Origin of the sequence: Streptomyces sp. NRRL WC-3742 (genome assembly GCF_000720635.1) — a bacterium.
GTDB lineage: Bacteria > Actinomycetota > Actinomycetes > Streptomycetales > Streptomycetaceae > Kitasatospora.
In genome coordinates this window covers 1-43752 of the sequence record NZ_JOCF01000064.1, presented here as the reverse complement: position 1 = coordinate 43752, position 43752 = coordinate 1, and the positions used below count along the sequence as shown (strand labels likewise).

Below are 43752 nucleotides of genomic sequence, written 5' to 3'. Positions count from 1 at the left end.
GGCGGTGGAGGTGCGGAGGGTGTCGGGGTCGAGGGTGCGCGGGGGCGGGGCGTCGGGGGCGAGGGCGAGCGGGGGCCGGTCGGCGGCGGCGAGGAGGAAGTCCTGCGTCGCGGCCGCGTCGCCCGGCCCGGGCCGGCAGGCGGCGGTGGCGCTGCCGGGGACGGCGTACGGGGTGGTGCGCAGGCCCGCGGCCCGCAGGCCGGACTCGATCGGCCAGAGCCCGTCCTCCTTCCCGCCGCCGCGGACGGCCAGGCGCCCGCCGGGGGCGAGGAGCCGGGCGGCGAGGCCGTAGAACTCCTGGGAGTGGAACTTGACCGGCCCGCCGTCCGCGGGGGCCGGCAGGTCGGCGAGCACCACGTCGTACGGGCCGTCGGCGGCGCCGCGCAGCCAGGCCATCGGGTCGGCGGCGGTGGCCCGCACCCGGGGGTCGTCCATGGAGTGCCCGCCCAGGGCGGCGAGGCCCGGGTCGGTGCGGGCGAGTCGGGGCAGGGCCGGGTCGGCGTCCACGAGCTCGACGGAGCGGACGCCCCGGTGCCGCAGCACCTCCCGCAGGGCGAGGCCGTCGCCGCCGCCGAGGAGCAGGACCCGGGCGTCCGGCCCGGCGGCCATCGCGGGGTGGACCAGGGCTTCGCTGCCCCGGTACTCGTCGGGCCCGCAGACCGCGAGCCGCCCGTCCAGGTAGAGCCTCAGGGGGCCTTCGGCCGGGCCGGTGAGCACGATCTCCTGGAGGCGGCTGCGGGTGGCGTAGCGCACCTGGTCGCCGTAGAGCGCGTGCCGGGCGGCGCGTTCGATGCCGTCGGAGCCCGCGGCGGCGGCCGCGAGCAGCGCGAGGACGAGGGCGCAGCCGGCCCAGAGCAGCCGTCGTATCCGGGGGGCGGGTTCCTCGCGGAACAGCCAGAGCACCACGGCGGCCCCGGCGACGGCGTTGACGGCGCCGGTCAGGAGCGCGCCGTCGCCCGGCCCGAGGGTGGGCAGGATCAGGAAGGGGAAGGCGAGGCCCCCGATGAGCGCGCCCACGTAGTCGGCGGCGAAGAGGTCGGCGACGGCACGGCCGGCGTCCTCGCGCCGGATGCGCTGTATGAGGGTCATCAGCAGGGGGATCTCGGCGCCGATGAGGATGCCGATGAGGCAGGTCAGGCCGACCATCGCGGCCTGGTAGCGGCCGATCCAGGCCCAGCAGGAGTAGAGGGCGAGGACGGAGAGGCCGCCGGTGAGGGCCAGCGCGCACTCGACGAGGGCGAAGGCGGTGGCGGGCCGCCGGGTGAAGCGCTTGGCGAGCAGCGAGCCGAGGCCCATCGCGAACACCATGACGGAGAGCACCACCGAGGTCTGGGTGACGGTGTCCCCGAGCAGGTAGTCGCCGAGCGCGACGAGTTCGAGCTCGTACACCAGCCCGCAGGCCGCGCAGACGAACGCGGCCAGCAGGACGGTCAGCCGGGCGAGCCGGGGGTGTGAGCGCAGCCGGGACCGACGGCGGGCGGGCAGGGGGACGAGCCCGCGCCCGGGCCGGGGAGGGGTGCCGTCGTCGAGGTCCACTCCCGCGTGGGCGGGGGGACCGGCCGGATGGTTGATCACGAACAAACGCTAGGGGACGTGCGGGACGGATAGCTGCGCCCATTCGACGGACAGTGCGGGCCGCTCGGTTGACGAACCGTTCCTGCGTGCGAACCGGGGGCGGTCGATGCGTGGGCTATGACCGGATCGGGGGTGCCGTCCCGGCTCTCGCGGATCATGCCCCCGACACCACGAGCGAGGAGCGGGTGCAGACCAGCTGCCCCTCCTGCGGGTAGGCGTGCCAGGTGCGCCAGAGGAGCCGGTCGGTGCCGCCCTGGGTGACCAGCGCGGTGAAGGCGCTCGGGTCCCCCGGGAAGACCCCGGCGAGGCCCCGCGGATGGCCCTCGACCAGGGCCAGGATCTCCTGGGCGCGGGCCGCGAAGTCGTGCGGCGGCATCACCTCGATCCTGGCCGCGAACTCGTACTCCCAGCCGCCGATCTGCTTGGCGACCCGGGCGGGCAGCGGGGTGCGGCGGCCGGGCAGGCAGGCGACGGTCTCCAGGCAGTTGCCGGGGCCGGCCTCGATGACCACCTGGTGCGAGGCGCCGAGCAGCCGCAGCTGCAGGGTGCCGGAGGCGCCGGGGTTCCCTCGGCCGTCGAGTCTCAGGTCGCGGACGGCGAGCGCGGGCAGCGGGTCGCCGCCGAGGCACCAGGCCAGGTCACCGGCCCGGGTGTCCGTATAGGAGGTCTGCAGTGTGGTGAGCATGCTCGGCTCCGCGTTTCAGCTCCGTGCGCGCCCGCCGAGCAGCAGCGACTTGGCCTAGGCGATGGCGAGGCTGTTCGTGGCTGTGCGGCCCTGGGCGCGGCCGACCGTGGAAGGAAGGATTCCGGCTGGAGAGTCAGCAGCAGGGAAGCACGAATACACCGGGCCCGTCGGCGATTTACCCATCTTTGTCAAGCATTCACCGTTTCGAGCACATCCGGTTCCCCGCTCTGATCGACCCGGTGTGCGACTCTGCACCGCGCGCGCTCCTGCGACCGGTTCACGCGCCGTGCGCTCGGGGTGCGCGCCTCCCTCGCACTCCACGCGCCACCCTCCCCCGCCGGCCGGGCGCGGGCCCCGGACGGCCCTGCCGGAGAGATCGCCAGATATGCCTCCGGGGCATCGAACCCGCAGGTCCCTCACGGCAGTTGAGCCATGATCAGAACGGACGTCGGGCCAGAATTGCTCCCCTTCAAGGGGGCGCGCAGACACCAGCGCGCGCCGGTCGCGCGCAACGCGCTACCGGACCAGCCGTCCGGTTTGCAGCGAACCGGGGCCGGGCTCCTGAAGTCGCGGCTCGGGCGCGGCTCGGGCGCGGCACGTCCGGGAGTTCGGTCACAGGGCGTCGAACCGCCGATCACTCCCGAATTCCGGTTCGCTCGATGCGTAAGGGCCGCCTTTCCGGAATTCCTTCCGGAAAGGCGGCCCGCCGCAGGCCCCCAACCAGCCGTCGCCTCAGAGCCGCTGGAGGCGGGTCACCGCCTCGGCCAGGACCTCGTCCTTCTTGCAGAAGGTGAAGCGGACGAGGCTGCGGCCGGCGTCGGCGTCGTCGTAGAAGACGGCGTTGGGGATGGCGACGACGCCGCAGCGCTCGGGGAGGGAGCGGCAGAACTCGATGCCGTCCTTCTCGCCGAGCGGGGTGATGTCGGTGGTGATGAAGTAGGTGCCCTCGGGGGTGAAGGCGCGGAAACCGGCGGCGGTGAGGCCGTCGAGCAGCAGGTCGCGCTTGCGCAGCAGGTCGGCGCGGAACTGTTCGAAGTAGGTGTCGGGCAGCCGCAGGGCTTCGGCGACGGCGTACTGGAAGGGGCCGGCGCTGACGTACGTGAGGTACTGCTTGGCGGTGCGGACGGCGCTGACCAGGGCGGGGGCCGCCGTCACCCAGCCGACCTTCCAGCCGGTGAAGGAGAAGGTCTTGCCGGCGGAGGAGATGGAGACGGTGCGTTCGCGCATGCCGGGCAGGGCGGCGATGGGGTGGTGGACGGCGGTGCCGAAGACGAGGTGCTCGTAGACCTCGTCGGTGACCACCAGGAGGTCGTGCTCGACGGCGAGTTCGGCGATGGTGCGCAGTTCCTCGGCGGTGAGGACGGTGCCGGTGGGGTTGTGCGGGGTGTTGATCAGCAGCAGGCGGGTGCGCGGGGTGATCAGGGCGCGCAGCTCATCCAGGTCGGGCCGGAAGGTTGGGGCCCGGAGAGTGAGCGGGACGCGGACGGCGCCGGCCATGGCGATGCAGGCGGCGTAGGAGTCGTAGAAGGGCTCGAAGGCGATCACCTCGTCGCCCGGCTCCAGCAGGGCGAGCAGGGCGGCGGCGATGGCCTCGGTGGCGCCGGCGGTGACCAGCACCTCGGTGTCGGGGTCGTAGGTGAGGCCGTGGAAGCGCTGCTGGTGCTCGGCGACGGCGGTACGCAGCTCGGGGATGCCGGGGCCGGGCGGGTACTGGTTGCCGCGGCCGTCGAGGACGGCGTCGGCGGCGGCCTCGGCGATCTCGCGAGGCCCGTCGGTGTCCGGGAAGCCCTGGCCGAGGTTGATCGAGCCGGTCCTCACCGCCAGGGCGGACATCTCGGCGAAGATCGTCGTGCCCATCCCGGCCAGTCGGCGGTTCAGCAGCGGCCTCGTACCCATGCGAAAGGCTCCTCACGGCTCGTCGTCGAGGTCATCATCGGGCCGCGGGGAAGCCGGGGACAAGCAAGCCGGGGGACAAGCAGGCCGGAGACAGGCAGCGCGGACGGGAACGGCCCGCCGCCGCGTCGATCGCGGTGGCGGGCCGTTCCGCGCGAGTGCGGAGAGGAGGGGGAGGCTCAGGACTCCTCGGTGCCCTCGGGGGAGCCGTCCTCGCCGTTCTCACCCTCGATGTCCTTCTGCAGGCCGAGGCGCTCCACGATCCACTGCTCGAAGCCGACCGCGGCCTGGGTCCAGTTGGCGGTGGTGGTGACGAAGTAGTCCAGGTTGACGCCGGTGCCGACGATCATCTGGGCCTCACCGATCAGACGGACGACGCCGTCCTCGTGGGTGTGGGTGTAGATCTTCGGCCAGAGGGTCTCGCGGTTCCACTCGTCGATCAGGTCGAGGATCTCGCCCTTCTGCTCCAGCGGGTACGAGCGGTCGTAGAAGGAGCGGACCGCGAAGAGCTCCTTCTGGTCGCCGCGGAACATGTAGTAGACCCGGAAGCCGTCCCAGGGGGCGGTGAGGTCGCCCTCCTCGTCCACGACGTGCTTGAGCTGCATCTGGTCGAGGAGCTGGGTCACCAGGTTCTGGTCCGGGACGATGATCGGCGGCGGGCCGGCCGGCCGCTCGCCCTGGCCGCCGGGCTGGCCGCCGCCCTGGGGCAGGCCGAAGGACGGGATGGACGACGGGTCGATGCTCATTGGGGGTCCTCATTCCTCAGTGCACGTGGTGGCCGGCAATGAGAGGCCGCCCTTTCCACCTCCCATCCTGCCTCATTCGGGGCCTGCCTCACAGGGGCCGCCGGGCTCGCGTCGATCTTCGCGCGCGGGCCGGCGCGGGGGTTTTCCGGGCGCGATCGGGGGCCCGTGGGCGGGGGCGTTCCGGGTGTTCGGGGCGGAATCGGTCACGCTGGGTGCCCAGCCGGGCGCGGGCCGGGCCGGGAGTGAGCCACGTCACGCCCCGGGCCCGACGGTTCGCCTGCCGAGCGATTCGGATGCGGTTAGCGTGCGACGGAACTCGCTGTCGGTAACACCCGTTTCGCAAGGGCGAGTTGAGAAACACCTACACAAGGGGGAAGAGACGTGGACAGGCCGTTGGTCGATGAGGGGGTATCGCTGGGGGCGCTGCTGCGGGGCATACGGCTGGACCGGGGCATGACGCAGGAGCAGCTGGGGGAGGCTTCGGGGTTGAGCGTCCGCTCGATCCGTGACCTGGAGCGGGGGGTGTCCTGTCCCAGGGTCTCCACGCTGCGGCTGCTCACCCAGACCTGGAACCTGCCGGACTCCCAGGGCGCCGAACTGCACCGCCTGGCGCGCAGCTGGCGGGACCGCACCCGCAGGCGTGAACCCAGCGTGATGGCCGACTAGGGGTTGCCGTACGGGCCGCCGCCCCTGCGTGGAGCAGGGGGCGGCGGCCCGTACCGAGGGTGCTCCTGCGGCTACTTCTCGAGCGGCCCGCGGCTGCGGACGGTGAGGCGGTCGCCCTCCTCGCCCCGCTCGACCAGGACGGTGTCCCCGTCGTGCACCCGGCCGGAGAGGATCTCCCGGGCCAGCTGGTCGCCGATCGCGGACTGCACCAGCCGCCGCAGCGGCCGGGCCCCGTACGCCGGGTCGTACCCGGTCAGGGACAGCCAGTCGCGGGCGGCCTCGGAGACGTCCAGGGTGAGGCGCCGCTCGCGCAGCCGCTCGCCGAGGCGGGCGATCTGGAGGTCGACGATGCGGCTCAGCTCGGCGGTGCCCAGCGGGTCGAAGACCACGATGTCGTCGAGCCGGTTGAGGAACTCCGGCTTGAACGCGGCCCGGACGGAGTCCAGGACCAGTGCCTTCTTCTTCTCCTCCGGGGTGGCCAGGTCCACCAGGTACTGGCTGCCCAGGTTGGAGGTGAGGATCAGGATCGTGTTGCGGAAGTCCACCGTCCGGCCCTGGCCGTCGGTGAGCCGGCCGTCGTCGAGCACCTGGAGCAGCACGTCGAAGACCTCGGGGTGGGCCTTCTCCACCTCGTCCAGCAGCACCACGCTGTACGGGCGACGGCGGACGGCCTCGGTGAGCTGGCCGCCCTCCTCGTAGCCGACGTACCCGGGCGGGGCGCCGACGAGCCGGGAGACGGAGTGCTTCTCGCCGTACTCGCTCATGTCGATGCGGACCATCGCCCGCTCGTCGTCGAAGAGGAAGTCGGCGAGGGCCTTGGCGAGTTCGGTCTTGCCGACGCCGGTGGGGCCGAGGAACAGGAAGGAGCCGGTCGGGCGGTCGGGGTCGGCGATGCCGGAGCGGGTGCGGCGCACCGCGTCCGAGACGGCCTGGACGGCCTCGCTCTGGCCGATCAGGCGCCTGCCCAACTCCTCCTCCATGCGCAGGAGTTTGGCGCTCTCGCCCTCCAGGAGGCGGCCGGCCGGGATGCCCGTCCAGGAGGAGACCACGTCGGCCACGTCGTCCGGGCCGACCTCCTCCTTGACCATCGAGGCCGACGCATCCTGGTCCGCGGCGCGCTCCTGGGCCTCGGTGAGCTCCTGCTCGGCGGCCGGGATCTCGGCGTACATCAGCTTGGACGCCCGCTCGAAGTCCCCGTCGCGCTGGGCGCGTTCGAGGGCGCCGTGCAGGTCGTCGAGGCGCTCCTTGAGCTCGCCGACGTGGTTGAGGCTCTTCTTCTCCTGCTCCCAGCGTGCCGTCAGCACGCTCAACTGCTCGTTCCGGTCGGCGAGGTCGCGCCGCAGGCGGGCCAGCCGGTCGACGGAGGCCGGGTCGGACTCCTTCTCCAGGGCCAGCTCCTCCATGCGCAACCGGTCGACGGAGCGCTGGAGTTCGTCGATCTCGACGGGGGAGGAGTCGATCTCCATCCGCAGCCGGGAGGCCGCCTCGTCGACCAGGTCGATCGCCTTGTCGGGCAGGAAGCGGGAGGTGATGTAGCGGTTGGACAGGGTGGCGGCGGCGACCAGGGCGGCGTCCGCGATCTGCACCTTGTGGTGCGCCTCGTACCGGCCCTTGAGGCCGCGCAGGATGGCGATCGAGTCCTCGACGCTGGGCTCGCCGACCAGCACCTGCTGGAAGCGGCGCTCCAGGGCCGGGTCCTTCTCGATGCGCTCGCGGTACTCGTCGAGCGTGGTGGCGCCGACCATCCGCAGCTCGCCGCGGGCCAGCATCGGCTTGAGCATGTTGCCCGCGTCCATCGCGGAGTCGCCGCCGGCGCCCGCGCCGACCATGGTGTGCAGCTCGTCGATGAAGGTGACGACCTGGCCGTCGGACGCCTTGATGTCGTTCAGGACGGCCTTGAGCCGCTCCTCGAACTCGCCGCGGTACTTGGCGCCCGCGACCATCGCGCTGAGGTCCAGCGCGACCAGCCGCTTGCCGCGCAGCGACTCCGGGACGTCCCCGGCGACGATGCGCTGGGCCAGGCCCTCGACGACGGCCGTCTTGCCGACGCCGGGCTCGCCGATCAGCACCGGGTTGTTCTTGGTGCGGCGGGAGAGCACCTGGATCACCCGGCGGATCTCGTGGTCGCGGCCGATGACCGGGTCGAGCTTGCCGTCCCGGGCGGCCTGGGTGAGGTCGGTGCCGAACTTCTCCAGGGCCTTGTAGGTGCCCTCGGGGTCGGGCGAGGTGACCTTGCCGCTGCCGCGGACGTCCTTGAAGGCGGCGAGCAGCGCCTTGGGCGTGGCGTCCTGCCGCACCAGCAGCTCGGCGACCGCGCCGCCCTCGGCGGCCAGGCCGACCATCAGGTGCTCGGTGGAGACGTACTGGTCGTCCAGGTCGTCGGCGCGCTTGCCGGCCTCGGTGAGCACCGCGAGGGTGTCCCGGGCGAGCTGGGGCGCGGCGACGGTGGAGCCCATCGCGCTGGGCAGGGCCGTCAGCTGGCGGCGCGCCTCCGCGTCGACCCGGGCGACGTCCGCGCCGACCGCCTCCAGGAGGGGCCGGGCGATGCCCTCGGGCTGTTCCAGCAGGGCGATCAGGATGTGCACCGGCTTGACGTCCGGATTGCCGGCCGAGCCGGCCTGCCGGATCGCGGCGGACAGGGCGTCCTGCGTCTTGGTGGTGAACTTGCTGGCGTCCACTGCTGGGGGGCCTCCTCGTCGTCCTTCACTCGGTTGCTACGTACAGCATGCACTACCTTGAGTCTATTCCGCTCAACTTTGAGAGGTCGGGCTCAGGTCGGGCTCCTCCGGCTGCTGCGGGTCAGCGACAGCAGCTCCCGGGCCGGCCCGCCCGGCCGCTGCCCCTGCGGCCAGACGGCGCGCAGCGGGCGCCGCAGGTCCAGCCCGTCCGCCAGCGGCACCGCGACCAGCCGGCGGGTGGCCAGCTCCTCCGACACCACCAGTTCGCTCAGGCAGACGGGCCCGGCGCCCGTCATCGCCGCCGCCTTGAGCGCCGTGGTCGAGGCCAGCTCCATCCGGGGCAGCGCCGCGCCCCCGTACGGCGCCAGCGCCGCCTCCAGCACCTCCCGGGTGCCCGAGCCCGGCTCGCGCAGCACCAGCGGGGTGGCGGCCAGCTCCGGCCCGGTGAGCGGGGTGCGCCGCCGCGCCCACGGGTGGCCGGGGGCGACCACGACCACCAGGGAGTCCGCCGCCACCACCGTCCCGGCCAGGCCCGCCGGGACGGTCGGGCTCTCGATGAAGCCGAGGTCGGCGTTCCCGGCCAGCACGTGCTCGGCGACCCGCGCCGAGTTGGCCGTCCGCAGCGTCACCGCCGTCCCCGGGCTGACCTCGGCCAGGGCGAGCAGCCAGCCGGGCACCAGGTACTCGGCCACGGTCAGGCTGGCGACGACCCGCAGCTTGGCGTCCCGCCGCCCCCGCAGCGCGTCGATCCCGGCGTCCAGCGCCTGCGCGGCCTCCACCACCTGCCGGGCCCACTCGACCACCAGCCGGCCCGCCTCCGTCGGCGTGGAGCCGCGCGGGGAGCGGTCCAGCAGGGGGACGCCGATCTGGCGCTCCATGCCCTTGATCCGGGCGCTGGCGGTCGGCTGGCTCACCCCGAGCTCGGTGGCCGCCCGGCCGACGCTGCCCAGGCGAGCGACCGCGAGCAGGAGTTCCAGGGCGCCGAGTTCGGGGACGTGGGGGGAGAGGGCCATAGGTGCAGGCTATGTCCTCATAGAACGCCGGGCGCTACCGGAGACGGGGCCCGGCGGCGACGGTGGAGACATGTCCACTTCGGCCGCGCACCCCCTCCGCCTGCCCCTCCGCCCCGCCACCCGCGCCGGCCTGCGCGGTCGCTTCGACCTCGCCCAGCTCGGCCCCAACTGGTACGCCGCCGTGATGGGCACCGCGATCGTCGCCAACGGCGCCGCCGCCCTGCCCGTACGGGTACCCGGGCTGATCGGCTTCGGCGAGGCGATGTGGGCGCTCGCCCTGGCGGCCCTGCTGGTGCTGGTCGCGGCCCGGGCCGTCCACCTCACCCGGCACCGGCAGGAGGCCGCCGCTCAGCTGCTGGACCGCCCGGCCGTCGCCGTCTTCTACGGCTGCCCGCCGATGGCCCTGCTCTCGGTGGGCCTGGGCACGATGCTGGTCGGCTCCCGGGTCATCGGCACCGGCCCGGCGATCGCCCTCGACGCGGTGCTCTGGAGCCTCGGCACCCTGTACGCGCTGGCGGTGGCCGCCGGCATCCCGTACCTGATGATCACCCGGCACCCGGTCTCCGCCCTGGAGGCCAACCCGACCTGGCTGCTGCCCGTGGTCGCCCCGCTGGTCGCCTCGGCCTGCGGCCCGGTGCTCGTCCCGCACCTGCCGGCCGGGCGGGCGCAGGAGGCCATGCTGTACGGCTGCTGGGGGCTGTTCGGGATCGGGCTGCTGGCCACGCTGGTGATGCTGCCCGTGGTGTTCACCGGGCTGTTCCACAGCAAGCTGCCCACCCTGGTGCTCACCCCCTCGCTGTTCCTGGTGCTCGGGCCGCTCGGCCAGTCCGTCACCGCCGTCCACCAGCTCTCCGACGCCGCCCGCCCGGTGCTGCCGGCGCTGGCGCCCGCCATGGCGGCCCTCGCCGAGCTGTACGGCGTCGCGGTGATCGCCGTCGCGATGCTCTGGCTGGCCGTCGCGGCCGCCGCCAACCTGCGCGCCCGCCGCGCCGGGATGCCCTTCGCGATGACCTGGTGGGCGTACACCTTCCCCGTCGGAACCTGCGTCACCGGCGCCTCCGCGCTCGCCCGGCACACCGGCTTCGGCGGTTTCACCGGGCTCGCCACCGGGCTGTACGTGCTGCTCCTCGCCGCCTGGGTGGCGGCGGCCGGCGGCACGGTCTCGGGCCTCGTCCGCGGCCGGCTGCTGGCCCGCTGAGGACCGTGCTCGCGGGCCCCGCCCGGAAGCCGTTCCGGCGGGACCGATTGCAGGAACCCGAAGCTGCATGAATGACCGTGAACGGCCAATCGGCTGCGCTGATGCGGAGCGTCAACGCCCCTTCACCGGGGCCTTCTTCACCCGAATCCAACCGGCCGACCGGATGGTTCCGGGCGCCTCCGGGTGCAGATAACTGCAATTGCGCGAACATGCACTCGAGGGGCACTTGTTCACCGGCCGTCACACTGTGAAAGTGGAGTCACGCCAAGCCGACCGGGCACCGCAGCCCGACGGTGGCGGCTTGCTCTTCGGAACTGACCACCGGTGCATCGTCCCGTGCCGGTGGAACGGGGGGGAAGAGCGCCGGGCCCGGGTCCATGTGTGGTGATGGACTCGGATCCCGGAGCCATCGAGGTGTTGCTGCTCCACCTCGAAGGAAGCGCCTTGGCCTGGCGTGGTGATGGCGGCCCCCGGGGGCCCCGGTGTGCGACGGCACCCGGGCCCGGGGGTCCGCCCTCAGCCCGGTACCGTGATCACACCCGGTGGGCCGGGCCGCAGACGCACCTCGGTCTCGGACACCCCCGCCGGCGGAAGACCATCGTCGGCGGGCACCTCCCGTCGGCGGCACCGCCGACCGACGCGAACGGGGGCGGCACCAGGGGAGAGGCGTCCGGCAGGGAGTGTGCGACGTGACGGCGGAACCGGCGGTCGCGCCGCACCACCAGGGGCCCGAGGGGGACGAACCCGACGAGGCCGCCCGGCAGCTCTACTACGACGTGCTCGCCGAAGGCGGCCGCATCAGCGCCGCCGCGGCCCAGGACGCCGACCAGACCGCGCTGCGCCAGCTCCTCGACCTCGGCCTGCTCAGCCCCAACGCCCTCAACGACGGCTACACCGCCGTCAGCCCCCGCTCCGTCAGCGACCGGCTCGGCGCCGAACTGCGCAGCGAGGCCACCCGGTTGCTCGTCCGCGCCGAGAGCCTCCCGCACGCGCTCGACGGCCTCACCCGCGCCTACGACGAGATGGCCGAGCGGCCCGGCCGCCCCGGCGAGGCCGTCTACGTCGAGGGGCACGTCCACATCCGGCAGCGGATCGCCCAACTCGTCTCGGACTGCCGCACCGAGGTCCTCACCGCCCAGCCCGGCCGGCGGCCCAGCGAATCCCTGCGCGTGGCCCGCCTCCAGGACGTCCGGCTGCTCCAGCGCGGCTGCGAACTGCGCACCATCTACCAGCCCGTCGCCCTCACCGAACCCGCCGCCCTCGCCTACGCCGAGGAGGTCACCCGGTACGGCTCGCAGCTGCGCGTCCTGGACGAGCCCTTCCCCCGGCTGATCATCCTCGACCGCGCCGTCGCCGTCGTCCCGGTCGAGGACGACGACAACGTGGCCGCCTTCATCAGCGACCAGGCCGCCGTCTCCTTCTTCGTCGGCGCCTTCGAACGGGACTGGGTCCGCGCCGACCCCGCCGAAGCCGCCGCCGCCCTCGGCCACGGACCCGCCCCGGCCGTCCCCGACCGGGTCGGCCGCCTCCTCGTCCGGGGCCTCACCCAGAAGGCCGTCGCCACCCGGCTGGGCCTGAGCGAACGCACCGTCGCCGCGCACATCTCCCGGCTGCGCGACCGGTACGGGGCCCAGACCCTCTTCCAGCTCGGCTGGCTGATGAGGGGCTCGCGCGATGACGGCTGACGCCCGCCTCCGCCGGTCCGCGCGCCTCCGCCGGTCCGAGCACTGCCGCCGGGCCGCCCGCCGCCGGTCCGCGCGCCCGTTCCGGCCCCCGCGATGACCCCCGCGATGACCGCCGACGAGCCACGGAGGCGACAGCGATGACCCAGAACTCCGCAGACACCGAGGGGGGGAGGCCCGCGATGACCGACGAACCCGGCCCGGCCGAGGGCGCCCTCTACCTCGCCGCCGTCCGCCGCGGCGGACGCCTGCGCCCCGAGGACCTCGGCCCCGAGGACCGCCCCACCCTGGCCGCCCTCGTCGCCCGCGGCCTGCTCACACCCACCACCAGCGGCTGGACCGCCGCCAGCCCGCGCGCCCTCGGCGACCGCCTCGGCGGCGAGCTGCGCACCCGCGCCACCCGGCTCCTCCAGCGCGCCGAGCACCTCCCCGACAGCCTCGCCCCGCTCGCCCTGGCGTACGACAGTGCCCAGCCCCCGGCCGCCCCCGCCGTCCGCTCCGTCCACCTCGACGGCGACGACGCCATCCGCGGCCGCATCGCGGGCCTCATCGCCGACTGCCGCGAGGAGTTCCTCTCCGCCCAGCCCGGGCCGCGCCCCGTCGAGGCCATGCGCTCGCACCTGCCCCGGGACCTCGCCCTGCTGCGACGGGGCTGCGCCATGCGCACGCTGTACCAGCCCGTCGCCGCCACCGAACGCCCGGTGCTGGAGCAGATCTCCCTGCGCACCGGAGCGGGCGCCCAGATCCGCGTCCTCGCCGAACCGTACGCGCGGATGATGCTCTTCGACCGGTCGACCGCCGTCATCCCCGCCGGCGAGGGCAGCAACAGCGCCGTCTTCCTCACCGACCAGGCCACCATCGCCTTCCTGATCACCCGCTTCGAACGGGACTGGACCCGCGCCACCCCCGTCGAAGGCCACCTCGGCCCCCCGCACCCCACCACCGTCCGCGTCGGCCGCCTGCTCGCCCGGGGCCTCACCCAGCGCGTGGTGGCCGTCCGGCTGGGGCTGAGCGAGCGCACCGTCGCCGCGCACATCGCCCGGCTGCGCGAACGCTACGGCGCCCAGACCCTCTTCCACCTCGGCTGGCAGATGCGCGGGGCCGGCGATGCCTGAGTCCCCCTCGCTCGCCGCCGTCCTCCCGGACACCGCCGCCCGGGCGCTCTACCTGGCCGTCCTGCGCGAGGGCGGCTTCGTGCGCGCCGCCGACCTCTGCGAGGAGGACGCGCCCGCCCTGCGCCGGCTCGTCGACCTCGGGCTGCTCGTCCCGCAGCTGCTCGACAACTCGTACAGCGCCGTCGACCCGAGGCCCGTCGCCGACCGGATCGGTGCCGAAATCCGCCGCACCAGCGCCCGCCTCCTCGCCGAGGCCGACCGGATCCCCGAGCAGATGCGCGACCTCGCGCACGCCTACGACACCGCCCCCCGGCGCGAGGTCCACCGAACCGGCAGCCGGATCGTCACCGGACGGGCCGAGATCCGGCACACGCTGTCCCAACTCGTCCACGCCTACCCCAACGAGAGCCTCGCCGCCCAGCCCGGGGACGCCCGCCGCCCCGACCTCCTCGACGACTCCCTCGACCGCACCCGCCGCTACCTCGCGGGCGGCGGCGTCCTGCGCTCCCTCTTCGAACAGACCAGCCGCACCGACCCCGCCTCGGTGCGCTACGCCGCGGCCGCCACCCGGCTCGGCAGCAGCATCCGGGTGCTGGACGGGGCGTTCATGCGCTTCCTGGTCTTCGACCGCACGGTGGCCGTCCTCCCCGCCTCGCCCGACTACGAGAGCGCCGCCGTCGTCGACGACGCACCGACCGTCGCCTTCGTCGTCGACACCTTCGAGCAACTCTGGCGGCGCGCCGAAGGCGTCAACTGGGCGTCCCTGGAGGACGGTTCGACCGAACCCGTCAGCCAGACCCAGATCGCCCGCCTCCTCGCCCGGGGCCTCACCCAGCGCGCCGTCGCCACCCGCCTGGGCCTGAGCGAGCGCACCGTCGCCGCCCACATCGCCCGCCTGCGGGAACAGCACGACGCCGAGACCTTGTTCCAACTCGGCTGGCAGATGCGAGGGGACCAGTCATGACCGACCGAGGCTTCACCCTGCCCGACGCCCCCGCCCGGGCCCTCTACCGGCAGATCCTGCACGCCGGCGGCCGCATCCGGATCGCCGACATCCCGCCCGAGGACGCCGAGACCGTCCAGTCCCTGCTGGACCTCGGCCTGCTGAAGCCGTACGTCTCCGACGGCTCGCTCAGCGCCGTCAACCCGCGCTCCGTCACCGCCCGCGTCGGCGCCGACCTGCGCGCCGCCGGCACCCGGCTGCTGCGGCAGGCCGACGAACTGCCCGACCTCCTCGGCGACCTCGTCGCCGCCTACGACTCCGCCCCGCGCGACCACGGCTGCACCGGCTCCACCCACATCGTCGAGGGCGCCGAGAACATCCGCCACCGGATCTCCCAGCTCTCCGAGGACCTCCTCCACGAAGCCCTCTCCCTCCACCCCGGCGGCGCCCGCCCGGCCGACGCGGCCGACGACATCCTCGACCACGCCCGCCGCTTCCTCGGTCTCGGCGGCTCCATCCGCACCCTCTACGAGTCCGGCGCCCGCTTCGACCCCGGCACCGTCCTGCTCGCGGCCCGCCTCACCGAACTCGGCTGCCACATCCGCGTCGCGCCGTTCGCCCTCCCCAAGATGATGGTCTTCGACCGCACCGTGGCCGTCATCCCCGCCGGAGCCGACGCCGCCGCCTTCGTCGAGGACCCGGCCACCGTCGCCTTCCTCGCCGAGGTCTTCGAGAACTACTGGCGCCTCGCCGAAGGCGTCAACTGGTCCGCCCTCGCCGACACCCCCACCGACCTCGCCACCCCCGAACAGGTCGGCCCCCTCCTCGCCCGGGGCCTCACCCAACGCGCCATCGCCACCCGCCTCGGCCTCAGCGAGCGCACCGTCGCCGCCCACATCGCCCGACTGCGCGAGCTCTACGACGCCGAGACCCTCTTCCAACTCGGCTGGCAGATGCGAGGCACCCGCAATGGCTGAATCCGCACTCGACCTTCCCGACCCGGGGGCCCGCGAGCTCTACCGGGCGATCCTGCGGGGCGGCGGCCGTCTGCGGCCGGAGGAGGTGCGGGCCGAGGACGAGCCGGCGTTCAGGCAGTTGGTCGCTCTCGGTCTGCTCGATCTGCGGATCGCCGACCACTCGTACAGCACGGTGAACCCGCGGGTGGTCAGTGAGCGCCTCGGCGCGGACCTGCGGGAGAGGAGTGCCGAACTGCTCGTCCGTGCCGCGCTCGTGCCCGACCTGCTGGACGACCTGGCGCAGGCGTACGACGCCGCCCCGCGGCGGGCCGAGCCGGTCGGCGGGGTGCAGCGGGTGTCGGGCACGGGCGAGATCCGGCACCTGCTGAGCCAGTTCGCCCGGGACTATCCGCACGAGGTCCTCACCGCCCAGCCCGGCAAGGTCCACCCGCCCGCGCACCGCGCCGACTCCCTGGCCCAGACGCGCCGCTACCTCGCGGGCGGCGGCTCGATCCGTACCCTGTACGAGCCGCAGGCACGGTTGACGCAGGAGCACATCGAGTTCGCCGTGGAAGCGACGAAGGTCGGCTCGCGCATCCGCATCCTGAACGCCCCGTTCACCCGCGCGCTGATCTTCGACCGCACCGTGGCGGTCATCCCCGCGGCCCCGGACAACTCGGCGGCCGCCGTGATCGAGGAGCCGGTGATGGTCGCGTACATGGTCGACGTCTTCGAGCAGCAGTGGCGCCGGGCCCAGACGGTGGACTGGGAGGCCCTCACTGCGGGGCCCGCCGCCCCGGTCGTGCACGAGCAGGTCGGCCGCCTCCTGGCGCAGGGGCTCACCCAGCGGTCGATCGCCTCCCGCCTGGGCCTGAGCGAGCGCACCGTCGCCGGCCACATCGCGCGGCTGCGCGAACTGTACGACGCGGAGACGCTGTTCCAACTCGGCTGGCAGATGCAGGGGACCGACCGTGACCGGGCTTCCTGACGCCGCGGCCCGCGAGCTCTACCGGGCGATCCTCCACCAGGGCGGCCGTGTCCGGCTCGGCGAGATCCGCCCGGAGGACGAGCCGGCGGTCAAGGAGCTCTCGGACCTCGGCCTGCTGGTGCTGCGGATCGCGGACGGCTCGTACAGCGCGGTGAACCCCCGGGCGGTCGGCGAGCGGCTCGGGGCGGAACTGCGCGAGGAGAGCGCCCGGTTGCTCGCCCGGGCGGCCCTCGTCCCGGATCTTCTCGACGACCTGGCCCAGGCGTACGACACGGCCCCGCGCCGCACGGAGGCGGCGGGCGGGATCCGCAGGGTGGCCGGGCCCGAGGAGATCCGCCACCTGCTGTCACAGATCGCCAGGGACTACCCGCACGAGTCGCTGGCCGCCCAGCCGGGCGGGCCCCGGCCGCCCCAACACACCGCGGACACCCTGGCGGTGAGCCGTCGCTACCTCGAGGCGGGCGGTACGGAGCGGACCATCTTCGAGCCGTCCGTCTGCGGCGATCCGCACACCGTCGAACTCGCCCGCGAGTCGACCCGGATGGGATCCCCGATCCGGGTGCTGGAGGGGCCGTTCACCAGGACGCTGATCTTCGACCGGGCGATCGCCCTGGTCCCGGCGTCGGCCGACAACGCGGTGGCCGCGGTGGTGGAGGATCCGGCGCTGGTCGGCTACCTGGTCGGCGTGTTCGAGCAGCAGTGGCAGCGGGCGCAGATCGTGGACTGGGAGGCGCTTGCCGCCGGCCCGACCGCGCCGGTCGTGCACGAGCAGGTGGGCCGCCTCCTGGCGCAGGGGCTCACGCAGCGGGCGATCGCCACTCGGCTGGGGCTGAGCGAGCGGACGGTGGCCGCTCACATCGCCCGGCTGCGTGAGCTCTACGACGCGGAGACGCTGTTCCAACTCGGCTGGCGGATGCGGGGAGCCCGGACGACGGGGGAGTCCGGGAGGTGACTTCCGCTCAGCCGGTCGCGGCGCCGGTCGGCCAGTAGCCCTGCTGCTGCCGGGGGACGGCGAACTGCTCGCCGGGCGCGGTCCAGAAGCCCTCGCGGAGCGAGAGCGCCATGCCGGCCCAGTCCAGGGCGGTCTCGACGGTGTGGTTGAGCGCCTCCTGCGACCAGGTGTCGTCGAAGACGAGCGGCAGGACGGGGGCGACCTGCTCGATGGTGGCGATCAGCGGGTTGTGGGTGATGGCCTCGTCGACGAGGAGGACGATCGGCTTCCGCAGCGCCGACGCCCATCCCAGCTCCAGGCTCACCCCGGCCGACAGCGGCGCGCCGACGTACGCGAACACGAGGTCCGCGGACTGCAGCGCCCGGAAGTCGGACGGGACCCGGGGCTCCGGCGCACGGCCGGCGACGGTCCAGGCGTCACTGTGGTGCGCGCTGTACACGGCGGCACCGCTGCGGAGGAGAGTGGTGCGCAGCGTCGTCAGCCGCGTCCGGCTGGCGAGCGTGACCACACTGTCGGCGGGCCCGGTCAGCCGCATCAGCGGGGCGGCCAGGAACACACGTGCACGACGGCCCTCAGGGGCCTGGCTGTCGTGGTGACGCAGGTAGGGCTCAGACATGTGTCGACTCCGGGGGAGTGGCTGACCGGGTTCACCAGGTCCGGTGGTTAAAGCGCGGGTGATGTCGAGGCCCTTGTCGGGCACTCGGGGAGCGGGTAAAGCTTTTTTGAAGGTACATCGGCAAGTGTGGTGAGCTTGCCGGGACCATCGGAAGCGAACTGATCGTCCATCGTTACCAGCGGCCCAGTCCACTCCTGCAGCGTGGCATCTCCATGCCTGGCATGGAGATGACGCACTCCCGGGAAGGGGGGCTATGGCGCGACGGTGATCGCTGCGGCATTATGTGGGGCGGTTGATGAAACGTTGTCTTTGCTCTGACGCTGTTCCCCTGGAAGGTGTGATCGCATGCTTCGCACGATTCGTAACGCTCGCGTCGCGGTTGCCGTGGCTGCCCTGGCCGGTGCGCTGGCCGTCGGCGCCTACCTCCAGCTCGGCGCGGGCACCCCTGCCGACCAGGGGACGCAGACGACTCAGCAGGCGCGTACGGTCCAGGAGATGGACAGCAACTGGAGCTGAGGTTCCGGCCGTTGCGCGGACCCGTACGACAACGGTGCCGGGGCGTGGACCGTCCCGGCCGGGGATCGACCTCTAGTTGAAGCCGTCGGGGCGCTCGTGGTGGGCGGCCCGCGCCAGGACGTATCCCAGCTGGAAGAGCGAGTCGACCTGGTAGTCCTCCCGCATGTCGGCGATGTGCCGAGCCAGGGTGCGCTCGCTGATTCCGAGACTGCGGGCTATCACACGGTGACTGGTGCCCTTGAGCAGAAGGTCGATGATCGTCTGCCGTAGGCTCGACACCACCTGCTGGGGGACGATCCGGTCACCGTCGAATTCCAGGGCGCGATTCCAGTTCCGGTCGAAGATCTCCGACACGAAGAAACTGATGATGGCCCGGTCGTGGATGAAGGCCGCGGTGCTCAGGTCGTCCGCGATGGGGATGATCGCGGTCCGGCGGTCGACGATGATCAGTCTGGCGTAGGGTTCGTCGAGGGTTCTGACGTGTCCGCCGGCCTCGGTGATGGCGAGGACGTAGTCCCGAGTGGCCGCGTGGTACCTGGTGCTCGGGTGGTAGATCGTCCGGGTTACCGCACCCCGTTGGAGCAGGGCGAGATCACGGTCGCGGCTGCGTTCGAGCATTTCCGGAGGGCGGGGCCCGCCGGGCTGCGCGGCCAGGAACTCCTCGGTGCACGCGTTCGTCAGTTGGCTGAGCCGTTGGTTGATGAGCGCTTTTCCCTGAAGGTATTCGATCGTTCCGCCGGATTGCTTGGGAGCGTGGAACGCCGCGGCCAAATCCTTCAGGTCCCCCGGGAGGTCCTCCGCCCGTGACAGCAGATCGAGAGCCTTGCGCTGCCACGACGAGATGAGGCTTTCGGAGAGTTGCTGCGGGTCGGTGGCGGTGAGCACATCGGGTTCGTCGGTGTCGGGCACCAGCAAGCCGATATCGAGGAGTTCCTGCAGGTGCTTGGCCTCGGTATTGCTTCTCTCCTCGCATGACAGCCGACCGTGATTCTCGATCACCCGGAGATAGAGTTCCCGGGCGTCGACGGAGAGAACACCGAGCCCGCCTGATGTGAGCCCCGGTTCGGCCGTCTCGGTCATTTTGCGGCTCCCTGGTGTTTGTTCAGAACCGGACGAGGGCTGAGCGGTGCGATTCCCGCTGGGATCATAGGGGTCTTTCACGGGGATCAGCAGCTGATGGGCGAACTCGGCATACGGCTGCAGGGAGCACTCTCTCACCAAGACACCAGCCGCCGGCACCCCCCGGACAGGAGGGAACCGGCGGCTAGGGGGCGCTCGGTCAGCGCTTGGGGCGCCAGACGACGAGGGCGCTGGAGTGGGGGGAGGGCGGCTGGTAGGGGACGAGGTCGCGGCGGTAGGAGGCGTGGACCGCGGCCTCGCGCTGCTGGAGGGCGGCGGCCGCGCCTTCGAGGGAGTCGACGAGTTCGGCGACCCGGGCCTGGAGGGCGGCGACCTGGTTCTCCAGCTCGATGATCCGCTTGATGCCGGCCAGGTTGATGCCCTCGTCCTGGGAGAGGCGCTGGACCTCGCGCAGCTGCTCGATGTCGCGGGCGGAGTAGCGGCGGCCGCGCCCGGCGGTGCGGTCGGGGCTGACGAGCCCGAGGCGGTCGTACTGGCGCAGGGTCTGCGGGTGCAGGCCGGACAGTTCGGCGGCGACGGAGATGACGTACACCGGAGTCTCCTCCGTGAGCACGTACTGCGGCGCGGCCGGGGCCCGGCGGCGGCGCGGGCCGTCGCCGGGCAGGCCCTCGCCGAGGCCGGGGCCGATCGGGCCGCTGTCGGGGGTCATCGGGTTCGGGGACATCTGGTCGTCACGCTCCCTTCGCCGCCCGGAACAGGGCGGCTCGCGGGTCGTCGGAGGCGGTGGCCTCGCGGTACTGCTCCAGTGCGTTCAGGGCGTCTCCGGTGACGCTCTGCGGCACCACGACCTCGACGGTGACGAGGAGGTCGCCGCGGGTGCCGTCCTTGCGGGTGGCGCCCTTGCCGCGGGCGCGCATGGTGAGGCCGTTGGCGCTGCCCGGCGGGAGCTTGAGCTTGACGGCGGGGCCGCCGAGCGTGGGCACCTCGATGGTGGCGCCGAGGGTGGCCTCGGGGAAGGTGACCGGGACGGTGACGGTCAGGTTGTCGCCCTTACGGCCGAAGACGGCGTGGGGGTCGACGTGCACGGTGACGTAGAGGTCGCCGGGCTGTCCGCCGCGTTCGCCCTGGGCGCCCTTGCCCTTGAGCCGGATGCGCTGGTCGGCCTGGACGCCGGCGGGGATGCGCACCTGCATGGTGCGGGCGGAGCTGGCGCGGCCGCTGCCGTGGCAGTCGGTGCAGGGGTCGTCGACGATCATGCCCCGGCCGCGGCAGTCCTTGCAGGGCTCGGAGAGCGCGAAGGCGCCCTGGCCGCGGCTGACGGTGCCGGCGCCGACGCAGGTGGGGCAGACCCGCGGGGTGGTGCCGGCCTTGGCGCCGGTGCCGTTGCAGGTGCGGCAGGGGGACTGGCTGGTCATCCGCAGGGGGACGGTCGCGCCGTCGACGGCCTCCTCGAAGGAGAGCGTCACCTCGGTCTCGACGTCCGCGCCTCGCCGGGGCTGGGCCTGCCGGGTGCCGGTGCGGTTGAACAGGCCGCCGAAGACGTCGCCGATCCCGCCGCTGCCGCCGCCGCCCTGGGTGCCGCTGAACAGGTCGCCGAAGTCGAAGCTGTAGCTGCCGGTGCCCGGGCCGCCGCCGGCGCGGAAGCCACCGTTGGCGAAGAGGCTGCGGGCCTCGTCGTACTCCTTGCGGCGCTTCTCGTCGGAGAGGACGTCGTACGCCTCGGAGATGTCCTTGAACCGCTCCTCGGCCTTGGCGTCACCCTTGTTGGCGTCGGGGTGGAACTCGCGGGCCAGCTTGCGGTAGGTCTTCTTGATCTCGGTGGCGGTGGCGTCCTTGGGCACGCCGAGGACCTTGTAGTAGTCCTTCTCCACGTAGTCCTTACCGCTCACGGCTTGAGCCACCTCCCGAGTCCATCGTCACAGTGCTGTCAACAGTCAAGTGGGAAAGGGCTGTTGACAGCGCGCTGCGGAGTCGGCCGGGGTTACCGGCGTACGACTCCGCAGCGCACAGGTTGTCAGCTGTCACCGTTTGTCAGCTGTCCGAGCCACCGTCGGCCTTGTCCGCGTCGGCGGACTTCGCCTCGGAGTCCGGGGCGGAGGTCGTGGTGGTGCCCGGCTGGGGCTCCGCGACGGCGACCATGGCGGGGCGGATGATCCGCTCGCCGATGCGGTAACCGGGCTGGAGGATCTGCACGCAGGTGTCCTCGGTGACGTCCGAGGAGTAGCTGTGCATGAGCGCCTCGTGCATGGTCGGGTCGAAGGGCTCGCCCTCCTTGCCGAACTGCTGGAGGCCCAGCTTGGCGACGACCGTCTCCAGCGACTCGGCGACGGACTTGAAGCCGCCCGTCACCTCGCCGTGCTCGCGGGCGCGGCCGATGTCGTCCAGGACCGGGATCAGCGACTCCAGGATGTTGGAGATCGCGATCTCGCGGACGGTCAGCCGGTCGCGCTCGACCCGCTTGCGGTAGTTCTGGTACTCGGCCTGGAGGCGCTGGAGGTCGGCGGTGCGCTCTCCGGCCTCGCGCTTGGCGGCGGCCAGCTCGTCGGTGCCGCCCTCCGAGCCGGCACCGGCCGCAGCGGCCTCCTCGGCGGCCTTGATGACGGCCTCTTCGGCGGCGGAGTCGTCGCCGGGCTTGCCGCCCTGCGGCTTGTCCGTCATGCCGACGCACCGCCCTTGGGCTTCTCGTCGTCCACGATCTCGGCGTCGACGACGTCGTCTTCCTTGGCCTGGGCCGAGTCGCCGGCCGCGGCCGCACCGGCGGGGGCGTCGGCGTTGGCGTAGAGCGCCTGGCCGAGCTTCTGCGCGGTGGTGGAGACCTTCTCGGAGGCTTCGCGGATCTTCGCGATGTCCTCGCCCTTGAGGGCTTCCTTGAGCTCGCCGATGGCGGTCTCGACCTCGGTCTTGACGTCGGCCGGGAGCTTCTCGGTGTTGTCGGCGATGAACTTCTCGGTCGAGTAGACGAGCTGCTCGGCGGAGTTGCGCGTCTCGACGGCCTCGCGGCGCTTGTGGTCGTCCTCGGCGTACTGCTCGGCCTCGCGGCGCATGCGGTCGACCTCGTCCTTCGGCAGCGAGGAGCCGCCGGTGACGGTCATCTTCTGCTCCTTGCCGGTGCCGAGGTCCTTGGCACCGACGTGCATGATGCCGTTGGCGTCGATGTCGAAGGTGACCTCGATCTGCGGCAGGCCGCGCGGCGCCGGCGGCAGGCCCGTGAGCTCGAACATCCCGAGCTTCTTGTTGTACGCGGCGATGTCGCGCTCGCCCTGGTAGACCTGGATCTGCACGGACGGCTGGTTGTCCTCGGCCGTGGTGAAGATCTCGGAGCGCTTGGTCGGGATCGTGGTGTTGCGCTCGATCAGCTTGGTCATGATGCCGCCCTTGGTCTCGATGCCGAGGGACAGCGGGGTGACGTCGAGCAGCAGGACGTCCTTGACCTCGCCCTTGAGGACACCGGCCTGGAGCGAGGCGCCGATGGCGACGACCTCGTCCGGGTTGACGCCCTTGTTGGCGTCCTTGCCGCCGGTCAGCTCCTTGACGAGCTCGGCGACGGCCGGCATGCGGGTCGAGCCGCCGACGAGGACGACGTGGTCGATCTCGGACAGCGCGATGCCGGCGTCCTTGATGACGTTGTTGAACGGGACCTTGCAGCGCTCGAGCAGGTCCGTGGTCAGCTGCTGGAACTGGGCGCGGGTGAGCTTCTCGTCCAGGTGCAGCGGGCCCTCGGCGGAGGCCGTGATGTACGGAAGGTTGATCGAGGTCTCCATGGAGGAGGACAGCTCGATCTTGGCCTTCTCGGCGGCCTCGCGCAGACGCTGCAGGGCCATCTTGTCCTTGGACAGGTCGACGCCGTGGCCGGACTGGAAGACCTTGACCAGGTGGTCGACGACGCGCTGGTCCCAGTCGTCGCCGCCGAGGTGGTTGTCACCGTTGGTGGCCTTCACCTCGACGACCCCGTCGCCGATCTCCAGGAGGGAGACGTCGAAGGTGCCGCCGCCGAGGTCGAAGACCAGGATGGTCTGGTCGTCCTTGTCGAGGCCGTACGCGAGGGCGGCAGCGGTCGGCTCGTTGACGATGCGCAGGACGTTCAGGCCCGCGATCTCGCCGGCCTCCTTGGTGGCCTGGCGCTCGGAGTCGTTGAAGTACGCCGGGACGGTGATGACGGCGTCGGTGACCGTCTCGCCCAGGTACGCCTCCGCGTCGCGCTTCAGCTTCTGCAGTACGAAGGCCGAGATCTGCTGCGGCGTGAAGTCCTTGCCGTCGAGGTTGATCTTCCAGCCGGTGCCCATGTGGCGCTTGACCGACCGGATGGTGCGGTCGACGTTGGTGACCGCCTGGCGCTTGGCCACCTCGCCGACCAGGACCTCGCCGTTCTTGGCGAAGGCGACGACGGACGGCGTGGTCCGCGCGCCCTCGGCGTTCGTGATGACGGTGGGCTCGCCACCCTCCAGAACGCTGACGACCGAGTTCGTCGTGCCGAGGTCGATGCCGACCGCGCGTGCCATCGTTGGTACCTCCAGGAAAGAGTTGAGCTTTACGGACTCAAGGATGCACGACTCGACGAGCGGCGTCAACAGGTATGAGTGCCAGTCGCTCAACTTTACTGAGCCCTTATCTCCAGCCCCGGTCGCCGTCGTGGCGCGGGTGCACTCGCGTGACTGCCGCCATAGCTTGGGAATCTTCTGGAGAACCGTTGCCGACCGGTAATGTCCGGGCCGTCGGCCCGGCAAGTTACCGACCAGTACACTCAGTTCGGAAAAGTTCGGGACCCGAGTTCGGAAACCGAATACCCCGAGGGACCGTTGGCCCGCCAACTGCCCTCCAAGCCGCAGGAGGACGGAGAGCCGATGCAGCTAGCAGCGATCGTCATCTCGCTGGTCACCTTCGTGATCGGCACCGCGCTCGCCCTTCGTGCGGCGTGGCACATCTTCAAGGTGGTGACGACCGGCGCCGCGGACTCCACCCGCTTCGGCAAGCCCGCCCAGCGCGTGAAGACCGTCGCCATCGAGTTCGTCGGCCACACCAGGATGAACCGCTGGGGGATCGTCGGCATCGCCCACTGGTTCGTCGCCGTCGGCTTCTTCAGCCTGGTGCTCACCATCGTCAACGCGATGGGCCAGCTGTTCGACGCCGAGTGGGAACTGCCGATCATCGGTCACTGGATGATCTGGCAGCTCTTCGTCGAGCTGGTCGGCACCCTGACCACCCTGGGCATCGTGACCCTGATCGTGATCCGGCTGATGAGCCTGCCGTCCCGGTCGGGCCGCAAGTCCCGCTTCGCCGGCTCGATCGCCTGGCAGGCGTTCTACGTCGAGTACACGATCCTCGGCATCGGCCTCTGCATCATGATGCTGCGCGCCCTGGAGGGCGCCCTGGCCGGCGTCGACTCGTACGGCCCGGAGCACCTGGTCTCGTACCCGATCGTCTCCGCGCTGAGCGGCCTGTCGCACGGCACGCTGGAGAACCTGGTCTACCTCTTCGCGATGCTGAAGATCTGCATCTCCTTCGCGTGGGCGATCACCATCGGCCTCAACCCCTCGATGGGCGTGGCCTGGCACCGCTTCCTGGGCTTCTTCAACATCTACTTCAAGCGCGACGAGAACGGCGGCACCGCCCTCGGCGAGCTGCGGCCGATGACCAGCAACGGTCAGCCGATCGACTTCGAGGACCCGGCCGACGACGCCGTCTTCGGCGTCTCCCAGGTCGAGCACTTCTCCTGGAAGGGCATCCTCGACTTCTCCACCTGCACCGAGTGCGGCCGCTGCCAGTCGCAGTGCCCCGCCTGGAACACCGGCAAGCCCCTCTCGCCGAAGCTGCTGATCATGAGCCTGCGCGAGCACGCGTACGGCAAGGCCCCGTACCTGCTCGCCGGCGGCGGCAAGGACATGGAGGGCAACGAGCAGGCCACCGCCGAGCAGCTCGCCGGCGTCCCGGCGGCCGCCCTGGCCGAGGCCGAGCGCCCGCTGATCGGTACCGCGGAGGAGAACGGCGTCATCGACCCGGACGTCCTGTGGTCCTGCACCACCTGCGGCGCCTGCGTCGAGCAGTGCCCGGTGGACATCGAGCACATCGACCACATCGTCGACATGCGCCGCTACCAGGTGATGATCGAGTCCTCGTTCCCGACCGAGGCCGGGACGATGCTCAAGAACCTGGAGAACAAGGGCAACCCGTGGGGCATGGCCACCAAGGCCCGCCTGGACTGGGTCAAGGAGCTCAAGAAGGAGACCGGCATCGAGGTGCCGGTCATCGGTCAGGACATCGAGCCGGCCGAGGTCGAGTACCTCTACTGGGTCGGCTGCGCCGGCGCCCTGGAGGACCGGGCCAAGAAGACCACCAAGGCGTTCGCCGAGCTGCTGCACACCGCGGGCGTGAAGTTCGCGATCCTCGGCAAGGAGGAGTCCTGCACCGGTGACTCCGCCCGCCGCCTGGGCAACGAGTTCCTCTTCCAGATGCTCGGCGCCCAGAACGTCGAGACGCTGAACGCCGCGCTCGAGGACGCCCCGGTCAAGCGGATCGTGGCCACCTGCCCGCACTGCTTCAACACCATCGCCAACGAGTACCCCCAGCTGGGCGGCCACTTCGAGGTGATCCACCACACCCAGCTGCTCCAGCACCTCATCGACGAGGGCAAGCTGATCCCGGTCAACCCCGTCGAGGGCCTGATCACGTACCACGACCCGTGCTACCTGGGCCGCCACAACAAGGTGTACAGCCCGCCGCGCGAGATCATGGACAAGGTCCCGGGCCTGCGCCAGCAGGAGATGCACCGCCACAAGGAGCGCGGCTTCTGCTGCGGCGCCGGCGGCGCCCGGATGTGGATGGAGGAGCGCATCGGCAAGCGGATCAACACCGAGCGCGTGGACGAGGCGCTGTCCCTCAACCCGGACATCGTCTCCACCGCCTGCCCGTTCTGCCTGGTGATGCTCTCCGACTCCGTCAACGGCAAGAAGAACGAGGGCGCGGCCAAGGAGCACCTCAAGGTGGTCGACGTGGCCCAGCTGCTGCTCGACTCGGTGAAGGCGACCCCGCCCGCCGAGACCGAGGAGCCTGTGACGGCGGACGCTTAGCCGTCCCTGTTCGACGGTTCTGCAACAACTGCCCGGCCCGGAGGACGCCGCCAACGCGCCTTCCGGGCCGGGCATTTCGGCGTCCTGGGCGGCCTGCGGCAGTACGGCGGGGGTACGGGGAGTGACGCTGATCGCACAACCGCCGGACGGGCATTCGGTTCGAAGGAAATACAGTAGGCGCCGGACCGGCCGCACGCCGGCCGACGCGTGCCGGGCCGAGGCCGGCCGGGAGCACACCACGACGGAGGTATCGGCCCACCCAGGGCCGGGCCGCGGAGAACCAAGGGGAACAGCGCAGACCATGACCGAGGCGATCATGCTGGTCGGTGGTAAGGGCACGCGACTGCGTCCGCTGACCACCCACACCCCCAAGCCCATGCTGCCGGTGGCCGGCGTCCCGTTCATCGCGCACCAGCTGGCCCGCGCGGCGGCCGCCGGTGTCACCAGGGTCGTGCTGGCCACCTCGTACCTGGCCGAGGTGTTCGAGGACCACTTCCAGGACGGCACCCCGTACGGCATCGAGCTGGTCTACCTGACCGAGCGCGAGCCGCTCGGCACCGGCGGCGCGATCCGCAACGCCGCCTCCGGCCTGACCTGCGGCCCGGACGAGCCGGTGCTGGTCTTCAACGGCGACATCCTCTCCGGCGTCGACATCGCCGCCCTGCGCGACGGCCACGTGGCCGCCGGGGCCGACGTCACCCTGCACCTCACCCGGGTCGAGGACCCGCGCGCCTTCGGCCTCGTCCCCACCGACGGGGACGGGCGGGTGCTGGAGTTCCTGGAGAAGCCGGAGACGCCGGAGCAGATCGTCACCGACCAGATCAACGCCGGCTGCTACGTCTTCACCCGCTCGGTGATCGACCGCATTCCCACCGGCCGGGAGGTGTCCGTCGAGCGCGAGACCTTCCCCGAGCTGCTCGCCACCGGCGCGCTGCTGCGCGGCGTCGTCGACACCTCGTACTGGCTGGACCTCGGCACCCCCGGTGCCTTCGTGCGCGGCTCGGCCGACCTGGTCCTCGGCAAGGTCGACTCCCCGGCCGTCCCCGGCCCCACCGGTGACGCCCTGCTGCTGCCCGGCGCCACCGTCCACCCGGGCGCGGTGCTCAGCGGCGGCACCGTGGTCTCCGAGGACGCGGTGGTCGAGGCCGGCGCGATCGTCGAGGGCAGCGTCGTCCTGCCGGGCGCCGTGATCGGCCCGGACACCCTGGTCAAGGACTCCATCGTCGGCGCCTACGCCACGGTCGGGGACCGATCGGCGCTGGACGGCGCCGTGATCGGCGACGGCGCGATCGTCGAGTCGGACAACGAGCTGCCCGCCGGCATCCGCATCGCCTGCGGCACCCTGCTCCCGGTCGGCGCCGTGCGCACCTCCGCCGGCCCCGGCGGCTGCCCGGCCGGCACCGCGGCTGCCGCGGCCGTACACGGACCGTCCGTGTCCGCCCAGCGGTAGCAGCGGTACAGCGGTAACGGGGCAAATCCGGCCCCGTTCGTCTCAGGCTCGCTGCAAACCGGCCCCGGCTCCGTCCGGGGCCGGACGCGCGTCGGCCCCGGCGGGTACCTTCGGACCGTGGCTGGTAATCGATACGACAGCGGACAGGGCGCCGACCCGCGCGGCGGATGGACGCCCCCTCCGCCGCCGCCGGCGCCCGGGGGGAACGCCCACGGGCGGGCGGACGGGCCGGAGTACTTCACGGCCCCGCACCCGGGCACCGGCCCGGCAGCCCACGGGGGGCCGGGGGGAACGGTCGGCGACGGGTACGGGCAGGGCGAGTACGGACAGGGCGGGTACGGGGGGTACGGCGGCTCCGACGGGGGCGGCCACGAGGCCCACGACCCGTACGCGGCCGACCAGCCCGGCAGCACCCGCGCCTTCCCGACCGGCGACCCGTACGGGCAGGAGCAGCCGTACTACGACGAGGGCGGCTACGGGCAGGAGCAGCCGGCTCCGTACGGCCCCGGTGCCGGCGCTCGCCCCGGCCCCGGCCAGGACAACGTCGCCGTCTACCGCGCCGGCGGCCAGTCCTCCCCGCGCGCCACCGGCCCCCGCCCGCAGTGGCGCGAGCTGCTGTTCGGCATCGTCCGCACCCCGACCGCGATCTTCGACCGCACCCGCGACCACCAGGTCTGGCTGCCCGCCCTCGTCGTCTCCCTCCTGTACGGCGCCCTCGCCGTGCTCGCCATCGGGCTCACCCGCGACGACATCGTGGACTCCACGTTCGGCGTGGCCCTCACCGGCATCGCCGTCGGCGCGGTCAGCTTCACGATCGTCGGCGCGGTCTTCGGCGGCGTCACCTACGCCCTGGCCCGCCAGCTCGGCGGCGACGGCCCGTGGCGCTCGACGATCGGCCTGGCCGCGCTGATCGGCTGGCTGACCGACGCCCCCCGGCTGCTGCTGGACCTGGTGCTGCCCTCCGGCAGTGCCTTCGTCCAGGCCGTCGGCTGGGCCACCTGGGCGCTCTGCGCCTACCTGCTGACCGCCATGGTCCGCCGGGTGCACGACCTGCCCTGGGGCAAGGCGGCGGGCGCCGCGGGCGTGCAGCTGCTCGCCCTGCTGGTGCTGATCAAGCTGCCGACCCTGGGCTGAGCGGCTGCGGGCAGAATGGGGGCGGGCCCCGGTCACCGGCCGGGCCGCCCGCACCCTCCCGCAGTCCACACCCACCGGAGCCAGGCATGACCCTCCCCACCACCCACGTCAGCTTCCCTGCCGGGGCGGTGAGCGGCGAGTCCCCGGTGCTGGCGGTGCACCCGCTGGCGGACGGCCGGTACGCCGTCGTCACCGAGGCCACCCCGTTCCACCCGCTCGACCACACCTGGCCCGACCAGCCGGCCGACCACGGCGTCCTCGCCGTCGACGGCACCGAGTGGGCCGTCGTCGACTGCCTCACCGGCGCGGTCGGCCCGGACGGCGGTGGCCTCCTCGTCGGCGCGGACATCCCGGTCCGCCGCGGCGACGAGGAGTGGTCCTGGCTGGTCCTGCACGTCCTGGACACCGACCCGGGCGCCATCGCCGGCCGCACCGCCGCCCTGGCCGTCGACGCCGAGCGCCGCGCCGCCCTCAGCGCCTCGCACAGCGGCTGCCACCTGCTCGCCCTCGCCCTCAACGCCGCCCTCGCCCCGCGCTGGCGCAAGGACCCGGGCCGCTCCGACGCCTTCGGCCACCCGGACTTCGACAGCCTCGCCATGGCGAGCTCGGTGATGGACACCGCGGCCAGCACCGACACCTACCGCCTCGGCAAGTCCCTCAAGAAGAAGGGCTTCACCGCCGACGCCACCGAGGACCTCCCCGCCCTCGCCGACGCCCTGCCCGCCCTCACCGAGGCCGTCAACGAGCGCCTGGCCGCCTGGGTCGCCGCCGACGCCCCCGTCCGCATCGACGTCCCCGGCCCCGAGCTGACCGCCCGCCGCCAGTGGCACTGCGAGCTGCCCGAGGGCGCCGCGCAGATCTTCTGCGGCGGCACCCACCTGCACCACCTCGGCGAGCTCGCCGAGCTGCGCACCGAACTGCGGCTCTCCGAGGACGGCACCGAACTGATCGCCGTCACCAGCCCCGAGCGGGCCTGACCGCACACGCCGAGGGCGGCCACCCCGATCGGGATGGCCGCCCTCCGTGCGTGCTCCGTCTGTCCTCAGACCTTCGAGTCCTCAGATCTTCGAGCGGTGGAAGTTCAGGTACGAGCGGGACGGCGTCGGACCGCGCTGGCCCTGGTAGCGCGAGCCGTACCGCGCCGAGCCGTAGGGGTGCTCCGAGGGCGAGGACAGCCGGAACAGGCACAGCTGCCCGATCTTCATCCCCGGGTACAGCTTGATCGGCAGTGTCGCGACGTTCGACAGCTCCAGCGTCACGTGCCCGCTGAAACCGGGGTCGATGAAGCCCGCCGTGGAGTGCGTGAGCAGGCCCAGCCGGCCCAGGCTCGACTTGCCCTCCAGCCGCGAGGCCACGTCCTCGGGCAGCGTGATGACCTCGTACGTCGAGGCCAGCACGAACTCGCCCGGGTGCAGGATGAACGCCTCGTCCCCGTCCGGCTCCACCAGCCGGGTCAGGTCCGGCTGCTCCTCGGAGGGGTCGATGTGGGGGTACTTGTGGTTCTCGAACACGCGGAAGAAGCGGTCGAGGCGCACGTCGATGCTCGACGGCTGGATCATCGCCGGGTCGAAGGGGTCGACGACGACCCGACCCAGGTCGATTTCGGTCCGGATGTCCTTGTCAGAGAGCAGCACGCCTCGAGGTTACGTGCACGACGGGGCCCCGGACGAATCCGCCCGGGGCCCCGTCCCACTCCGTGTCGTTCTCAGGCCAGGAACTCAGCGGCCTCCAACCGCATCGCCCTCGCCAGCTGTGCCGTCGACAGCTCCCGCACGTCGGCCAGCACCGAACTCCGCATCCGTCCGCACTGCGGGCACCTGATCAACCGCCCCGGCCCGAGCCGCCCGGGCCCGAGGTTCTGCATCGGGAACGTGGTGGTGCTGAACAGGTGCCCCTCGGCACAACGAACGACGGCGCGCTGATCCATCGATCCCCTTCCCATCCCTAACCCAGTACTCACCCGTACTCACGCGCCCCGGCGGACCAGGCCCCGGGACAGCGTCACATTAGGGGATGTTCCGGACATTCCACACCATGGCTCGCCGCCCCGCCCCCACCCACCGGAGCACCTTCACGCGGCCCAAACAGTACGCCCCAACCCACCCCCCGCCCGGCTCCGCCACGACCCCCGGCCACCTGTGCAACCACAGTCTCGGATGGGGTACAGTGACACCGGAATGAGCGGTCCCTGACGGCTCATCAGGCGGGCGTAGTTTAATGGTAGAACATGAGCTTCCCAAGCTTAGAGCGCGAGTTCGATTCTCGTCGCCCGCTCCAGCAGTAAAGGCCCAGCTCAGGGGCATGATCCCCGAGCCGGGCCTTTCGTGTTTTTGGGCTCCCGTGCCCCCTGCGTGTCTCTACGGCTGGTCGGGCGGTGTCGTGCCCCGGCCGAGAGCATCGTTGATCGCGGTGTCCATGCCGTCCGCGATCTTCTTGTCCCGCTCGCTGGTCGCGTGCTGGTAGATCAGCGCAGCCCGGACGGAGGCGTGCCCCATGCGGGCCATCAGCTCCTTGAGGCTGGCCCCGGTGGCGGCGGCCAGGTTGTTGCCGGTGTGCCGCAGGTCGTAGAAGCGGAAGCCCGGCATGCCCGCCTTGGCGCGAGCCTTCCGCCAGATTCGCCCGAAGGTGGTCCGGCGGAACGGGGCGCCCTTCTCGCCGACGAACAGCAGGCCCTCATCCCCCTTCTCGGCGAACAGCTCCAGGTGCAGCCGCACATCCGGCAGGACGGCGGCCGGGATGGTCACGACCCGCTTGCCCGCTTCGGATTTGGTGTCGCCGAGTGCCCGTCGGCCGGTGTTGAGTTCGGGGGCGGCGAGCCGGACGCGGACCGTACTTGCCAGGAGGTCGATGTCCTTGCGCCGCAGCTCGGCCAGTTCCTCCGGGCGGAGCGTCGTGAAGGCGGCGAGCAGGACCATGGCGCGCCAGCGCAGCCCCACGTACTCGGCCAGCTCGTAGACCTTCTCGATGCTGGCGACCCCGCGTTCCTCGGCGGACTCCTTGCCCGCACCCTTGATCCGGCACGGGTTCCGGCGGATCAGCTCGTCGTCGGTCGCGGTGGCCATCACTGACTTGAGCAAGCGGTACGCCTTCGCGGCCGTGGTGTGCTTGCCGGTGGCCCGGAGTTCGGCCCGCCAGGCACGGACGAGCGGAGGCGTGATCTCGTCCAGGTCGAGGTCACCGAAGTTCGGCTGGAGGTGCAGCCGCAGCAGCCGGCGGTACAGCTCCAGGGTGGTCTCCATCAGGCCGCGCTCGGTGATCCACGCGTCGGCGTACTTGCCGAAGTTGACCGCCCCGGCGTCGGGGTCTCGCCAGTCCTTCTTGCGGATGCTGGTCTGCATCTCGGCAAGCCAGTCGTCCGCGTCGGTCTTCGTCTCGAAGGTCTCGGGCGCCGGCCGAAGCATGCCGGTCGGGTCGAGGTACCGGGCCTGGAAGCGACCGGAAGGGAGCTTGCGGATTCGGCCGAACTGCCGTCGCTTGCTTGCCACTTAGGCCACCACTCGCAGTCGACGAGACCGGGGCTGCACGGTGTTCGCGGCCACGTACTCGGACAGGGCTGCCTCCGTGATGCGCACGTGACGGCCGACCTTGACGAAGGCGATCCGGCGCTCGGCGACCAGGCGTCGGGGGAACCGCTCCCCGCTGGTCTCCCAGGTGCCGAGGCGTTCAGCTACCTCCTTGATCGTCAGCAGGTGACCCATGCTGATTCCCCCTCTTCTCGCGCGAGTTGTGCGCGCATCTCCTGCCGGTCGGTGGTGTGGCGTTCGTACAGGTCCCGGGCGATGGTGGCGGCGAGCATGGACTCGCCCGGGGAGTTCCCGGCGCCGGCGAAGGCCCAGTGGGCGACGACCAGGGTCTCGGCTTCGGGCAAGTCGTCCAGATCCGGGAGGCCGGCGGCGAGGAGGCGTTCGCGGAGTTCGGTGCGGGCCTGGTCGGCGCGGTAGTCGGCGCGGACCTGTCGCAGGGCGCCGAGGGTGGTGGAGTAGGTGGGGGACTTCGACGAGAAGTGGCCCCGGAAGCCGAGCATGTGGGACCAGTGCGCGAGCAGGCGGCCGGGATAGTGCGGGTCGAGGTCCCAGCAGGCTTCGATCAGGCGGCGGGTGTGGTCGGGCAGGTCGTGCCGGTCGAGTTCGTGGCGTTCCAGGAGGCGGCGGTCCACGGTCTCGGTGGTCTCGGCGGACTTAGTGGCGTACTTGGCGATGTAGGAGGCGACGGCCCGTTCCGTGATCTCCCCGCTGGCGAAGGCGCCGATCGGGCGGACGTCGACCTGTGTGCCCCATTCCAGGACGCGGGCGGGCTGGTCGCCCCCGGCGGCGACGGGGAGACCGGCGCGGCGGGCGGCGGCTCGGATCGCGGCGTCCAGCAGGGCGACGGTGGCCCAGGCGGGCGGGGGCGTGTCGGGTCCGCCGGGGCCGTCGATGCGGATGACGGCGTGGAAGTGGACGGCGCCCCGGCGCTGGTACTCGGCGACCTTGCCGAACGAGATCTTCGCCTGCTCCTTGAACTCGTACTGGTACAGCCCGGCCATCTTCGCCATGGTCCGGAACAGGTAGACGGTGAAGCGGCGCCACAGGTCCGGGGCGTGGTTGTTCCACAGGACCGCGTGCCCGTAGTCGTACTTCTCCGGGTCCAGCGGCGTGCCGAGCATCGGTGAGCCGGAGGGGTGGGCGTGGCCGCAGCGGCAGGTGCCCGTGTCGGGCCGGTTGTGGACCGGGCCGAACGAAGGGGCGGTGAGGGTCGCGAAGACCCGGGGGTGAGAGCGGACCGTGTCCGGGACTCCCTTGGTGGTGTCGCCGGCGAGTCCGGCGCGGATCAGGTGAAAGGTGTCCGCCGAGTAGGTCCGGGCACACGAGGGGCAGCGGGAAGCCCGGCGGTTGCCGCAGGCGACCTTGAGGCGTGCGCCGGGTTCGTGGTCAGTGGAGTAGCGGTGCCAGACGGCGCCGGTCGGGGCGTGGGTGAGGGTCCGGAAGCCCTGGAGGTGCATCGGGTTGGAGCAGCCGCCGGTGCGGCGGAGCTGGTCGTGGAGGCGGGGGAGGTCTCCCCGGGAGGTGAGTCGGGCCAGGTCGGCGAGGGCCAGCCGGTTCGCCGCGTCCGGGAGAGCAGAGATGCGGGTCATGCGGCGACCTCCGTGGAGGTCAGGAAGGCGTGCGCGATGTGGGCCGTGTAGGCCGGCGGAATGGCTTCGCGCAGCCCGTCGCGGCTGGCCCAGGGCATCCCCATCACGTCGCGGGCGAGGGGGACGTTCGAGAAGTTGCCGACGATGTGCATGAACTCGCCGTCGTGCACGGGGCGGCCCATCTTGGCGTTGGGCGCGAGGTGACGGGGGTGGTGCAGGTGCGCGACCGGGAACGAGGTCTCGAAGAGCCGGTGCCGGTAGGTGCGAAGGCCGAACATGGTCCCGCACAGCTCGACCGGGTCCAGGAGCGGGGCGCCGGGGACGTTCTCGATGACGTACGGGCGCCCGATGGCGGCGAGGAGTTTGCGCAGCGGCTCGACCAGGTCGGGGTGGTCGTTGCCCCGGATCTTCTGGGCGTTGGTGTACCGCTGGCAGGGCGGGGAGGCGTGGATCAGGTCGAACTCGGTGCCGTGCTCAGCGAGGTAGGCCAGCGCGTCAGCCTGGTGGAAGGCAAAGGGATAGCGGGGCTGAGGGGCGGTGTCGATACCGGTGACGTTGAACCCGGCGAGGCGGTAGCCCATACCGGCACCTCCCTGGCAGCAGAAGAGGTCGAGGACGCGAAGGCCGTTGGCGGTGCGCGCGGGCAACTGGTGGGTCACGGGAGTTCACCTCCTGCGAGGGCCCCGGAGCCGGGCTGGTCGGCTCCGGGGCGGAGCGGCTCAGGACGGGTTGGCGGGCTTCTGGTGGCGGTTGAGCCACTGCTCGGCGCAGACCTTGTGGACGGGCTTGCCACGGTCGGAGCGCAGGTTGGTGGGCCTGTCGCAGACGCCGCAGGGGGCGGGCTTGGGGGCCCAGTGCTTGGAGTCGCGCCAGTCGAGGAGGGCCATCGGTCAGGCCGCCTTTGCGATGGCGAGCGGGCGGGTGACGGTGCCGGTGCCGTGGCAGGTGTGGCAGTTGACCGGGATGGTGGCGCGGGAGCCGTTGCGGAGGCGGACGCCGGTGGCGATGGCGACGGAGGCGAAGCCGGAGCAGTTCGGGCAGATCCGGTTCGGGGTGTGGTCGTGCTGCGGCATGATGGTGGTCTCCTTCGTGGGCTTCGGTTCGGGAAGGGGTTGCGGCCTCGGGGCGGCGGGATGCTTGGCGGCGTGTTGCCGCCCCGGGGCCGGTCTTCTGATCAGCGGCGGCGGGTCGTGCGGCCGTCGCGCTTGTGCGCGTACATGTCCCGGTCGGCGGAGCTGAGCGCGTCCGTGAGCGAGACGACCGGCAGCTCGGCGACGCGGCAGATGCCCACCGAGGCGGAGGCCGGGAGCGTGAGGCCGGCGTACGGGACCGGCTGGTTGAGCGCCGCGCGCAGTTCGGACAGGCGCGCGGGGGCGTCCAGGGCGACGACGGCGAACTCGTCCCCGCCGAGGCGGGCCGCGATGCCGGTACGGCCGCACCAGGCGGACAGGCGGCCGGCCGTCGCGGTGAGCACGACGTCGCCGGCAGCGTGGCCGTAGGTGTCGTTGGTGGCCTTGAAGTCGTCCAGGTCGATCAGCAGCACCGAAGCGCGGTCCGGACAGCGTTGGGTCAGCCGGTGGGCGCGGGCGGTGAAGCCGTCGCGGGTGTGGAGCCCGGTGAGCGGGTCGCGGCGAGCGGTGGCGAGGCGACGGTTCAGCCAGGCGCTGTGGGTGGTCCATCCGATCAGCGGCACAGCGGCGGCGAAGGCCGTGGGGAGATCCATGGTGGTCCTCCGTGATGGGCGGGCGCGGACGAAGGGGGGTTGCGATCGCCGGGGCGGCGGGATGCTGGCGGCGTGTTGGCCGTCCCCGGGGAGGTCAGAGGCCGAGGCGCTGGGCGCGGGCGGCGGCCCGGTCGAGCAGCTGGTGGATGTCGGCCTGGCGGGTGGTGGGGCGGTCGTTGTACTCGTCCGGGGAGCGGACAGGGCGGCCGGTGGCGTGCAGGATCTCCATGAGCTGCACGCGGGCGGTGGTGACGGTGCAGGGGGTGCCGTAGCCGTGGGCGAGGACGGCGGCCTGGGCGCCGAGGAGGCAGACGCGGCCGGCGGAGTCCCACATGGCGCCCTGGAGCCAGCCGAAGGCGCCGATGTAGCGGGAGGCGAGGCGCAGGTGGCCGGCGGCGCTCACCGGCACCGGGCGGGCCGGGCGGTGGGTGAGCCGGTCGAGGAGTGTGAGCCGGGGGACCGGGTAGCCGGCGTTCCAGGGCTGGACGGTGGAGCCGAGCGGCGAGACGTACGGGACGGCGATGCGCGCCGGAGCGGGCAGGGAGGCGAGGTACGCCTCGATCTCGGCGACGAGGCCGGAGCCGTCCACGGTGACCAGCGGCGGCAGACGGACATTGGTCTTCATTGTCAACTCTCCTGTCTCTCTTACTACTTGGTGGTGGTCTTGTTGATGACGGAAACGCCGTCGTGGGTGGTGTTGTCGATCAGCGGGGCGGCGGAGGTGTCGGCGAGGTAGAAGCCGAGGAGGACGAGCACGGCGACGGCCCACCAGCGCAGCCGGAGGTGCCGGACGATGAGCCAGGCGACGATCGCGAGGACGAGCAGGAGCGGGAGGTGGATGTTCACCTGGTGTGCCCTTCAGGCGAGTTCGGCGGCGAGCGCCGAGGCGAGCGGGTCTTGGACGCCAAGGAGGGTGCGGAGTGCGGCGGCGTCGATCGGCGCGCCGGTGCGGGCCCGGTGGTCGGCGGCGACCTTGCGGGCGTGATCGAGGAGGAAGGCCGGGACCGTGGGCGCGGTGGTCGGCGTCGGGACCGGCGCGGGAGCCGGTTCGATCGCCGGAACGGGCGCGGGGGCCAGGACGGGGATCGCCTCGACGGGCGGTTCGGTGACCGACTCGACGGCCGGGACGTAGAGCGGCTGGGCGTCGTCGGTCTCGGTGCCGTCCGGTTCCGGCTCGACCACCAGGGGCTCCTCAGCGGGAGCGGGGGCCGAGTGGGCGAGCAGCATGCCGCCGAGGAACGCGGCGGCGGGCCAGCCGGCGACCAGGACACGGAGCCAGGACGGAGCGTTGCCGAGGTCGAGCAGTCCGGCGGTGCCGACGTTGGCGCCGAGCGAGGCGACCAGCGCGACGATGAACCAGCACCAGGCGAGCCGGCGGGCGGTCCCGGAGCGCATCCGGCGCCAGGCGGCGACGAGCAGCAGGTCGACGGAGACCGGGTAGGCCCAGGACTTCCATCCGGCCTGTCCGGCGGCTTCGGCGAGGTCGTGCAGGTGGGCGAAGGAGAGTGCGGCGGCGATCACTGCCTGTGCGAGTACGGCGTCCAGCTTGGGGAGTCGGCGCATGGCGGGCCCCGTCAGAACTGGTTCTTGTCGAGGGAGAAGAACAGGACCGCGCCCTCGGTCAGCTCCGGCCGCAACCTGGTCAGCCGGGCGATGGCCAAGCTGAAGATGTCGGCGCGGCTCATACCGGGCTCAGGCGTGATGGTGTCTGCGAAGGTGCCGAGGGCGGTCGCTGCGGGCGTGGTCCGCTGCATCGTGAGGACGCAGAGGAAGGTGTCCTGCTGCATTGCTGTCTCCTGAGAGAGTGCGGCCGGGCGGGGCCCTGATGGCTTGCCGCCCAGGCCAGCGGTTGGCGTTAAGCGGGGGTGGCACCGGTGCCGAGGCAGTCGAGGCAGGTGGCCTCCTGCTCGGCGACCGGGCGGCGGCGGGCGCCCCGGCCGGCGTAGACGGTCTCGGTGGTCTGGCCGGTGCCGTTGCAGGGGCCGCAGGGCACGGGCTTCGGCTTCGCGGTGCGCTTGCGGGCGGCCACCGGGGTCACCCGCTGTTGCGCTGGGCGCGGTCAGCGGCGGCGCGGGCCTCGCGGGCGATCTGGGCGGCGTCGCGGTCGTCCGGGTTGGCGTTGGCGATGCGCGCCAGGAGGTCGGCCTTCTCGGCGAGCAGCGGGCCGGTGTCGGCCCTGTTCTCGCGGGTGGCCTTGAGGTGGCCGAGGAAGGCGCCGATCTCGGCGATGGACGGCTTGCGGGACATGGCGGTTACTCCTCGTCCGAGTCGGCGGAGCCGTACCAGGGGCAGTCGCGTTCGTCGTGGTCGATGCCGGTCTCGGCGCCGTTCTCGTCGCCGCAGTGTTCGCAGAACATGGATCTCCTGTGTCAGGGCGTGGTGGGGTAGGGACTTGGCGCGAAGCGGTCGCGCGGGCCGTTGGTGTGAGGTGCTGCTACTTGCCGAGCGAGACGGGTACCAGGGCGGGCGGCGTCGAGGGCATCGGCGGGATGACGACCGGGCTGGCGACCTGCGGACGGAAGGCCGCCAAGCGGTCCAGGTGGGGCGTCAGGTGCGCGAACTCGGCGCAGCGCTGGGCGACTTCGGTGAGCGAGCGGTACGGCGTGCGGATCTCGGACCACGCGCCGGAGGTGTCGCCGGCGACGGCCGTGCCGGGCATGTCCGGGCTGATCTTCGTGGCGGCGAGGACGGCGGCGTCGGAGATGTCGCCGAGCCCCATCTTCGCCGTCTCCAGGTCGTTGACCCGGTGGACGGTGCGGCCGGTGAGCTGGGAGCGGAGCAGGGTCGCGCCCTTGCCCAGTTCCGAGCCGAAGCGCTGACCGGAGATCTCCAGGAAGATGGCGGCGGCGCGGGCGAGTTGGGCGAGCCGGATGAGCGCCGTGACGATCTGGTTGCGGCGCTCCTCATCGGCCCTGCTGGCCACGAGGAACAGTTCGGCGATCTCGTCCACCAGGACGACGATCGGCACGGGCCGGATCTTCTCGGGCAGGCCCCAGATGTCGGCGGTCAGGTCCTCGGCCGCGACCGAGCCGGGAACGCCCTGGTGGTCGCGGATGAGGTTGTACCGGTCGTCCATCTCGACCAGCAGCGCGAGCAGCAGTCCGAGCGCCTCACCCTGGTCGGTGGCCAGAGCGGACAGGCGCGGCGCGAAGGGGCGCTGTTCGACGCCGCGCTTGCAGTCGATGCCGACCAGGGCGACGGGCTGCGGGGCGAGGCCGTGGATCAGGTTGCGGGTGTGCATCGACTTGCCGGACTGGTTGGCGCCGAGGTTCAGCTCGTTCGGAGCCTGCCGGTAGTCCCGGTAGTGCACGGTGCCATCGGCCCGCAGCGCGACCGGAACCCGCAGCAGAGCACGGGACTTGGCCATGGCCCGGCGGGGCATGCGCACGTTGCGCAGCACGTCGAAGCCGACGATCCGCAGGTCCACGATGCCGGGCTTGACCTCCGAGACGTGGACCGCGTGGACCTCCCAGGCGTGCCGCAGGCGCTCGGCGGCGTCGACCAGGTCCGTCGTCTGCTGGCCACGGGCGAGCCGCAGCCGGAGCCGGAGGCCGGTCGAACTCGCCTTCATGCCACGGATCTTGGGCATTGCGGGCCCGGCCGGCCGGTTGGTGGCGGACGAGGCCATGGCGCGCCAGAACGAGGGTTCCACGGTCAGCCCGCAGGCTTCCATGACGTTCTCGTAGTCGTGCCGGACGCGGTAGACGGTCCTCGGGATGCCGACCGTCGCCCAGTAGGCCCGGGGCATCTTGGCCTTCGCGTAGAGCGTGCCCGAGCCGACAGCGGCGGCGGGGACGCTCAGCTCCAGGAGCGCGGTCGTGAGGGCGTCCACGACGATCAGCCGTTCGCGCCGGCGAGGACCGGGGCGGAGACCGTCACGGCGTCGGCCCGGAACGCGATCCCGGAGCGCTTCTGGCCGTTGAACTCGCTCTCCCACGGCCGGGCGATGAGCCGGGTGAGGCTGACCAGCACGCCGGGCGCCAGGCCCTCGGGGATGCCCGGCTGCGGCACGGTCAGGGACAGGATGTCGGCCTCGCCGTTGGCCACGAACGTGACGTCCAGGGTGACCAGCGGCACGCCGGTCTCGGCGTCCATGGCCATCTCGCCGGTCTGACGGTTCTTGAGCTTCGGGCGGGGCGCCTGGGCGACCATCACCAGGGCGCCGGTCGTGTCGACGGGGATGAAGCGCATGAGCTGGGCTCCTTCATCTTCGGCGGCCCCAGAGAGGGGCAGCCGGGGAAAGGTGGCGGCGTGTTCAGCGGCACCCTGCTAAGGGAGGGTTACCACCTGGGGTCGAGCCCCTCCGAGTGCTAAGGGGGGCTTACCACTAGACTGGACCCGCCTGGCCAGAGTGTCAAGCCCCCCTTACCATTGGCCGCATGAGAGTTGCTCCGCATGTCGGATGGGAGAGGCCGGGCCATGATCGATGAGGTCCGTCGCGTTGCAGCCATCAAGGACCACCGCGTCCGGGTCAAGGCGTCTGTGGAGTTGATGGAAGAGCTGCAAGCGGCGGTAGTCGAGACCTCCCGGATGCGAAAGGAAAGCATCGCCTGGCTTCGACAGAACGGCCTCTCCATGGCTGAGGTCGCGAAGCTCATGGGAGTCAGCCGCGCACGCGTCGCCCAGTTGAAGGATGCGGGCCCGCCGGCGGAGCGCGCGTTCCTCGGCGTGGACCGGGTGAGCGTGGCCGTGCCGCAGCGGCCCGGAGAGCGAGAGTACGTCGCAGTCGAGGACAGCGCGACCGGGCAGCAGCTGATCAACCTTGCACACCGGCTCCAGCTCGACGGCGAGCTTGAGTACATCCCCACCACCGGGGCGATCGACCTGGACCGAGACGGGTTGGTCGTCGTGTGCGGGCCGAAGACGTCGCCCGTCACCGCCGCTGCTCTGGCGGCTGATCCACGACTGTCGTTCGAGACGCTCGCGGACGGCCGATGGGCCCTGATCGACCGCGAGAGCGGCAGGACGATCACGTCGCCCACCGATGACCCTGACGAACCTCGGCTTGCGGACGTGGCCTACCTCGGGCGCCTGCCCCGGCCGGACGGCGCTGGATTCTTCCTGCTGGTCGCCGGCGTACACGCAGTCGGATCACTTGGGGTCGCGCACTACCTATCGGGCCACATCGCCGAGCTGTACGAAGAGGTCGGGGACCAGCCGTTCTCCATGGTCATCGGCTGCGACTACGAGGCCGGCACCAAGCGCGTACTCACCAGCCAGGCCCTAACCGGTGCGCTCCGACACGAGGGAGCCTGACGTGCTGGTGTCGGTCGCGTCGGCCCCGAACCCGGGTCGGATCAACGAGGACTTCGCCGTAGTCAGCCCGGAGACTGTCGTCCTCCTCGACGGGGCCGGACTGCCCAGCGGTATGGACACCGGCTGCATACACGGTGTGCCGTGGTTCGTCCGGACCCTTGGCACGAACATCTCTAAGCACGCCATCGAGCGGCCGGCGGCGCTGACCGAGTGCCTGGCGGACGCGATCGAATCGACGGCTCAACTTCACGCTGGCACGTGCGACTTGGGCAACCCCATGACGCCGACGTCCACGGTGGCCATCGCGAGGGCCCGAGGGGGCACCTTCGAGTGGTTGGTGCTCGCGGACTCGACCATCGTGATCCGGTCTGATGGGCTCGACGCAATCTCGGATCACCGGGTGTCGGAGGTCACTAGCCGGCAACGAGCGGAGATGGCAACCGACTTGGAGCACCTGGAAGAGCGCAAGCGGCGGATCGCCCTGGCCTTCGCACAGCGCCAGCTCATGAACACCGACGGCGGCTACTGGGTTGCCGCTACCGATCCGAGCGCGGCCGTGTGGAGCCTGACCGGCGAGACTCCGCTACCAACCGTGCGAGCTGCAGCGGTTCTGTCAGACGGTGCGGCCCGAGCCGTCGACGACTTCGCGGTGATGGGTTGGCCCGAGTTCATGAGCCGACTGGAAGCGGACGGCCCGTACAACGTCATCGACCACACACGAGAGCTCGAACGATCAGACCCGCAGAGGCGATGCTGGCCCCGCACGAAGTGCCACGACGACGCCACGGCGGTGCTCATGCAGCGGGAGCTGGAAGGCCCAATTGGCAGGCGGTGAGCTATCTCCAGGACGTGGGCGCCAACGCCGCGCAGGCCCAGGCGGGCGGGTGTGGGATGAGGTTAGGTAGCAGGGTAGTTGGGGTGAGGTAGAGGGGTGACTGTTACAAGTTTCGCTACTGGTTCAAGGGCGCGCACAGCGCGCCAGCGCGCGGCCCTGCCGCTCGCCGTCGCTCCTGTCTGCGCCCCGCTTCGGCGGCGGCCGGCCGCGCACGTCGAGCGTGCGGCCGGGGATGCCGATGGTGAGGGAGCCCGCCGGGCGGACAGCGCGGGTCAAGGCGTGAGGCTCCGCCGGGCCCTCCTCGGAGGGGACCTGGGGCAGGCGCACGGGTGCGGCTTCGACGGGGTGATCGTGGGGGTCGCGGGAGGCCCCCACCTCGACCGGACACCCAAGGGCGTACCCGGAACCCCCAGGGGCCGCCAAGGCCAAGCGCAAGCGTCACCGGGTGAGCCTTGGCGGCCCCTGGAGAACCCGGGAGCGGCGAAGCTGCCCGATCGAGGAGGGGACCACCCGCTCAGCCCGAGCCATGGCCGGCGGCCAAGACCGCTCCGCAACCCGGGACCACCGGTTGCCGTCCCGATTGGCGGACCTTGCCGGAGAGGGTGTGCGATGCAGACCGCGCGTACGTCACTGGCGGCGGCTATCGCGGTCGGCAGCGCGAGGCTACTGTTCTCGAATCTGCAGGTCAGGGCGCCTAGCCTGATGGCAGCAAGATGGCCATAGTTGGCGGGGCTGGCGATGGGGGCCGAGCCGTTCGATCAAGTGAATGTGATGTAGGTCACACTCGCTTGCTGTGCGTCGCCTTGCTGTCGGCGCTACAGTGAAACCACTCCTCCCCGCCGTCCGGGTTCGTCCCGCACTGGCGGGGATTATCTTTTTCCGGGGCAAAGTCGCCCCGCTCGGGAGGGGTGCATGGCAGATCGGGTGGTTGTCTTCTTCGACTACCAGAACACGTACATGGGGGCGCGCCGCACGTTCCACCAGCGGTGGGACCCGTGGTCATGTGGCCAGTTCGACCCTGTGGCATTTGCGCAGCATGTTGCCCAGGACAGCAAGTATCCGCGTGTGCTGACCCAGGTCCGCATCTACCGGGGCCTGCCAGATGCGACGAAGCAGCCGGGACCGTATGCTGCCGCCCGTCGTCAGCATGCATCATGGCAGCGTGATCCCCTGGTGCACCTGGTGACGCGCCCGCTCAAGTACCCGCAAAACTACCCGAACCACCAGACCGGCGAGCGTCCGCAGGAGAAGGGCATCGACGTTCAGCTCACGCTCGACTTTGCGGTCATGGCATCCAGGGGACAGTACGACATCGGGATCATGGTGTCGACTGACACGGATCTGAAGCCGGCCCTGGAGTTCGTCGCGGACCTGACCCGCACAGAGGGAAAACCTCGCGCCGAGGTGGCGGCCTGGTCGGCAGAAGGGCAGTACTCCCGTCGCCTGGCGATCACAGGAAGGCCGCCTCTGTACTGCCACTGGGTTGGGGAAGACGTTTACAAGGGGCTGAAGGACACCACCGACTACACCATCGGCACGTAGTCATGGCTGCGTCCCCTGCAAGGCATGTTGCGCCGTGCCCCAGCCGTGCCCCTAGGGGCGGGAACTGACGGTAAGTCGCGGTCAAAGCGAGCCGGCCCGAACGAGACTTGGGAGCGCCCGAGTTTGCCAAAGTGCCTGGTCAGAGCCTCTTGGAGTCCGATCGGTTGGCGAGATTCCCAAGCTTAGAGCGCGAGTTCGATTCTCGTCGCCCGCTCCATACCGAAAGCCGCAGGTCATCTGACCTGCGGCTTCTGTGTTGTCCGGGCCGGGTGGGCCCGGCCGGTTGCCGGGCGGGCGGGCTCGGGCGGAGGTGGGGGTTACGCCTCGCGGGGG

General features: G+C 71.8%; 44 protein-coding genes, 1 tRNA gene and 1 pseudogene. 17 read left to right on the top strand and 29 right to left on the bottom strand.

Annotated elements, in window-relative coordinates; genetic code table 11:
- The 4 genes from IH61_RS0130145 to IH61_RS0130130 form a co-directional block, all read right to left on the bottom strand.
- The coding region (locus tag IH61_RS0130145; protein WP_420714008.1) for a polyamine aminopropyltransferase at positions 1-1575 on the bottom strand (1575 nt) is incomplete at its 3' end.
- A 154-nt stretch (positions 1576-1729) separates the two neighbouring features.
- A complete protein-coding gene (locus tag IH61_RS0130140) occupies positions 1730-2260 on the bottom strand; it encodes a DUF2617 family protein (RefSeq protein ID WP_031075593.1) in 531 nt (176 codons plus the stop codon).
- Between the two features lie 732 nt (positions 2261-2992).
- Positions 2993-4156, bottom strand: coding sequence for a pyridoxal phosphate-dependent aminotransferase (locus tag IH61_RS0130135; RefSeq protein ID WP_031075590.1), 1164 nt, complete (start codon positions 4154-4156; stop codon positions 2993-2995).
- 176 nt (positions 4157-4332) lie between these two features.
- Positions 4333-4899, bottom strand: a complete 567-nt coding sequence (locus IH61_RS0130130) for a YbjN domain-containing protein (RefSeq protein ID WP_031075587.1) — start codon at positions 4897-4899, stop codon at positions 4333-4335.
- A 381-nt stretch (positions 4900-5280) separates the two neighbouring features.
- Here IH61_RS0130130 and IH61_RS0130125 point away from each other — a divergent pair, with 381 nt between their 5' ends.
- Positions 5281-5565, top strand: coding sequence for a helix-turn-helix domain-containing protein (locus IH61_RS0130125; RefSeq protein WP_031075585.1), 285 nt, complete (start codon positions 5281-5283; stop codon positions 5563-5565).
- A gap of 71 nt (positions 5566-5636) precedes the next feature.
- Here the strand turns inward: IH61_RS0130125 and clpB are convergent, their stop codons facing one another.
- Together clpB and IH61_RS0130115 are read right to left on the bottom strand one after the other, a co-directional pair.
- Positions 5637-8243, bottom strand: coding sequence for an ATP-dependent chaperone ClpB (clpB, locus tag IH61_RS0130120; RefSeq protein WP_031075582.1), 2607 nt, complete (start codon positions 8241-8243; stop codon positions 5637-5639).
- A 92-nt stretch (positions 8244-8335) separates the two neighbouring features.
- Entirely contained in the window at positions 8336-9256 is a 921-nt protein-coding gene (locus IH61_RS0130115) for a LysR family transcriptional regulator (RefSeq protein WP_031075581.1), read from the bottom strand.
- Between the two features lie 70 nt (positions 9257-9326).
- Between IH61_RS0130115 and IH61_RS0130110 the strand changes: the two genes are divergently transcribed.
- The 7 genes from IH61_RS0130110 (at position 9327) to IH61_RS43355 (ending at position 17090) form a co-directional block, all read left to right on the top strand.
- On the top strand, positions 9327-10454 hold the full coding sequence (locus tag IH61_RS0130110; RefSeq protein WP_031075580.1) for a C4-dicarboxylate ABC transporter: 1128 nt from the start codon (positions 9327-9329) through the stop codon (positions 10452-10454).
- 689 nt (positions 10455-11143) lie between these two features.
- Entirely contained in the window at positions 11144-12139 is a 996-nt protein-coding gene (locus tag IH61_RS0130105) for a LuxR C-terminal-related transcriptional regulator (protein WP_031075578.1), read from the top strand.
- A gap of 179 nt (positions 12140-12318) precedes the next feature.
- Positions 12319-13251 (top strand): LuxR C-terminal-related transcriptional regulator, encoded by a 933-nt coding sequence (locus IH61_RS0130100; RefSeq protein ID WP_031075577.1) that lies wholly within the window; start codon positions 12319-12321, stop codon positions 13249-13251.
- Complete coding sequence (locus IH61_RS0130095; protein ID WP_031075574.1) at positions 13244-14215, top strand: helix-turn-helix transcriptional regulator; 972 nt, start codon at positions 13244-13246, stop codon at positions 14213-14215. The genes IH61_RS0130100 and IH61_RS0130095 overlap by 8 nt, the downstream gene beginning before the upstream one ends.
- Positions 14212-15171 (top strand): LuxR C-terminal-related transcriptional regulator, encoded by a 960-nt coding sequence (locus tag IH61_RS0130090; RefSeq protein ID WP_031075572.1) that lies wholly within the window; start codon positions 14212-14214, stop codon positions 15169-15171. The genes IH61_RS0130095 and IH61_RS0130090 overlap by 4 nt, the downstream gene beginning before the upstream one ends.
- Positions 15164-16138, top strand: coding sequence for a LuxR C-terminal-related transcriptional regulator (locus IH61_RS43360; protein WP_031075569.1), 975 nt, complete (start codon positions 15164-15166; stop codon positions 16136-16138). The genes IH61_RS0130090 and IH61_RS43360 overlap by 8 nt, the downstream gene beginning before the upstream one ends.
- Positions 16122-17090, top strand: a complete 969-nt coding sequence (locus tag IH61_RS43355; protein ID WP_031075567.1) for a LuxR C-terminal-related transcriptional regulator — start codon at positions 16122-16124, stop codon at positions 17088-17090. Before IH61_RS43360 ends, IH61_RS43355 begins: the two co-directional genes overlap by 17 nt.
- Positions 17091-17097: 7 nt before the next feature.
- Here the strand turns inward: IH61_RS43355 and IH61_RS43350 are convergent, their stop codons facing one another.
- Entirely contained in the window at positions 17098-17706 is a 609-nt protein-coding gene (locus IH61_RS43350) for a hypothetical protein (protein WP_158845421.1), read from the bottom strand.
- A gap of 345 nt (positions 17707-18051) precedes the next feature.
- Between IH61_RS43350 and IH61_RS47310 the strand changes: the two genes are divergently transcribed.
- Positions 18052-18222 (top strand): hypothetical protein, encoded by a 171-nt coding sequence (locus IH61_RS47310; RefSeq protein WP_158845418.1) that lies wholly within the window; start codon positions 18052-18054, stop codon positions 18220-18222.
- A 72-nt stretch (positions 18223-18294) separates the two neighbouring features.
- On the opposite strand, the gene IH61_RS0130065 is transcribed toward IH61_RS47310, so the two are convergent.
- The 5 genes from IH61_RS0130065 to dnaK form a co-directional block, all read right to left on the bottom strand.
- Positions 18295-19302, bottom strand: a complete 1008-nt coding sequence (locus IH61_RS0130065; protein ID WP_031075565.1) for a TrmB family transcriptional regulator — start codon at positions 19300-19302, stop codon at positions 18295-18297.
- A gap of 199 nt (positions 19303-19501) precedes the next feature.
- Positions 19502-20011, bottom strand: a complete 510-nt coding sequence (locus IH61_RS0130060) for a heat shock protein transcriptional repressor HspR (RefSeq protein WP_051838362.1) — start codon at positions 20009-20011, stop codon at positions 19502-19504.
- A gap of 22 nt (positions 20012-20033) precedes the next feature.
- Positions 20034-21191 (bottom strand): molecular chaperone DnaJ, encoded by a 1158-nt coding sequence (gene dnaJ, locus IH61_RS0130055; RefSeq protein WP_031075561.1) that lies wholly within the window; start codon positions 21189-21191, stop codon positions 20034-20036.
- Positions 21192-21333: 142 nt separating this feature from the next.
- A complete protein-coding gene (gene grpE / locus IH61_RS0130050) occupies positions 21334-21960 on the bottom strand; it encodes a nucleotide exchange factor GrpE (RefSeq protein WP_031075558.1) in 627 nt (208 codons plus the stop codon).
- On the bottom strand, positions 21957-23801 hold the full coding sequence (dnaK, locus tag IH61_RS0130045; RefSeq protein WP_031075557.1) for a molecular chaperone DnaK: 1845 nt from the start codon (positions 23799-23801) through the stop codon (positions 21957-21959). Before dnaK ends, grpE begins: the two co-directional genes overlap by 4 nt.
- Before the next feature lie 342 nt (positions 23802-24143).
- Between dnaK and IH61_RS0130040 the strand changes: the two genes are divergently transcribed.
- From IH61_RS0130040 to IH61_RS0130025, 4 genes and pseudogenes are all read left to right on the top strand, one after another.
- Positions 24144-26366, top strand: a complete 2223-nt coding sequence (locus IH61_RS0130040; protein ID WP_031075555.1) for a (Fe-S)-binding protein — start codon at positions 24144-24146, stop codon at positions 26364-26366.
- Between the two features lie 301 nt (positions 26367-26667).
- A pseudogene (locus IH61_RS0130035) lies at positions 26668-27741 on the top strand (sugar phosphate nucleotidyltransferase); the annotation flags it as partial.
- A gap of 192 nt (positions 27742-27933) precedes the next feature.
- Complete coding sequence (locus IH61_RS0130030) at positions 27934-28950, top strand: Yip1 family protein (protein WP_051838358.1); 1017 nt, start codon at positions 27934-27936, stop codon at positions 28948-28950.
- Positions 28951-29036: 86 nt separating this feature from the next.
- The gene (locus IH61_RS0130025) at positions 29037-29927 is read left to right on the top strand and encodes a metal-dependent hydrolase (protein ID WP_031075547.1); all 891 of its coding nucleotides are present in this window, start codon (positions 29037-29039) and stop codon (positions 29925-29927) included.
- Positions 29928-30008: 81 nt separating this feature from the next.
- Here the strand turns inward: IH61_RS0130025 and dcd are convergent, their stop codons facing one another.
- Together dcd and IH61_RS41705 are read right to left on the bottom strand one after the other, a co-directional pair.
- Entirely contained in the window at positions 30009-30584 is a 576-nt protein-coding gene (gene dcd / locus IH61_RS0130020) for a dCTP deaminase (protein ID WP_031075545.1), read from the bottom strand.
- Between the two features lie 71 nt (positions 30585-30655).
- Positions 30656-30892 (bottom strand): hypothetical protein, encoded by a 237-nt coding sequence (locus IH61_RS41705; protein ID WP_420714007.1) that lies wholly within the window; start codon positions 30890-30892, stop codon positions 30656-30658.
- Between the two features lie 261 nt (positions 30893-31153).
- Between IH61_RS41705 and IH61_RS0130010 the strand changes: the two genes are divergently transcribed.
- A tRNA-Gly gene (locus IH61_RS0130010) sits at positions 31154-31227 on the top strand.
- An 80-nt stretch (positions 31228-31307) separates the two neighbouring features.
- On the opposite strand, the gene IH61_RS0130005 is transcribed toward IH61_RS0130010, so the two are convergent.
- The 15 genes from IH61_RS0130005 to IH61_RS0129930 form a co-directional block, all read right to left on the bottom strand.
- Positions 31308-32435: a tyrosine-type recombinase/integrase gene (locus IH61_RS0130005; RefSeq protein ID WP_031075543.1), complete on the bottom strand. Its 1128-nt coding sequence runs from the start codon at positions 32433-32435 to the stop codon at positions 31308-31310.
- Entirely contained in the window at positions 32436-32648 is a 213-nt protein-coding gene (locus IH61_RS0130000) for an excisionase family DNA-binding protein (protein ID WP_031075541.1), read from the bottom strand.
- Positions 32633-34063, bottom strand: coding sequence for a replication initiator protein RepSA (gene repSA / locus IH61_RS0129995; RefSeq protein WP_031075538.1), 1431 nt, complete (start codon positions 34061-34063; stop codon positions 32633-32635). Before repSA ends, IH61_RS0130000 begins: the two co-directional genes overlap by 16 nt.
- A complete protein-coding gene (locus IH61_RS0129990) occupies positions 34060-34722 on the bottom strand; it encodes a DNA cytosine methyltransferase (protein ID WP_051838357.1) in 663 nt (220 codons plus the stop codon). The genes repSA and IH61_RS0129990 overlap by 4 nt, the downstream gene beginning before the upstream one ends.
- A gap of 60 nt (positions 34723-34782) precedes the next feature.
- Positions 34783-34950, bottom strand: coding sequence for a hypothetical protein (locus IH61_RS47925; protein WP_199823409.1), 168 nt, complete (start codon positions 34948-34950; stop codon positions 34783-34785).
- 3 nt (positions 34951-34953) lie between these two features.
- Complete coding sequence (locus IH61_RS0129980) at positions 34954-35136, bottom strand: hypothetical protein (protein ID WP_031075534.1); 183 nt, start codon at positions 35134-35136, stop codon at positions 34954-34956.
- 101 nt (positions 35137-35237) lie between these two features.
- Positions 35238-35786 carry a GGDEF domain-containing protein gene (locus tag IH61_RS0129975; protein ID WP_031075532.1) on the bottom strand — a complete coding sequence of 183 codons (549 nt, stop codon included), beginning with the start codon at positions 35784-35786 and terminating at the stop codon, positions 35238-35240.
- A gap of 94 nt (positions 35787-35880) precedes the next feature.
- Positions 35881-36411, bottom strand: a complete 531-nt coding sequence (locus IH61_RS0129970; protein WP_031075530.1) for a DUF6197 family protein — start codon at positions 36409-36411, stop codon at positions 35881-35883.
- 23 nt (positions 36412-36434) lie between these two features.
- Positions 36435-36632 (bottom strand): hypothetical protein, encoded by a 198-nt coding sequence (locus IH61_RS0129965; RefSeq protein ID WP_031075528.1) that lies wholly within the window; start codon positions 36630-36632, stop codon positions 36435-36437.
- A 12-nt stretch (positions 36633-36644) separates the two neighbouring features.
- On the bottom strand, positions 36645-37349 hold the full coding sequence (locus IH61_RS0129960) for a DUF2637 domain-containing protein (protein ID WP_031075525.1): 705 nt from the start codon (positions 37347-37349) through the stop codon (positions 36645-36647).
- Positions 37350-37360: 11 nt separating this feature from the next.
- Positions 37361-37573 carry a hypothetical protein gene (locus IH61_RS0129955; RefSeq protein ID WP_031075523.1) on the bottom strand — a complete coding sequence of 71 codons (213 nt, stop codon included), beginning with the start codon at positions 37571-37573 and terminating at the stop codon, positions 37361-37363.
- Between the two features lie 68 nt (positions 37574-37641).
- Positions 37642-37815, bottom strand: a complete 174-nt coding sequence (locus tag IH61_RS47920; RefSeq protein WP_199823408.1) for a hypothetical protein — start codon at positions 37813-37815, stop codon at positions 37642-37644.
- A 5-nt stretch (positions 37816-37820) separates the two neighbouring features.
- Complete coding sequence (locus IH61_RS0129945; RefSeq protein WP_031075522.1) at positions 37821-38033, bottom strand: hypothetical protein; 213 nt, start codon at positions 38031-38033, stop codon at positions 37821-37823.
- A 187-nt stretch (positions 38034-38220) separates the two neighbouring features.
- Positions 38221-39618: an FtsK/SpoIIIE domain-containing protein gene (locus tag IH61_RS0129935; protein ID WP_031075519.1), complete on the bottom strand. Its 1398-nt coding sequence runs from the start codon at positions 39616-39618 to the stop codon at positions 38221-38223.
- A gap of 5 nt (positions 39619-39623) precedes the next feature.
- The gene (locus tag IH61_RS0129930; protein WP_031075517.1) at positions 39624-39977 is read right to left on the bottom strand and encodes a hypothetical protein; all 354 of its coding nucleotides are present in this window, start codon (positions 39975-39977) and stop codon (positions 39624-39626) included.
- A 228-nt stretch (positions 39978-40205) separates the two neighbouring features.
- On the opposite strand from IH61_RS0129930, the gene IH61_RS0129925 reads away from it, so the two are divergent.
- The 3 genes from IH61_RS0129925 to IH61_RS45110 all read left to right on the top strand — a co-directional run bounded on the left by IH61_RS0129925 (position 40206) and on the right by IH61_RS45110 (position 43419).
- Entirely contained in the window at positions 40206-41042 is an 837-nt protein-coding gene (locus IH61_RS0129925; protein WP_031075515.1) for a hypothetical protein, read from the top strand.
- A 1-nt stretch (position 41043) separates the two neighbouring features.
- A complete protein-coding gene (locus tag IH61_RS0129920) occupies positions 41044-41877 on the top strand; it encodes a protein phosphatase 2C domain-containing protein (RefSeq protein WP_031075513.1) in 834 nt (277 codons plus the stop codon).
- 912 nt (positions 41878-42789) lie between these two features.
- Positions 42790-43419, top strand: a complete 630-nt coding sequence (locus IH61_RS45110) for an NYN domain-containing protein (protein ID WP_031075508.1) — start codon at positions 42790-42792, stop codon at positions 43417-43419.
- Positions 43420-43752: the final 333 nt, after the last annotated feature.

Bases quoted from the DNA above. Each gene is read 5' to 3' on its own strand.
- IH61_RS47310 (WP_158845418.1), top strand. From the start codon at position 18,052: ATGCTTCGCACGATTCGTAACGCTCGCGTCGCGGTTGCCGTGGCTGCC.
- IH61_RS0129945 (WP_031075522.1), bottom strand. From the start codon at position 38,033: ATGTCCCGCAAGCCGTCCATCGCCGAGATCGGCGCCTTCCTCGGCCAC.
- IH61_RS0130090 (WP_031075572.1), top strand. From the start codon at position 14,212: ATGACCGACCGAGGCTTCACCCTGCCCGACGCCCCCGCCCGGGCCCTC.
- IH61_RS0130135 (WP_031075590.1), bottom strand. From the start codon at position 4,156: ATGGGTACGAGGCCGCTGCTGAACCGCCGACTGGCCGGGATGGGCACG.
- IH61_RS0130095 (WP_031075574.1), top strand. From the start codon at position 13,244: ATGCCTGAGTCCCCCTCGCTCGCCGCCGTCCTCCCGGACACCGCCGCC.
- IH61_RS0129925 (WP_031075515.1), top strand. From the start codon at position 40,206: ATGATCGATGAGGTCCGTCGCGTTGCAGCCATCAAGGACCACCGCGTC.
- IH61_RS0130000 (WP_031075541.1), bottom strand. From the start codon at position 32,648: ATGGGTCACCTGCTGACGATCAAGGAGGTAGCTGAACGCCTCGGCACC.
- IH61_RS43360 (WP_031075569.1), top strand. From the start codon at position 15,164: ATGGCTGAATCCGCACTCGACCTTCCCGACCCGGGGGCCCGCGAGCTC.
- repSA (WP_031075538.1), bottom strand. From the start codon at position 34,063: ATGACCCGCATCTCTGCTCTCCCGGACGCGGCGAACCGGCTGGCCCTC.
- IH61_RS0130100 (WP_031075577.1), top strand. From the start codon at position 12,319: ATGACCGACGAACCCGGCCCGGCCGAGGGCGCCCTCTACCTCGCCGCC.
- IH61_RS0129975 (WP_031075532.1), bottom strand. From the start codon at position 35,786: ATGGATCTCCCCACGGCCTTCGCCGCCGCTGTGCCGCTGATCGGATGG.
- IH61_RS0129960 (WP_031075525.1), bottom strand. From the start codon at position 37,349: ATGCGCCGACTCCCCAAGCTGGACGCCGTACTCGCACAGGCAGTGATC.
- dnaK (WP_031075557.1), bottom strand. From the start codon at position 23,801: ATGGCACGCGCGGTCGGCATCGACCTCGGCACGACGAACTCGGTCGTC.
- IH61_RS47925 (WP_199823409.1), bottom strand. From the start codon at position 34,950: ATGGCCCTCCTCGACTGGCGCGACTCCAAGCACTGGGCCCCCAAGCCC.
- IH61_RS43350 (WP_158845421.1), bottom strand. From the start codon at position 17,706: ATGTCTGAGCCCTACCTGCGTCACCACGACAGCCAGGCCCCTGAGGGC.
- IH61_RS0129930 (WP_031075517.1), bottom strand. From the start codon at position 39,977: ATGCGCTTCATCCCCGTCGACACGACCGGCGCCCTGGTGATGGTCGCC.
- IH61_RS0130065 (WP_031075565.1), bottom strand. From the start codon at position 19,302: ATGACCGAGACGGCCGAACCGGGGCTCACATCAGGCGGGCTCGGTGTT.
- IH61_RS0129980 (WP_031075534.1), bottom strand. From the start codon at position 35,136: ATGCCGCAGCACGACCACACCCCGAACCGGATCTGCCCGAACTGCTCC.
- IH61_RS45110 (WP_031075508.1), top strand. From the start codon at position 42,790: ATGGCAGATCGGGTGGTTGTCTTCTTCGACTACCAGAACACGTACATG.
- IH61_RS0130040 (WP_031075555.1), top strand. From the start codon at position 24,144: ATGCAGCTAGCAGCGATCGTCATCTCGCTGGTCACCTTCGTGATCGGC.
- IH61_RS0130025 (WP_031075547.1), top strand. From the start codon at position 29,037: ATGACCCTCCCCACCACCCACGTCAGCTTCCCTGCCGGGGCGGTGAGC.
- IH61_RS0130140 (WP_031075593.1), bottom strand. From the start codon at position 2,260: ATGCTCACCACACTGCAGACCTCCTATACGGACACCCGGGCCGGTGAC.
- IH61_RS0130130 (WP_031075587.1), bottom strand. From the start codon at position 4,899: ATGAGCATCGACCCGTCGTCCATCCCGTCCTTCGGCCTGCCCCAGGGC.
- grpE (WP_031075558.1), bottom strand. From the start codon at position 21,960: ATGACGGACAAGCCGCAGGGCGGCAAGCCCGGCGACGACTCCGCCGCC.
- IH61_RS41705 (WP_420714007.1), bottom strand. From the start codon at position 30,892: ATGGGAAGGGGATCGATGGATCAGCGCGCCGTCGTTCGTTGTGCCGAG.
- IH61_RS0130060 (WP_051838362.1), bottom strand. From the start codon at position 20,011: ATGACCCCCGACAGCGGCCCGATCGGCCCCGGCCTCGGCGAGGGCCTG.
- IH61_RS0130115 (WP_031075581.1), bottom strand. From the start codon at position 9,256: ATGGCCCTCTCCCCCCACGTCCCCGAACTCGGCGCCCTGGAACTCCTG.
- IH61_RS0129970 (WP_031075530.1), bottom strand. From the start codon at position 36,411: ATGAAGACCAATGTCCGTCTGCCGCCGCTGGTCACCGTGGACGGCTCC.
- IH61_RS0129955 (WP_031075523.1), bottom strand. From the start codon at position 37,573: ATGCAGCAGGACACCTTCCTCTGCGTCCTCACGATGCAGCGGACCACG.
- IH61_RS0130110 (WP_031075580.1), top strand. From the start codon at position 9,327: ATGTCCACTTCGGCCGCGCACCCCCTCCGCCTGCCCCTCCGCCCCGCC.